The 55,502-nt window shown below is 70.0% G+C and carries 53 protein-coding genes, 1 tRNA gene and 1 other RNA gene (2 of these 55 only partly in view); 22 read left to right on the top strand and 33 right to left on the bottom strand.

Going from position 1 to position 55,502, the window contains the following annotated elements; genetic code table 11:
* From dnaG to BLT78_RS16210, 6 genes are all read left to right on the top strand, one after another.
* Positions 1-285, top strand: the 3' portion of a protein-coding gene (gene dnaG, locus BLT78_RS16185; protein ID WP_090350375.1) for a DNA primase. The gene continues 1,647 nt to the left of window position 1, outside the view; 285 of the gene's 1,932 nt are visible here — the last part of the coding sequence; its start codon lies off the left edge, out of view; it ends in the stop codon at positions 283-285.
* A 68-nt stretch (positions 286-353) separates the two neighbouring features.
* On the top strand, positions 354-2,207 hold the full coding sequence (gene rpoD, locus BLT78_RS16190) for an RNA polymerase sigma factor RpoD (RefSeq protein WP_090350378.1): 1,854 nt from the start codon (positions 354-356) through the stop codon (positions 2,205-2,207).
* A 114-nt stretch (positions 2,208-2,321) separates the two neighbouring features.
* Entirely contained in the window at positions 2,322-5,351 is a 3,030-nt protein-coding gene (locus BLT78_RS16195) for a sensor domain-containing protein (RefSeq protein ID WP_090350380.1), read from the top strand.
* A 114-nt stretch (positions 5,352-5,465) separates the two neighbouring features.
* Positions 5,466-5,542, top strand: a tRNA-Ile gene (locus BLT78_RS16200).
* A gap of 55 nt (positions 5,543-5,597) precedes the next feature.
* Positions 5,598-6,044, top strand: a complete 447-nt coding sequence (locus BLT78_RS16205; RefSeq protein WP_090352360.1) for an NfeD family protein — start codon at positions 5,598-5,600, stop codon at positions 6,042-6,044.
* 91 nt (positions 6,045-6,135) lie between these two features.
* Positions 6,136-6,471 carry a DUF2388 domain-containing protein gene (locus BLT78_RS16210; protein ID WP_090350383.1) on the top strand — a complete coding sequence of 112 codons (336 nt, stop codon included), beginning with the start codon at positions 6,136-6,138 and terminating at the stop codon, positions 6,469-6,471.
* 59 nt (positions 6,472-6,530) lie between these two features.
* Here BLT78_RS16210 and gcvP read toward each other — a convergent pair whose 3' ends face one another.
* The 9 genes from gcvP to BLT78_RS16255 all read right to left on the bottom strand — a co-directional run bounded on the left by gcvP (position 6,531) and on the right by BLT78_RS16255 (position 18,422).
* Positions 6,531-9,401, bottom strand: coding sequence for an aminomethyl-transferring glycine dehydrogenase (gcvP, locus tag BLT78_RS16215; protein ID WP_090350386.1), 2,871 nt, complete (start codon positions 9,399-9,401; stop codon positions 6,531-6,533).
* Positions 9,402-9,507: 106 nt separating this feature from the next.
* A complete protein-coding gene (gcvH, locus tag BLT78_RS16220) occupies positions 9,508-9,891 on the bottom strand; it encodes a glycine cleavage system protein GcvH (RefSeq protein ID WP_090350388.1) in 384 nt (127 codons plus the stop codon).
* Positions 9,892-9,965: 74 nt separating this feature from the next.
* On the bottom strand, positions 9,966-11,051 hold the full coding sequence (gene gcvT / locus BLT78_RS16225; RefSeq protein WP_090350390.1) for a glycine cleavage system aminomethyltransferase GcvT: 1,086 nt from the start codon (positions 11,049-11,051) through the stop codon (positions 9,966-9,968).
* A 99-nt stretch (positions 11,052-11,150) separates the two neighbouring features.
* Positions 11,151-12,767 (bottom strand): ABC transporter permease, encoded by a 1,617-nt coding sequence (locus BLT78_RS16230; protein ID WP_090350392.1) that lies wholly within the window; start codon positions 12,765-12,767, stop codon positions 11,151-11,153.
* 129 nt (positions 12,768-12,896) lie between these two features.
* Positions 12,897-13,898: an extracellular solute-binding protein gene (locus BLT78_RS16235; RefSeq protein WP_090350394.1), complete on the bottom strand. Its 1,002-nt coding sequence runs from the start codon at positions 13,896-13,898 to the stop codon at positions 12,897-12,899.
* 77 nt (positions 13,899-13,975) lie between these two features.
* Positions 13,976-15,226 carry a 2-octaprenyl-3-methyl-6-methoxy-1,4-benzoquinol hydroxylase gene (locus BLT78_RS16240; RefSeq protein WP_090350397.1) on the bottom strand — a complete coding sequence of 417 codons (1,251 nt, stop codon included), beginning with the start codon at positions 15,224-15,226 and terminating at the stop codon, positions 13,976-13,978.
* A 58-nt stretch (positions 15,227-15,284) separates the two neighbouring features.
* Positions 15,285-16,487, bottom strand: a complete 1,203-nt coding sequence (gene ubiH / locus BLT78_RS16245; protein ID WP_090350401.1) for a 2-octaprenyl-6-methoxyphenyl hydroxylase — start codon at positions 16,485-16,487, stop codon at positions 15,285-15,287.
* A 4-nt stretch (positions 16,488-16,491) separates the two neighbouring features.
* Positions 16,492-17,826 (bottom strand): Xaa-Pro aminopeptidase, encoded by a 1,335-nt coding sequence (gene pepP, locus BLT78_RS16250; RefSeq protein WP_090350404.1) that lies wholly within the window; start codon positions 17,824-17,826, stop codon positions 16,492-16,494.
* A 32-nt stretch (positions 17,827-17,858) separates the two neighbouring features.
* Positions 17,859-18,422, bottom strand: coding sequence for a UPF0149 family protein (locus tag BLT78_RS16255; RefSeq protein ID WP_090350406.1), 564 nt, complete (start codon positions 18,420-18,422; stop codon positions 17,859-17,861).
* A gap of 153 nt (positions 18,423-18,575) precedes the next feature.
* Here BLT78_RS16255 and BLT78_RS16260 point away from each other — a divergent pair, with 153 nt between their 5' ends.
* The 4 genes from BLT78_RS16260 (at position 18,576) to BLT78_RS16275 (ending at position 20,094) form a co-directional block, all read left to right on the top strand.
* Positions 18,576-18,785, top strand: a complete 210-nt coding sequence (locus tag BLT78_RS16260) for a TIGR02449 family protein (protein WP_090350409.1) — start codon at positions 18,576-18,578, stop codon at positions 18,783-18,785.
* On the top strand, positions 18,782-19,099 hold the full coding sequence (locus BLT78_RS16265) for a cell division protein ZapA (protein WP_090350411.1): 318 nt from the start codon (positions 18,782-18,784) through the stop codon (positions 19,097-19,099). The genes BLT78_RS16260 and BLT78_RS16265 overlap by 4 nt, the downstream gene beginning before the upstream one ends.
* A gap of 32 nt (positions 19,100-19,131) precedes the next feature.
* Positions 19,132-19,308, top strand: a non-coding RNA gene (ssrS, locus tag BLT78_RS16270) — 6S RNA.
* 126 nt (positions 19,309-19,434) lie between these two features.
* Positions 19,435-20,094 (top strand): 5-formyltetrahydrofolate cyclo-ligase, encoded by a 660-nt coding sequence (locus BLT78_RS16275; protein ID WP_090350414.1) that lies wholly within the window; start codon positions 19,435-19,437, stop codon positions 20,092-20,094.
* Positions 20,095-20,145: 51 nt separating this feature from the next.
* Here the strand turns inward: BLT78_RS16275 and BLT78_RS21555 are convergent, their stop codons facing one another.
* The 5 genes from BLT78_RS21555 to trxA form a co-directional block, all read right to left on the bottom strand.
* Entirely contained in the window at positions 20,146-20,283 is a 138-nt protein-coding gene (locus BLT78_RS21555) for a hypothetical protein (protein ID WP_172830799.1), read from the bottom strand.
* Positions 20,284-20,489: 206 nt separating this feature from the next.
* Positions 20,490-21,470 (bottom strand): CDP-6-deoxy-delta-3,4-glucoseen reductase, encoded by a 981-nt coding sequence (locus tag BLT78_RS16280; protein ID WP_090350417.1) that lies wholly within the window; start codon positions 21,468-21,470, stop codon positions 20,490-20,492.
* Positions 21,470-22,936, bottom strand: a complete 1,467-nt coding sequence (gene ubiD / locus BLT78_RS16285; RefSeq protein ID WP_090350420.1) for a 4-hydroxy-3-polyprenylbenzoate decarboxylase — start codon at positions 22,934-22,936, stop codon at positions 21,470-21,472. The genes BLT78_RS16280 and ubiD overlap by 1 nt, the downstream gene beginning before the upstream one ends.
* 174 nt (positions 22,937-23,110) lie before the next feature.
* The gene (gene rho, locus BLT78_RS16290) at positions 23,111-24,370 is read right to left on the bottom strand and encodes a transcription termination factor Rho (protein WP_090350422.1); all 1,260 of its coding nucleotides are present in this window, start codon (positions 24,368-24,370) and stop codon (positions 23,111-23,113) included.
* A 229-nt stretch (positions 24,371-24,599) separates the two neighbouring features.
* A complete protein-coding gene (trxA, locus tag BLT78_RS16295) occupies positions 24,600-25,013 on the bottom strand; it encodes a thioredoxin TrxA (protein WP_172830800.1) in 414 nt (137 codons plus the stop codon).
* A gap of 124 nt (positions 25,014-25,137) precedes the next feature.
* Between trxA and ppx the strand changes: the two genes are divergently transcribed.
* Positions 25,138-26,640 carry an exopolyphosphatase gene (ppx, locus tag BLT78_RS16300; protein ID WP_090350427.1) on the top strand — a complete coding sequence of 501 codons (1,503 nt, stop codon included), beginning with the start codon at positions 25,138-25,140 and terminating at the stop codon, positions 26,638-26,640.
* A gap of 61 nt (positions 26,641-26,701) precedes the next feature.
* Here the strand turns inward: ppx and ppk1 are convergent, their stop codons facing one another.
* Positions 26,702-28,933: a polyphosphate kinase 1 gene (ppk1, locus tag BLT78_RS16305; protein ID WP_090350430.1), complete on the bottom strand. Its 2,232-nt coding sequence runs from the start codon at positions 28,931-28,933 to the stop codon at positions 26,702-26,704.
* A gap of 29 nt (positions 28,934-28,962) precedes the next feature.
* The gene (gene hemB / locus BLT78_RS16310) at positions 28,963-29,976 is read right to left on the bottom strand and encodes a porphobilinogen synthase (RefSeq protein ID WP_090350433.1); all 1,014 of its coding nucleotides are present in this window, start codon (positions 29,974-29,976) and stop codon (positions 28,963-28,965) included.
* Between the two features lie 244 nt (positions 29,977-30,220).
* On the opposite strand from hemB, the gene elbB reads away from it, so the two are divergent.
* Positions 30,221-30,874, top strand: a complete 654-nt coding sequence (elbB, locus tag BLT78_RS16315) for an isoprenoid biosynthesis glyoxalase ElbB (protein WP_090350435.1) — start codon at positions 30,221-30,223, stop codon at positions 30,872-30,874.
* A gap of 172 nt (positions 30,875-31,046) precedes the next feature.
* Here the strand turns inward: elbB and BLT78_RS16320 are convergent, their stop codons facing one another.
* The 6 genes from BLT78_RS16320 to BLT78_RS16345 form a co-directional block, all read right to left on the bottom strand.
* Positions 31,047-31,505, bottom strand: a complete 459-nt coding sequence (locus tag BLT78_RS16320) for a YaiI/YqxD family protein (RefSeq protein WP_090350438.1) — start codon at positions 31,503-31,505, stop codon at positions 31,047-31,049.
* Between the two features lie 62 nt (positions 31,506-31,567).
* On the bottom strand, positions 31,568-33,460 hold the full coding sequence (locus BLT78_RS16325; RefSeq protein WP_090350441.1) for a cytochrome c/FTR1 family iron permease: 1,893 nt from the start codon (positions 33,458-33,460) through the stop codon (positions 31,568-31,570).
* Positions 33,461-33,566: 106 nt separating this feature from the next.
* Positions 33,567-34,199, bottom strand: coding sequence for a LysE family transporter (locus BLT78_RS16330; protein ID WP_090350444.1), 633 nt, complete (start codon positions 34,197-34,199; stop codon positions 33,567-33,569).
* Between the two features lie 99 nt (positions 34,200-34,298).
* Positions 34,299-35,057, bottom strand: coding sequence for a TerC family protein (locus BLT78_RS16335; RefSeq protein WP_090350447.1), 759 nt, complete (start codon positions 35,055-35,057; stop codon positions 34,299-34,301).
* Positions 35,058-35,064: 7 nt separating this feature from the next.
* Positions 35,065-35,652 (bottom strand): mechanosensitive ion channel family protein, encoded by a 588-nt coding sequence (locus tag BLT78_RS16340; RefSeq protein ID WP_090350449.1) that lies wholly within the window; start codon positions 35,650-35,652, stop codon positions 35,065-35,067.
* Positions 35,649-37,559, bottom strand: a complete 1,911-nt coding sequence (locus BLT78_RS16345; RefSeq protein WP_090350451.1) for an ATP-binding cassette domain-containing protein — start codon at positions 37,557-37,559, stop codon at positions 35,649-35,651. Before BLT78_RS16345 ends, BLT78_RS16340 begins: the two co-directional genes overlap by 4 nt.
* Before the next feature lie 66 nt (positions 37,560-37,625).
* On the opposite strand from BLT78_RS16345, the gene BLT78_RS16350 reads away from it, so the two are divergent.
* Entirely contained in the window at positions 37,626-38,111 is a 486-nt protein-coding gene (locus tag BLT78_RS16350; RefSeq protein ID WP_090350454.1) for a TIGR02444 family protein, read from the top strand.
* Here the strand turns inward: BLT78_RS16350 and BLT78_RS21590 are convergent.
* The 9 genes from BLT78_RS21590 to BLT78_RS16395 all read right to left on the bottom strand — a co-directional run bounded on the left by BLT78_RS21590 (position 38,102) and on the right by BLT78_RS16395 (position 46,371).
* A complete protein-coding gene (locus tag BLT78_RS21590; protein ID WP_090350456.1) occupies positions 38,102-38,923 on the bottom strand; it encodes an AlgP family protein in 822 nt (273 codons plus the stop codon). The genes BLT78_RS16350 and BLT78_RS21590 overlap by 10 nt on opposite strands.
* Before the next feature lie 88 nt (positions 38,924-39,011).
* A complete protein-coding gene (gene rsd / locus BLT78_RS16360; protein WP_090350459.1) occupies positions 39,012-39,476 on the bottom strand; it encodes a sigma D regulator in 465 nt (154 codons plus the stop codon).
* A gap of 179 nt (positions 39,477-39,655) precedes the next feature.
* On the bottom strand, positions 39,656-40,147 hold the full coding sequence (locus BLT78_RS16365; protein ID WP_090350462.1) for a disulfide bond formation protein B: 492 nt from the start codon (positions 40,145-40,147) through the stop codon (positions 39,656-39,658).
* Between the two features lie 114 nt (positions 40,148-40,261).
* Complete coding sequence (locus tag BLT78_RS16370; RefSeq protein ID WP_090350465.1) at positions 40,262-41,482, bottom strand: heme biosynthesis HemY N-terminal domain-containing protein; 1,221 nt, start codon at positions 41,480-41,482, stop codon at positions 40,262-40,264.
* On the bottom strand, positions 41,479-42,675 hold the full coding sequence (locus BLT78_RS16375; RefSeq protein ID WP_090350468.1) for a uroporphyrinogen-III C-methyltransferase: 1,197 nt from the start codon (positions 42,673-42,675) through the stop codon (positions 41,479-41,481). Before BLT78_RS16375 ends, BLT78_RS16370 begins: the two co-directional genes overlap by 4 nt.
* Before the next feature lie 53 nt (positions 42,676-42,728).
* The gene (locus BLT78_RS16380; RefSeq protein ID WP_090350473.1) at positions 42,729-43,502 is read right to left on the bottom strand and encodes a uroporphyrinogen-III synthase; all 774 of its coding nucleotides are present in this window, start codon (positions 43,500-43,502) and stop codon (positions 42,729-42,731) included.
* Complete coding sequence (hemC, locus tag BLT78_RS16385; RefSeq protein ID WP_090350477.1) at positions 43,499-44,437, bottom strand: hydroxymethylbilane synthase; 939 nt, start codon at positions 44,435-44,437, stop codon at positions 43,499-43,501. Before hemC ends, BLT78_RS16380 begins: the two co-directional genes overlap by 4 nt.
* A gap of 114 nt (positions 44,438-44,551) precedes the next feature.
* Positions 44,552-45,295 (bottom strand): LytR/AlgR family response regulator transcription factor, encoded by a 744-nt coding sequence (locus BLT78_RS16390; RefSeq protein ID WP_090350480.1) that lies wholly within the window; start codon positions 45,293-45,295, stop codon positions 44,552-44,554.
* Positions 45,292-46,371, bottom strand: a complete 1,080-nt coding sequence (locus tag BLT78_RS16395; RefSeq protein WP_090350482.1) for a sensor histidine kinase — start codon at positions 46,369-46,371, stop codon at positions 45,292-45,294. The genes BLT78_RS16390 and BLT78_RS16395 overlap by 4 nt, the downstream gene beginning before the upstream one ends.
* A gap of 155 nt (positions 46,372-46,526) precedes the next feature.
* On the opposite strand from BLT78_RS16395, the gene argH reads away from it, so the two are divergent.
* The 4 genes from argH to BLT78_RS16415 all read left to right on the top strand — a co-directional run bounded on the left by argH (position 46,527) and on the right by BLT78_RS16415 (position 50,286).
* The gene (gene argH, locus BLT78_RS16400) at positions 46,527-47,921 is read left to right on the top strand and encodes an argininosuccinate lyase (protein WP_090350485.1); all 1,395 of its coding nucleotides are present in this window, start codon (positions 46,527-46,529) and stop codon (positions 47,919-47,921) included.
* Between the two features lie 151 nt (positions 47,922-48,072).
* The gene (locus BLT78_RS16405; protein ID WP_172830801.1) at positions 48,073-48,534 is read left to right on the top strand and encodes a hypothetical protein; all 462 of its coding nucleotides are present in this window, start codon (positions 48,073-48,075) and stop codon (positions 48,532-48,534) included.
* Positions 48,535-48,578: 44 nt separating this feature from the next.
* Positions 48,579-48,815: a TIGR02647 family protein gene (locus tag BLT78_RS16410; RefSeq protein WP_090350488.1), complete on the top strand. Its 237-nt coding sequence runs from the start codon at positions 48,579-48,581 to the stop codon at positions 48,813-48,815.
* Positions 48,816-48,999: 184 nt separating this feature from the next.
* The gene (locus BLT78_RS16415) at positions 49,000-50,286 is read left to right on the top strand and encodes a hypothetical protein (protein ID WP_157719553.1); all 1,287 of its coding nucleotides are present in this window, start codon (positions 49,000-49,002) and stop codon (positions 50,284-50,286) included.
* Between the two features lie 73 nt (positions 50,287-50,359).
* On the opposite strand, the gene rnk is transcribed toward BLT78_RS16415, so the two are convergent.
* A complete protein-coding gene (rnk, locus tag BLT78_RS16420) occupies positions 50,360-50,764 on the bottom strand; it encodes a nucleoside diphosphate kinase regulator (RefSeq protein ID WP_090350492.1) in 405 nt (134 codons plus the stop codon).
* Between the two features lie 429 nt (positions 50,765-51,193).
* Entirely contained in the window at positions 51,194-51,526 is a 333-nt protein-coding gene (gene cyaY / locus BLT78_RS16425) for an iron donor protein CyaY (protein ID WP_090350495.1), read from the bottom strand.
* Between the two features lie 151 nt (positions 51,527-51,677).
* Here cyaY and lptM point away from each other — a divergent pair, with 151 nt between their 5' ends.
* From lptM to BLT78_RS16450, 5 genes are all read left to right on the top strand, one after another.
* Positions 51,678-51,809: an LPS translocon maturation chaperone LptM gene (gene lptM, locus BLT78_RS16430; RefSeq protein WP_090350498.1), complete on the top strand. Its 132-nt coding sequence runs from the start codon at positions 51,678-51,680 to the stop codon at positions 51,807-51,809.
* Positions 51,810-51,862: 53 nt separating this feature from the next.
* Positions 51,863-53,110, top strand: a complete 1,248-nt coding sequence (gene lysA / locus BLT78_RS16435; RefSeq protein ID WP_090350501.1) for a diaminopimelate decarboxylase — start codon at positions 51,863-51,865, stop codon at positions 53,108-53,110.
* 13 nt (positions 53,111-53,123) lie between these two features.
* On the top strand, positions 53,124-53,954 hold the full coding sequence (gene dapF / locus BLT78_RS16440) for a diaminopimelate epimerase (RefSeq protein WP_090350503.1): 831 nt from the start codon (positions 53,124-53,126) through the stop codon (positions 53,952-53,954).
* Positions 53,951-54,646 carry a DUF484 family protein gene (locus tag BLT78_RS16445; protein WP_090350506.1) on the top strand — a complete coding sequence of 232 codons (696 nt, stop codon included), beginning with the start codon at positions 53,951-53,953 and terminating at the stop codon, positions 54,644-54,646. The genes dapF and BLT78_RS16445 overlap by 4 nt, the downstream gene beginning before the upstream one ends.
* A 94-nt stretch (positions 54,647-54,740) precedes the next feature.
* Positions 54,741-55,502, top strand: partial view of a tyrosine recombinase XerC gene (locus tag BLT78_RS16450; protein WP_090350507.1) — the 5' portion only. 252 nt of this gene lie beyond the right edge of the window; the window shows 762 of its 1,014 coding nt (coding positions 1-762); it begins with the start codon at positions 54,741-54,743; its stop codon lies beyond the right edge, outside the window.

The raw sequence follows: 55,502 nt of genomic DNA on the forward strand, positions 1-55,502 counted from the left end.
CCCCGGCAGAATTCCCTGCAGCTGATCGCGCGCTGGCATGGCACCGAACAGGGCCGCCTGCTGCGCGGTCTGGCGGAAAAGGAATGGCTGATCAGTCAGGACAACCTTGAACAACAGTTTTTCGACACTATAACTACCTTGGCAGCCCGCCAGCGTGAGCGCAGCCTCGAAGGCCTGCTGCGCAAAGCGCGGCACAGCGAACTCAGCGCGGAGGAAAAACTCCGCCTGCGCGAACTGCTGAGCCGGGACGAAGCCAGCGCTTCCCCCGGCCCATCTGGTGCGTGAGGCACCGGCTCGGCTATAATGGCCAGCTTCTCTTCAGCCCGCCAAGACCTTCAGTGGATAGGGTGAACATGTCCGTCAAAGCGCAACAGCAGTCCCGTCTCAAAGAGTTGATCGCCCGTGGCCGTGAGCAGGGTTACCTGACTTACGCGGAGGTCAACGACCACCTGCCGGAGGATATTTCCGATCCGGAACAGGTGGAAGACATCATCCGCATGATCAACGACATGGGGATCAACGTATTCGAGACAGCCCCGGATGCGGATGCCCTGCTGCTCGCCGAAGCGGACACCGACGAAGCCGCCGCCGAGGAAGCCGCCGCCGCCCTGGCCGCGGTGGAAAGCGACATCGGCCGTACCACCGATCCGGTGCGCATGTACATGCGCGAGATGGGCACCGTCGAGCTGCTCACCCGCGAAGGCGAGATCGAGATCGCCAAGCGCATCGAGGAAGGCCTGCGCGAGGTCATGGCGGCCATCGCCCAGTTCCCCGGCTCGGTGGACAGCATCCTCGCCGAATACCAGCGCGTCACCAGTGAAGGTGGCCGCCTGTCCGACATCCTCAGCGGCTACATCGACCCCGACGACGGCACCCTGCCGGCGGAAAGCGACGTCGAACTGCCCGCCACCAAGGAGGCGGCGCCGGCCGTCGACGAGGACGAGGACGAGGACGAGGAAGGCAAGTCCGACAGCAGCGACGAGGAAGGCGACGGTGGTCCGGATCCGGAAGAGGCCGCTCGCCGCTTCGGCGCCGTGGCCGAGCAGCTGGAAAAGGCCCGCAAGGCCCTGAAGAAGCACGGTCGCGACCACCAGCAGGCGATCGCCGAGCTGGATGCGCTGGCCGAGCTGTTCATGCCGATCAAGCTGGTGCCCAAGCAGTTCGACGCCCTGGTCGCCATGGTCCGCGACGCCCTCGACCGCGTGCGCGGCCAGGAGCGCGCCATCATGCAGCTGTGCGTACGCGATGCGCGCATGCCGCGTGCCGACTTCCTCAAGCTGTTCCCCGGCAACGAGATCGATCTCGCCTGGGCCGACGGCCTGATCGCCGGCAAGGCCAAGTACGCCGAGGCGATCGCCCGCCTGCAGGACGACATCAAGCGCAACCAGCAGGTCCTCGTCGACCTCGAGCAGCAGGTCGGCCTGACCATCGCCGAGATCAAGGAGATCAACCGGCGCATGTCGATCGGCGAGGCCAAGGCCCGCCGGGCGAAGAAGGAGATGGTCGAGGCCAACCTGCGCCTGGTGATCTCCATCGCCAAGAAGTACACCAACCGCGGCCTGCAGTTCCTCGACCTGATCCAGGAAGGCAACATCGGCCTGATGAAGGCGGTGGACAAGTTCGAATACCGCCGCGGCTACAAGTTCTCGACCTACGCCACCTGGTGGATCCGCCAGGCGATCACCCGCTCGATCGCCGACCAGGCGCGCACCATCCGCATCCCGGTGCACATGATCGAGACGATCAACAAGCTCAACCGCATCTCCCGGCAGATGCTCCAGGAGATGGGCCGCGAGCCGACTCCGGAGGAGCTGGGCGAGCGCATGGAGATGCCCGAGGACAAGATCCGCAAGGTGCTGAAGATCGCCAAGGAGCCAATCTCCATGGAGACGCCGATCGGCGACGACGAGGACTCGCATCTGGGCGACTTCATCGAGGACTCCACCATGCAGTCGCCGATCGAGGTGGCCACCGTGGAAAGCCTCAAGGAAGCCACCCGCGAAGTGCTCGCCGGGCTCACCGCGCGCGAGGCCAAGGTACTGCGCATGCGCTTCGGCATCGACATGAACACCGACCACACCCTCGAGGAAGTCGGCAAGCAGTTCGACGTGACCCGCGAGCGTATCCGCCAGATCGAGGCCAAGGCCCTGCGCAAGCTGCGCCACCCGACCCGCAGCGAGCACCTGCGCTCGTTCCTCGACGAGTAAGCGCGAAGGCAAGACCCGAAACCCCGGCACCGCAAGGTCCCGGGGTTTTTTCTTGGGCGTGCGCGCGGTCCTGCTTCTACACTGCTGGAACGACCGCGCAATCGAGGGACCGCCATGCCGCGCCTGCCGGCAATGCCCGTGCTCCATCTGGCATTGCTTCCCCTGCCCAGCCACGCCGCCCCGCCAGGATGGACGGAAGGCAGCTGGCCGGATCTGGCCATCCAGGCCCTGCCCATCCTGACCAGCCTACTGCTCGGTCTGCTGGTGCTTGGCGTGCTGCTGCGCAGCGCCCTGCGTCAGGGCCGGCAGCACCAGCAGATCGCCGCCCTGCAGCAGCAGATCGACCAGTACCGCAGCCAGCTGGACGCCTACCCGGTGGTCGCCTGGGAGATGCGCGCCGCCGACCTGCGCCTGAGCCACGTGTCCTCGCGCGCCCGCTCACTGCTCGGCTACCCCACCGCCGCCTGGCTGGAGGCAGACTTCCTCAGTCGCACGCTCTACCCCGAGGACGCCGCCGCTGCCCTCGCCTTCTTCCGCGCCAGCGGCGAGCACGCGCCCAGCCACCACGAGTTCCGCCTGATCGCCGCCGACGGCCAGCCGCTGTGGGTGCTCGTCATCCTGCAGCGCGAGGTGGCCGGCGACAGCAGCCTGTACCACGGCCTGTTCATCGACATCGGCCGTACCCACCATGCCGAACAGGCCCTGCGCCTGTCCGAGCAGAAGTTCGGCACCGTGTTCCAGCACAGCCCGGACGTCATGCTGCTGCTCGCCCGCGACAGTGGCCGCATCCTCACCGTCAACCGCACCTTCGAGCAGACCACCGGACTCAGCGCCGAGGCGGTCTGCGAGCGCACCCCGGACGAACTCGACCTGTGGCGCAACCCACAGCAGGGCCAGCAGCTGCTGCGCGAACTGCGCGAGCGCGACCTGCACAACGTCGAGACCAGCCTGCGCCGTCACGACGGCAGCGAGATCACCGCCCTGCTCTCGGCGCGGCGCATCGAACTGGACGACCAGCCGGCGGCGATCCTGGTGCTGCGCGACCTCTCCGCGCTGCGCCAGACCCAGCGCCAGCTGCACGTCAGCGAGGAGAAGTTCGCCAAGGTGTTCTACGCCTCGCCCGACGCCCTGGCCATCACCCGCCTGCGCGACGGCCGCATGCTCGAGGTCAACCCCGGCTTCACCCAGCTCACCGGCTACAGCGCCCACGAGGCGATCAACAGCAGCACCCTCGAGCTGGCCCTGTGGGTCGACCAGAGCGACCGCCAGCGCCTGCTGCAGACCCTCGAGCGCGAGGGCAGCGTGCAGCACCAGTCGGTGCCGCTGCGCACCAGCTCCGGCCAGCAGCGTCTGTGCGAGATCAGCGCGCAGATGCTGCAGATCGACGGCGAGGACTGCCTGCTGACCATCGCCCGCGACATCACCGAGCGCACGCTGATGCAGGAGCGCCTGCAGCAGGCTGCCACGGTGTTCGAGAACACCGCCGAGGGGGTGATGATCACCGACCTCGAGCAGCGCATCGTCGCCATCAACCGCGCCTTCAGCGCGATCACCGGCTACAGCGAAGGCGAGGCGATCGGCCACACGCCGCAGCTGCTCGCCACCGGCGAGAAGGGCGGCGCGCTGGATGCCGAGATCCAGACCAGCCTGGAGCGCGACGGCCACTGGCAGGGCGAGATGTGGAGCCGGCGCAAGAACGGCGAGACCTACCCCGCCTGGATGACCATCAGCGCGGTGCGCAACGGCGGCAACCGCATCTCCCACCACGTCGCGGTGTTCGCCGACATCTCCACCCTCAAGCACGTGCAGGCGCGCCTCGACTACCAGGCCCACCACGACCCGCTGACCGGTCTGCCCAACCGCCTGCTGTTCGAAAGCCGCCTGCAGCAGGCCCTCGAGGAGGCCAGCGAGGAGCAGCGCCAGGGCGCCGTGCTGTTCCTCGACCTCGACCGCTTCAAGCACATCAACGACAGCCTCGGTCATCCGGTCGGCGACCTGCTGCTGCAGGGCATCGCCAAGCGCCTGCGCGAGCAGCTGCGCGAAACCGACACCGTGGCGCGCCTGGGCGGCGACGAGTTCATCGTGCTGATGCCCAGCGTGGCGCAGATCGGCGACGTCGAGCGGGTGGCCAGCAAGCTGATGGGCGCCTTCGGACCGCCGTTCAACGCCGGCGGCCACGAGTTCTTCATGAGCTCGAGCATGGGCATCAGCCTGTTCCCCGAGCACGGTGACGACGTCGCCACCCTGGTGAAGAACGCCGACGCCGCCATGTACCGGGCCAAGGCGCGCGGCCGCAACCGCATCGAGTTCTACACCCCCGACCTCAGCTCCCAGGCCAGCGAGCGCATCACCCTCGGCAACGACCTGCGCCGCGCCATCGAGCGCGGCGAACTCAGCGCCTACTACCAGCCCAAGCTGAGCCTCGCCGACGGCTGCCTGGTCGGCGCCGAGGTACTGCTGCGCTGGCAGCACCCGCAGCTCGGCCAGGTGTCGCCCGAGCGCTTCATCACCATCGCCGAGGAGAACGGCAGCATCATCGAACTGGGCGACTGGATCCTCCAGGAAGCCTGCTGGCAGATGCGTCAGTGGCAGGCCCAGTTCCAGCCGTTCGGCCCCCTGGCGGTGAACCTCTCCGGCGCCCAGCTGCGCCAGCCGCAACTGGTCGGGCGGATCAGCGAGCTGCTCGCCGATGCCGGCCTGGCCCCGGCCAGCCTGCAGCTGGAGATCACCGAAACCTTCGTGATGAGCCAGAAGGAAGAGGCCCTGCCGATCCTCCAGGCGCTCAAGGAACTCGGCCTGCAGCTGGCGATCGACGACTTCGGCACCGGCTATTCGTCGCTGAGCTACCTCAAGCGCCTGCCCATCGACATCCTGAAGATCGACCAGTCGTTCGTCGCCGGCCTGCCGGACGACCCCAACGACGCCGCCATCACCCGCGCGATCATCGCCCTCGGCCGCAGCATGCAGCTGACGGTGATCGCCGAGGGCGTGGAAACCCCGGCGCAGCAGCACTTCCTCGCCCACGAGGGCTGCCAGCAGATCCAGGGTTTCCTGATCGGCCCGCCGATGCCTGCGGCACAGTTCGCCGCGCGCTTCCTGCAGACCAGTCCGGCCCTTGGCGTCAGCGCGCCGGCATCGCTATAATCGCCGCGCCCTGCTGCGCAGCCCCACCGCGCAATGCACGGCACCCTGGAGAGGACGCCAGCCGGCCTCGCCGAATGATCTGGATGGATGCCACGGAGGCGCCAGCCAGCACGCGGGCCTATAGCTCAGTTGGTCAGAGCAGGCGACTCATAATCGCTTGGTCGCAGGTTCAAGTCCTGCTGGGCCCACCACCTCCCTTCTTCGCCGCTCTGGCGGATGACGCGCATGGCGGCCGTGAGGCATGCGATGCCCGATTTTCTCCTGCATCTCTCCTACTGGGACTGGCTGGCCTTCGGCACCCTGCTGCTGATCCTCGAGGTCTTCGGCACCGGCGGCTACCTGCTGTGGACCGGCGTCGCCGCCGCCTGCGTCGGCCTGCTCACCTTCCTGCTCCCCGGCCTGCACTGGACCCTGCAGTACCTGCTGTTCGGCGTGCTGTCGATCCTCACCGCGGTGCTCTGGTGGCGCCGCCAGCGCGCCGCTGGCAAGAGTGGCGACCAGCCCGGCCTCAACCGGCGCGGCAGCGAGCTGCTCGGCCGCCGCTTCGTCCTGCACGAGGCGATCGTCGAGGGGCGCGGCAAGATCCGCGTCGGCGACAGCGTCTGGCTGGTCAGCGGCCCGGCACTGCCGGCCGGCAGCGAGGTGCGGGTGGTCGGCCAGGACGGCGTGGTGCTGCAGGTCGAACCGGCCTGACTCCGCCGCCGTCCGGCGGCGTGGCGGGAACCCGCTGGCACCGGCAGGAGTCTGAATGAACAGGATTTCCCCTTTCATTCAGGAGTTGCCCATGCGCCGTGCCCTGCTGTTCGCGTCCCTCGTCATCCTGCCCGCCGCCGGTGCCCTGGGCGGTCACCGCGGGCATGACGTGAACATCGGCTGGGAGGAAGTCGCCACCTCAGCCGGCGTCTCCGCATCGCTGTACTCGACCTTCAAGGACGAGAAGATCGTGATCGCCGCCCAGGACGACGCCTCCAGCTTCATCGCCAGCGGCGGTGCCATTCGCGGCGCCTACCTGGAGGCGGCGCTGCAGCGGATCCGCCGCGACCACCCCGACCTGCAGGCCAGCGACGAGCAGCTGGCTGGCGCGATCCTCGCCGGCGCGGGGGATGACGCCGCCCGCTGAGCCCGCCGCAGAAACGACAAAGCCGCCCACGGGCGGCTTTGTCGTTCAGCACTGCCGAATCACTCCTGGTACGCCTCCATCGGCACGCAGGAGCAGAACAGGTGGCGATCGCCGTAGACGTTGTCGACCCGGTTGACCGCCGGCCAGTACTTGAACGCGCGGGTATGCGCGCTCGGCGTCACCGCCTCGGCGATGCTGTAGGGGCGGTCCCAGGCACCGGTGACGTCGGCCAGGGTGTGCGGCGCGTGCCGGAGCGGGTTGTTGTCCGCCGGCCACTCGCCGGACTCGACCCGGGCGATCTCGGCGCGGATGCCCAGCATGGCCTCGACGAAGCGATCCAGCTCGGCCTTCGACTCGCTCTCGGTGGGTTCGATCATCAGCGTGCCGGGCACCGGGAAGGACATGGTCGGTGCATGGAAGCCGTAGTCCATCAGCCGCTTGGCGACGTCCTCCTCGCCGATCCCGGTGGCCGCCTTGAGCGGGCGCAGGTCGATGATGCACTCGTGCGCCACCCGGCCGTTGCGGCCGCTGTAGAGCACCGGATAGGCCTCGCCCAGGCGCGCGGCCAGGTAGTTGGCGTTGAGGATCGCCACCTCGGTGGCCTCCTGCAGCTGCGGGCCCATCAGGGCGATGTACATCCAGCTGATCGGCAGGATGCTGGCGCTGCCCCAGGGCGCGGCGCTGACCGCGCCGTTGCCGGCCAGCGGGCCGTCCAGCTCGACCACCGGGTGGTTGGCGAGGAACGGCGCCAGGTGCGCCTTGACGCCGATCGGGCCCATGCCCGGACCGCCGCCGCCGTGCGGGATGCAGAAGGTCTTGTGCAGGTTCATGTGCGACACGTCGGCACCGATGTCGGCCGGGCGGCTGAGGCCGACCTGGGCGTTGAGGTTGGCGCCGTCCATGTACACCTGGCCGCCCTGGGCGTGCACCAGCGCGCAGATCTCGCGGATACCCTCCTCGAACACGCCGTGGGTCGAGGGATAGGTGATCATCAGGCAGGACAGCCGCTCGCCGGCCGCCGCGGCCTTGGCGCGCAGGTCGTCGATATCGACGTTGCCGGTCTTGTCGCAGGCCACCACCACCACCTGCAGGCCGGCCATGCTGGCGGTGGCCGGGTTGGTGCCGTGCGCCGAGGCGGGAATCAGGCAGATGTCGCGCTGCGTCTCGCCGCGGCTCCGGTGGTAGTGCTGGATCGCCAGCAGACCGGCGTACTCGCCCTGCGCGCCGGAGTTGGGCTGCATGCTGATGGCGTCGAAACCGGTGATGGCGCACAGCCAGTCTTCCAGTTCGCCGATCATCCGCTGGTAGCCGCGGGCCTGCTCGCGCGGCACGAAGGGGTGCAGGCTGGCGAACTCGGGCCAGCTGACCGGGATCATCTCGCTGGTGGCGTTGAGCTTCATGGTGCAGGAGCCGAGCGGGATCATCGCCTGGTTGAGGGCGAGGTCGCGCCCCTCCAGCTGGCGCAGGTAGCGCAGCATCTCGGTCTCGCTGTGGTGGCTGTTGAACACCGGATGCTCGAGGAAGCCCGAGGTGCGCGCCAGCGCGGCGGGAATGCCGGCGGGCAGCCCGGCGTCGTCGGCCAGCGCGGCGAGGTCGATGCCATGGTCGGCGCCGAGGAAGATCTGCACCAGCTGGGCGACGGTGTCCAGGCTGCAGGTCTCGTCGAGGCTGAGACCGAGCTGGCCGCGGCCGAGAATGCGCAGGTTGATCCGCGCCGCCGCGGCGCTCGCCAGGATCGCCTCCTGGGCGCCGCCGACCTCGAGGGTCAGGGTGTCGAAGAACTGCCGGTTGCGGCGGGCGATGCCGCCCTGCTCGAGCGCCGCGGCGAGGATCGCGGTGAGCCGCTGCACCCGTCCGGCGATGCGCTTGAGCCCCGCCGGACCGTGGTACACGGCGTAGAAGCCGGCCATGTTGGCCAGCAGCGCCTGCGCGGTGCAGATGTTGGAGTTGGCCTTCTCGCGGCGGATGTGCTGCTCGCGGGTCTGCAGCGCCATGCGCAGGGCGACGTTGCCGCGCGCATCCTTGGACACACCGATGATGCGCCCGGGCATGGCGCGCTTGAACTCGTCGCGGCAGGCGAAGAAGGCCGCATGCGGGCCACCGTAGCCCATCGGCACGCCGAAGCGCTGGGCGCTGCCCAGGGCGATGTCAGCGCCCAGCTCGCCGGGCGGGGTGAGCAGCAGCAGGGCGAGCAGGTCGCAGGCCACGCAGGCCAGCGCCTGCTGGGCGTGCAGCTGCTCGATCAGCGGACGCAGGTCGCGGATCTCGCCGTGGCTGTCGGGATACTGCAGCAGCGCGCCGAACACCTGGTGCTGGCCGAGGCTGTCCGGGCTGTCGATCACCAGCTCGAAGCCGAAACCGGCGGCGCGGGTCTGCAGCACGGAGATGGTCTGCGGATGGCAGTTCTCGTCGACGAAGAAGCGGTTGCTGGCGCTCTTCGCCACCCGACGGGCCATGGCCATCGCCTCGGCGGCGGCGGTGGCCTCGTCGAGAAGCGAGGCGCCGGCCAGCTCGAGGCCGGTGAGGTCGCAGGTCAGCTGCTGGAAGTTGAGCAGCGCCTCCAGACGGCCCTGGGAGATCTCCGGCTGGTAGGGGGTATAGGCGGTGTACCAGCCCGGATTCTCCAGCACGTTGCGCAGGATCACCGGCGGGGTGTGGGTGCCGTAGTAGCCCATGCCGATCAGGCTGGTCCAGCACTGGTTCTCTTCGGCGTAGCTGCGCAGGCGGGCCAGCGCGGCCTGCTCGTCGAGGGCCGCGGGCAGGGCCAGCGGGCCGTCCAGACGGATCGCCGGCGGCACGGTCTGACTGATCAGCTCGGCGCGGTCGGCGACGCCCAGGGCGTCGAGCATCGCGCGCTGTTCGGCGGCGTCGGGGCCGAGGTGACGATGGAGGAAGGCTTCGGGCTGCAGCAGGTCGCTGGGGCGGGACATTGCACGAACTCCGGAACTGGGGTCCGACCGCGACGGCAGCCGGACGAGGATGAGCGCGGAGCTGGCGGCCCGCCGGCAGCGGCCCGGGCCACCAGCAGGAGCAGGATCAGGCGTCGCAGCTGGCCTGGTAGGCGGCGGCGTCGAGCAGCTGGTCGAGGTCAGCGACGCTGGCCGGCTTGAGCTTGAAGAACCAGGCGCCGTAGGGATCGCTGTTGACGCTTTCCGGCGCGTCGGCCAGCGCCTCGTTGACGGCGATGACCTCGCCGGCCAGCGGCGCGTAGATGTCCGAGGCGGCCTTCACGGACTCCACCACGCCGGCCGCATCGCCGGCAGCGAGGGCCTTGCCGACTTCCGGCAGCTCGACGAAGACCACATCGCCCAGTGCCTCCTGGGCATGATCGGTGATGCCCACGGTGACGCTGCCGTCGGCTTCGAGACGGGCCCATTCGTGGCTGGAGGCGTAACGCAGTTCGGCGGGGACATTGCTCATGATTGTAATCCTTGGAGAAGTTGGGCGCGGAGCGCCGGCAATGTTGCAGTTCTAGCGGGGCCAGCGACCGCCGCTCAGATGAGCGGCTTGCCGTGGCGGACAAAATTCGGTTTCACCACCCGGACCGGGTACCACTTGCCGCGGATCTCGACCTCGGCGCGCTCGCCGGTGCCGGCCGGTACGCGGGCCAGGGCGATCGACTTGCCAAGGGTCGGCGAGAAGCTGCCACTGGTGATCTCGCCCTCGCCGAGTCCGGCGACGCGCACTACCTGGTGGGCGCGCAGCACGCCGCGCTCCTCCAGCACCAGACCGACCAGCTTGCTTTCCGCACCGCCGCCGGCGCGCTGCGCCTCGAGGGCGCTGCGGCCGATGAAATCGCGCGCGGCCGGTTCCCAAGCCACCGTCCAGGCGAGGTTGGCCGCCTGCGGCGTCACCGTCTCGTCCATGTCCTGGCCGTAGAGGTTGAGACCCGCTTCCAGACGCAGGGTATCACGGGCACCGAGGCCGGCCGGGGCGATGCCCGCGCCCACCAGCTCGTTGAAGAAGCCCGGCGCCTCGGCGGCCGGCAGGATGATTTCCAGACCGTCCTCGCCAGTGTAGCCAGTGCGGGCGATGAACCACTCGCCCAGCGCCAGGCCATGGAACGGCTTGAGTTCGCGTACCAGCGCGGCGCGCGCCGGGCTGAGCAGCTCGAGGCAGCGCTCGATGGCGTGCGGCCCCTGCACGGCGAGCATGGCCAGTTCCGGGCGCTCGGCGAGCTCGACGGCGAAGCCCTCGGCCTGCGCCTGCAGCCAGGCGAGGTCCTTGTCGCGGGTGGCGGCATTGACCACCAGGCGATAGCCCGGAGCGGTGCGATAGACGATCAGGTCGTCGATCACCCCGCCGGCGGCGTTGAGCATCACGCTGTACAGGGCCTTGCCGACCGCGTCCAGACGCGCCACGTCGTTGGCCAGCAGGCGGCGCAGATACTCCCCGGCCTGCACGCCGGCGACGTCGACCACGGTCATGTGCGAGACATCGAAGACCCCGCAGTCGCTGCGCACCTGATGGTGCTCCTCGACTTGCGAACCGTAGTGCAGCGGCATGTCCCAGCCGCCGAAATCGACCATCTTGGCGCCAAGCGCCACGTGCAGATCATGGAGGGGCGTACGCAGTCCCATGGGATCTCCTTGCGAGCGTCGAATCGCGCGCATTGTAGCCCCGCGGAGGGAAACTGACACGCACACAGGTCGGACGCGATGTTGCAGGCGCCGCGCGGCTCAGCCGTAGCGGCGTGCCGAGCGGCGGATCAGGCCGATCACCGGCAGCAGGCCGACCAGCACCAGGGTCAGCGCCGGCAGCGCGGCGCGCGCCCACTCGCCCTCGCTGGTCATCTCGAACACCCGCACCGACAGGGTGTCCCAGCCGAACGGGCGCATCAACAGGGTCGCCGGCATCTCCTTGAGCACGTCGACGAACACCAGCAGCGCGGCGCTCAGCGTGCCCGGCACCATCAGCGGCAGGTAGATCCGGCGGAACAGCGCCACGCCGCCGACGCCGAGGCTGCGCGAGGCCTCCGGCAGCGACGGGCGGATGCGTCCCAGGCTGCTTTCCAGCGGGCCGTGGGCGACCGCCATGAAACGGATCAGGTAGGCCAGCAGCAGCGCGCCGAGGCTGCCCAGCAGCAGCGGCTTGCCGGCGCCGCCGAGGCTGGCCGACAGCGGGATCACCAGCTGCCGATCCAGCCAGCTGAAGGCCAGCATGATCGACACCGCCAGCACCGAGCCGGGCAGCGCGTAGCCGAGGTTGGCCAGGCCGACCAGCGCCTGCATGCGCCGGGTCGGCGCCTGGCGCCGGGCGAAGGCCAGCAGCATGGCCAGCGCCACGGTGATCAGCGCCGCCAGGGCGCCGAGGTAGAGGGTGTGCAGGATCAGACCGACGTAGCGCTCGTCGAGGTCGAAGCGCCCGCGCTGCCAGAACCAGACCAACAGCTGCAGCAGCGGCACGACGAAGGCACAGGCGAACACCAGGCCGCACCAGGCGCTGGCGGCCAGCGCCCTGGCGCCACGCAGGTGGTACAGCGGCGCGCTGCGCGCCCGTTCGTTGCCGGGCCGGCTGGCGCCGCGCGAGCGACGCTCGGCCCAGAGCAGCAGCATCACCGCCAGCAGCAGCAGGCTGGCCAGCTGGGTGGCGCTGGACAGGCTGTAGAAGCCGTACCAGGTCTTGTAGATCGCGGTGGTGAAGGTATCGAAGTTGAACACCGACACCGCGCCGAAGTCGGCCAGCGTCTCCATCAGCGCCAGCGCCAGCCCGGCGCCGATGGCCGGCCGGGCCACCGGCAGGGCCACCTTCCAGAACGCCTGCCAGGGCGACAGGCCGAGCACCCGCGCCGCCTCCATCAGGCCGCGGCCCTGGGCGAGGAAGGCGGTGCGCGCCAGCAGGTAGACGTAGGGGTAGAACACCAGCACCAGCACCAGGATCACCCCGCCGGTGGAACGCACCCGCGGCAGGCGCAGGCCGCTGCCGAACCACTCGCGCAGCAGGCTCTGCACCGGCCCGGCGAAGTCGAGCAGGCCGACGAAGACGAAGGCCAGCACGTAGGCCGGGATGGCGAAGGGCAGCATCAGCGCCCAGTCCAGCCACTTGCGCCCGGGGAACTCGCACAGCGTGGTGAGCCAGGCCAGGCTGACGCCCAGCAGGGTCACGCCGAAACCGACGCCGAGCAGCAGGCTCAAGGTATTGCCGAGCAGGCGCGGCATCTGGGTGTCCCACAGGTGACTCCAGATCTCGCCGTCCACCTCGCCCCAGCTCAGCAGCAGGACGCTGAGCGGCAGCAGGACCAGGGCGGCAATGGCGGCGGCGAGGGGATACCAGCGGCGTTGGGCGGAATGGGCCACGCAGACTCCTAGGCGGACAGAAACGCGGGTACGCCAGCCAATGCAAGACTCGTGCACAGGCGCCCCGGCCAAACGAAAACGCCCCGGCTGGCGGCCGGGGCGTCGAGTATAACCAAAGGCAGGCGGCAATCAGTTCCAGCCGGCGCGATCCATCAGGCGGATCGCCTCGGCCTGGCGCTTGCCGGCCACTTCGACCGGGATGCTGTCGGCCTTGAAGCTGCCCCAGGCGGCCACTTCGGCGGAAGGCTCGACCTTCGGGTTGGCCGGATACTCCTGGTTGATGCCGGCGAACATGCCCTGGGCTTCCTCGCTGGTCATCCACTCGAGCAGCTTCTGCGCGGCCTCGGCGTGCGGGGCGTGCTTGGTCACGCCGGCGCCGGCGAGGTTGACGTGCACGCCGCGGTCGGCCTGGTTCGGCCAGAACAGCCTGGCCTTGAGGTCCGGCTGCTGCTTGTGCAGGCGGCCGTAGTAGTAGGTGTTGACGATGCCGACGTCGCACTGGCCGGCGTCGATGGCCTGGATCAGCGCGGTGTCGTCGGCGAACGGATCGGTGGCCAGATTGGCGACCCAGCCCTTGAGGATCGCCTCGGTCTTCTCGGCGCCGTGGGTCTCGATCAGGGTGGCGGTCAGCGACTGGTTGTAGACCTTCTTCGCCGAACGCAGGCACAGGCGGCCTTCCCAGTTCTTGTCGGCCAGCGCCTCGTAGCTGGACAGCTCTTGCGGCTTGACCCGCTCGGTGGAGTAGACGATGGTCCGCGCACGCAGCGACAGGCCGGTCCAGGCGCCGGTGCTGGAGCGGTACTGGCTGGGGATGTTGGCGTCGATGGCCGCGGACTTGAGCGGCTTGAGCACGCCTTCCTGCTCGGCCTGCCAGAGGTTGCCGGCGTCCACGGTGATCAGCAGGTCGGCCGGGGTGTTCTCGCCTTCGGCCTTCAGGCGCGCCAGCAGCGGAGCTTCCTTGTCGGTGATGAACTTGACCTGGACGCCGGTCTTGGCAGTGTACTGGTCGAACACCGGCTTGATCAGCTCGTCGATGCGCGCCGAGTAGACCACGACCTCGTCGGCGGCCTGCACGGAACCGGCCAGGGTGGTCAGCGCCAGGGCTGCCAGGAGCTTCTTGTTTGCCTGCATGGAACACGCCTCGTAGGGGGTTGAGTTGGGCAAATGATAGTAACTAGCATTTGCCTTCACAACCCCGCCGCGCATCCTCAGGCACGCATGCGTTGCGCCACGTCAAGGGTTCCGCTCCGCGCCAGCGCGGGCAGGTCGCCGGACAGCCCCAGCGCCTGGCGCACGAACAGGCCCTTGGCCTCGTGATGGCCGTCCATCAGGCGCAGGCCGGCGTTGCGCAGCCAGCGCAGCGGCAGCCGGTCGGTCTGGAACAGCCGCTCGAAGCCCTCCATCGCCGCCATCATCGCCAGGTTGTGCGGCATGCGCCGGCGCTCGAAGCGGCCGAGCACGCGCGGGTCGGCGAGGTTCTCGCCGCGCGCACGGGCGTGCAGCAGCACCTCGGCCAGGGTCGCGGCGTCGAGGAAGCCGAGGTTGACCCCCTGCCCGGCCAGCGGATGGATGACGTGGGCGGCGTCGCCGATCAGCGCCAGGCCCGACTCGACGTAACGCTTGGCGTGGCGCTGGCGCAGCGGGATGCACAGGCGCGGATCGACCGCCAGCACCGCACCCAGGCGCTGCTCGAAGGCGCGGCCCAGGGCGGCGGCGAAGGCGGCATCGTCCAGCGCCATCAGGCGCTCGGCCTCGGCCGGGGTGCACGACCAGACGATCGAGCACCAGTGACGGTCGCCGTCGCGCTCGAGCGGCAGGAAGGCCAGCGGGCCGTCGTCGGTGAAGCGCTGCCAGGCGGTGGCCTGGTGAGGTTTCTCACAACGCACGCTGGTGACGATGGCCTGGTGCAGGTAGTCCCACTCGCGGGTGGCGCAGCCGGCCAGGCGGCGCACCGCCGAGTTGGCACCGTCGGCGGCGACCAGCAGCGGCGCGCGCAGCTCGCGGCCGTCAGCCAGTTGCAGCAGCCAGCCGCCGGCGGAGCGGCGCAGCTGCTCGAGACGGGCATGGGCCAGCAGCTCGATGCCGCTGTCCTGCAGGCGCTCGAGCAGGGCGTCCTGCACCACGCGGTTCTCGACGATATGGCCGAGCACCTCGGCGTGCACACTGGCGGCGGAGAAGTGGATCTGCCCGGTGCCCGAGCCGTCCCACACCTGCATCGCCGTGTAGGGCGTGGCGCGCCGCGCGGCGATGCCGTCCCAGGCGCCCAGGCGGGCGAGGATGCGCCGGCTGGCCTCGGACAGCGCGCTGACCCGCGGCTCGAAGGCGGCGGCGGGATCGAAGGGCGCCGCGACCAGCGGCCCGCCGTCGACCAGCTGGATGCGCAGGCCGCTGTCCTCGAGGGCCAGCGCCAGGGTGCTGCCGACCATGCCGGCGCCGACGATGATCAGGTCTGCGTGCATCTTTGCTCCTCGCGCCCCGCCGCGGCGGGGCCGGTTCAGAAGGTGGAGGCCGACAGGCTCAGGGCCGGGTGCCGAGGCCCATGGCCTGACGGGCGAACCAGCGCTTGCCAGCCGGCCACAGCTCCAGGCCGAGCAGGCCGAGGCTGCGCGCAACGGCCAGCGGCGCCCGGGCGTTGGAGAACAGCCGGGTGACCTTGTCGGAAAAGCCCACGGTCAGCTGCTGATCCAGGCGCTGGCCAGCCAGATAGCCCTGCAGCTGGCCCAGATCGCCCAGCCGCGCGCCATCCTGCAGCAGGCTTTGCGCCAGCGCCATGACGTCGCGCAACGACAGGTTGTATCCCTGGCCGGCGATCGGGTGCAGGCCGTGGGCGGCGTTGCCGAGCACCACCAGATGGCTGCGCACCTGCTCCTCGGCCTCGAGCAGCGCCAGCGGGTAGCTGTGCCGCGCGCCGACCCGGACGAAGGCGCCCAGGCGGTAGCCGAAGGCCTGCTGCAGCTCGGCGAGGAAGGCGCGCTCGTCGAGCGCCGCCAGGCGCGCGGCGTCGGCGTCCGGGCGGGTCCAGACCAGCGCGCAGCGGTTGTCCGGCAGCGGCAGCAGGGCCATCGGCCCGTCGCTGGTGAAGCGCTCGAAGGCCTCGCCGCCGTGGGGCTGGCTGGGGGTGACGTTGGCGATCAGCGCGGTCTGCCCGTAGGGCGTGCGGCGCACCTGGATGCCCAGCTGCTGGCGCAGGTCGGAGCGGCCGCCGTCGGCCAGCACCAAGAGCTCGCAGTCCAGCGGACTGCCGTCGTCGAGGGTCAGGCGGTAGCCGCCGGCCTGCGCCTGCGCTGCGGCGACCCGCGCCGGGCAGCGCCAGTCGAGGGTGTCGCGGTGCAGCGCCTGCCACAGACAGTGGCCGAGCCAGGCGTTCTCCACCACGTAGCCGAGCGCCGGCACGCCTTCTTCTTCGGCGGACAGGCGCGCGGCGGCGAAGCGGCCGCGCTCGGAAACGTGAATGCGGGTGATCGCCTCGGCGCGCTCGGCGATCGCCGGCCACAGGCCGAGGCGTTCGTAGATCAGCCGGGTGCCCCAGGACAGCGCCGAACAGCGCGCGTCGTAGCTGGGCTGGAAGCCGTCGCCGGGGGCGTAGGGCTCGATCAGGCTGATCTGCCAGCCGCGCGCCGCGACACCGCCCTGCTGCAGGGCCAGAGCCAGGCTGGCGCCGACCAGGCCGCCGCCGACGATGGCGATGCGGCCGCTGCCGGCCGGTCCACTGCAGCCCATGGCCTCAGACCGCCTGGCTGCGCGCAGCAGCCATCAGGGCCTCGATCTCGGCCACCGACTTGGGCACGCCACCGGTGAGGATACGGCAGCCCTCGGCGGTGACCACCACGTCGTCCTCGATGCGCACGCCGATGCCGCGCCAGCGCTCCTCCACCGCCTCGTTGTCGTGGGCGATGTAGATGCCCGGCTCGACGGTCATGCACATGCCCGGCTCCAGCTCGCGCCACACCCCGCCGATCTTGTAGTCACCGACGTCGTGCACGTCCATGCCCAGCCAGTGGCCGGCACGGTGCATGTAGAACGGCTTGTAAGCCTCGCGCTCGATCAGTTCGTCGACCTCGCCGGCCAGCAGGCCGAGTTCGACCAGCCCGGCGACGATGACCCGCACGGTGGCCTCGTGGGCCTCGTTCCAGTGGCGGCCGGGGGCGATGTAGTGGAAGGCTTCCAGGTTGGCCTTGAGCACCAGCTCGTAGATGGCCTTCTGCTCGGGCGAGAAGCGGCCGTTGACCGGGAAGGTGCGGGTGATGTCGCTGGCGTAGCAGTCGATCTCGCAGCCGGCGTCGATCAGCACCAGGTCGCCGTCGTGCAGCGGCGCGTCGTTCTCGCGGTAGTGGAGGATGCAGGCGTTGCGGCCGCCGGCGACGATCGAGCCGTAGGCCGGCATCTTCGCCCCGCCCTTGCGGAACTCGTAGTCCAGCTCGGCCTCGAGGTGGTACTCGTGCAGCCCGGGGCGGCTGGCCTGCATGGCACGCACGTGGGCGCGCGCCGAGATGTCGGCGGCGACCTGCATCACCTCGACCTCGGCGGCGCTCTTGAACAGGCGCATCTCGTGCAGCAGGTGGTCGAGGGCGACGAATTCGCTGGGCGGCGTGGCGCCCTGGCGCGCACGGCTGCGGATGGTGTTGAGCCAGCCGACCAGCTGGCGGTCGAACTCGGGGCTGGCGCCCATCGCGTAATAGACCCGCGAGCGGCCCTCGATCAGGCCGGGGAGGATCTCGTCGATGGCGTCAATGGGGAAGGCGTTGTCGGCGCCATAGCTGCGCATCGCGCCGTCCTGTCCGGCGCGCAGGCCGTCCCACAGCTCGCGCTCGGGGTTGCGCTCGCGGCAGAACAGCACGTACTCGCCGTGCTCGCGGCCGGGGATCAGCGCCAGCACCGCCTCCGGCTCGGGAAAGCCGGTGAGGTACTGGAAGTCGCTGTCCTGGCGATAGGTCTGCTCGACGTCGCGGTTGCGGATCTGCACCGGCGCGGCCGGCAGCAGGGCGATGCTGCCCGGGGCCATCTGCTGCATCAGCGCCTGGCGACGGCGGGCGTACTCGGACTGGGCGATACGGATCATGGACGCGCCTCTCGACGGCTATGCGGTTCGGTTCAGTGCAGGGACGGCTTGGCGTCGGCGGCCGGCTTGACCGGCAGGCCGCCGCACTCGCTGAGCAGCAGCAGGGGGGCGACGCGCATGTACTCCATCACCTCCATGTAGTCGTTCTCGCCGTCCTCGGATTCCTCCAGCGACTCCTCGATGCGGGCGATGGCGGCCAGATCCTCGAGCACCTCGTTGGCGTCAGCGGACAGCTTGCCCTGACGAGCGGTCAGGCCGAAGCCAGCGAGGAAGCCCTGGCACCACTGGCCGAGAGCCCGGGCACGCTCGGCCAGCGGCGCCTCGTCGGCGGGCAGCAGCAGCACCAGCGACAGCTCGCCGCCTTCCAGGTCGCTCCTGACCATCTCCTGCAGGCCGACGAGCGCCTGACGCAGACGCTCGTCGGGGGCGGCATCGAGCACTTCGGCGGCGGCCGCCAGCCACAGGTCGGCATCGAAGCCGGCGCCGGCGCAGGTGCGGCCGAGCAGCAGGCCGTGCAGCTCGGCGGGCGATGCGCTCTGGCCGGCGGCGCTGAGCATGGCGGAAAAGGCGGAATAGGCGGAGGCGGGAAGGCTCATGACGGGACTGGACTACCGGAGAAAAGACGGAGGATCGTGGGCCAATCCTAGCACCGGCGCGCCGTTCAAGACCATCTGCGAACCAGATCCGGGCGCCGGGGGTGTGGTTGTGATGTATAGTTTCCAGACCTACCCGCGCCTGAGCGACAGCCCATGGAAGACCCCGACCTCGACCTCCTGACGGCCAGGATCGACCAGCTGATCCAGCTCAACGAACGGTTGCGCACGGAGAACCGCCGGCTGCGCGACAGCGAGCGCCACTGGCGCGAGGAGCGCGCGCGGCTGGTCGAGCAGAACGAATTGGCCCGGCATACGGTCGAATCGATGATTTCGCGCCTCAAGGCCCTGGAGCAGGACTCATGACCCAGCCGCAGACCGTAACCGTGCACATCCTCGACAAGGAATACCCCATCGCCTGTCCGCCGCAGCAGCGCGCCAATCTGGAAAGCGCCGCGCGCTACGTGGACGGCAAGATGCGCGAGATCCGCAACAGCGGCCGGGTGATCGGCGCCGACCGCATCGCCGTGCTCGCCGCGCTGAACATCGCCCACGAGCTGCTGCAGCAGCAGAACGCCGGCGAGAGCGGCAGCGGGCAGACCCGCGAGAAGGTCCGCGCGCTGCTCGACAGGGTAGACCGTGCCCTGCACGAGGAGCCGGCAGACCAACGGCAGGGATGACAAGCGCGGAGATTGCGGTACACTCTGCCCCAAGCTCCCTGGTGTGTTGGCCAGTCGGTACGTCCCTGAGCCGATTCACTTAACCCGGGGGCTGCACTCTGAAGCCGGTGCGCATGTCCGCCTGACGGAAAGCCTTAACGCTTCTTGCAGCCTCCACCTTGAACTTTCGGGTTCAAGGGCCACCCCGACAGCGGCACTTCGGGGAGTCACTATCCTTCCGGACCTGGCCAGATGCCGGGTCCGCGGCAGCCACGGCTGCCCTGCCCCGCCACTGTCGCCCGCGATCGCCAGCGGCATCCCGGGCCGGCGACCCCGACCGGAGTGTCAGTCCCGCCATGATCCACGCCGACCAGCTGTCCCGTCCCGCGCTGCGCCGCAAGCTGCGCGAATGCCGGCGCGCGCTCAGCCCGCAGCAGCAGCGCCAGGCCGCCCGCGACCTGTACCGCCAGTTGGCCCAGCATCCGCTGTTCCGCCGCGCCCGCCACATCGCGCTGTACCTGCCCAACGATGGCGAGATCGATCCGTTCCTGCTGCGCCAGGCCGCCCAGCGGCTCGGCAAGCAGGTGTACCTGCCGCTGCTGGCGCACTGGCCACGTACCCACATGGTGTTCCAGCGTCTGGAAGCCGGCGAGAAGCTGCGCCGCAACCGTTTCCGCATTCCCGAGCCGCAGCCGCGCCCGGCCCGTCAGCGCCGGCCGTGGGCGCTCGACCTGCTGCTGCTGCCGCTGGTCGGCTTCGATGACACGGGTGGCCGCCTGGGCATGGGCGGCGGCTTCTACGACCGCGCGCTGGCCTACCGTCTGCGCCACCGCAACTGGCAGAAACCGGTGCTGCTCGGCCTGGCGCACGCCTGCCAGCAGGTCGACCGCCTGCCGCTGGAAAGCTGGGATGTGCCGCTGCACGCGACCGTCACCGACCGCGGCTGGCATGCCGGCTGTCGGCGCGAGGAACTGGAAGAGGCGCGCGCCAGCCGCGCACGCGCGGTCAGGCGCTGAGTCCACACACTCGTCAGCCGGACGGCAGAGCGCGCGGCAAGGATCGGGAAATCAGCGCTGCTGGCTGATCGGCGCGGCCGGCAGGTCGCCGGACTTCGGCCACAGGCTCTGCGCGTAGGTGGTGGTGACCACGCCCAGACCGAACAGGAACACCAAGACCCACAGCATGTCGGGCTTCTTGCGGTACATCGATTGCCCCCCTGAAAAGGCAAGCCTGAGGTGCGAACCGCCGGCGCCTCTGCGGGCGACCTGACGTACGACTTTCGTCAAGCGGCGCATTCTCCGGCAATGCCGCCTGCCATGCAATTCACTTCCCGCACCGGCGGTCGACAAATCCCCGGCGTGTCGGCGGACGCACACCCGCGGTGTGAACGCCGCCACGCCGCGGGGTGCACTCAGCCCGGACGCGGCGCGTAGGCGAACACGTCGGCACGCATCTGGTGGACATCCATGCCGGCCTCGACCAGCGCGTCCAGCGTGCCATAGACCATCGCCGGCGAGCCGCTGGCGTACACGTGCAGGCCGCGCAGATCGGCGAAGTCCGCGCACACCGCCTGGTGCAGCAGGCCGCAGCGGCCGCTCCAGCCGTCGTCCGGCTGCGCATCGCTGGCGATCTGATGGAGGAACAGGTTGGGCAACTGCCGCCACTCCTGCCATACCGGCAGACGGTAGAAGTCCTGCGGGCGACGCACGCCCAAGTACAGGTGCACCGGATGGGCGAAACCGGCGGCGCGGCAGTGCTCGATCAGGCTGTGCATCTGCGCCAGCCCGGTGCCGGCGGCGAGCAGCAGCAGCGGCCCGTCGGGCAGCTCGGCCAGGTGACAGTCGCCGAACGGCAGCTGGACTCGCGCCAGACCGTCGGCGCGGATGCCGTCGAGCAGCGCGCGGGTGCCCTCGTCGCGGACGAGGATGTGCAGTTCCAGCTCGCGTCCGGCGTGCGGCGCCGAGGCGATCGAGAAGGCCGCCGGGCGGCCCTCTGCGCGCTCGAGCAGCAGGTACTGGCCGGCGTGGTAGCGCGGCGGCTTGCCGGCCGGCGCACGCAGGCGGACACGGAACACGTCGCCGCCGACCGCCTCGCAGGCCACCAGCTGGCAGGCCAGCTGGCGCACCGGCAGCTGCCCGGGAGCCAGCACGCCGTCCCAGTGCAGCACGCAGTCTTCCAGCGGTTCGGCGAGGCAGGTGAACAGCTCGCCATGGTCGAGCTCGGCGCCCTGCTGGCGCACGCGGCCTTCCACCAGCAACGCGGCGCAGACATGGCAGTTGCCGTTGCGGCAGCTTTGCGGGCAGTCGAAACCGAGGCGGCGCGCGCCTTCGAGGATACGCTCGCCGGGCAGCAGTTCCAGGCTCAAGCCGGAGGGTTGCAAGGTGATTCGCATCAGTCGATTCCCAAACTGGCCCACAGTTCGTCCACCCGCCTGACCGCCGCCGGGTCGCGCTCGATCGCCCGGCCCCATTCGCGGTCGGTCTCGCCCGGCCACTTGTGGGTGGCATCCAGACCCATCTTCGAGCCGAGGCCGGACACCGGTGAGGCGAAGTCGAGGTAGTCGATCGGCGTGTTGTCGATCAGTACCGTGTCGCGCGAAGGGTCCATGCGCGTGGTGATCGCCCAGATCACGTCGTTCCAGTCGCGGGCATCGATGTCGTCGTCGGTGACGATGACGAACTTGGTGTACATGAACTGGCGCAGGAACGACCACACGCCGAGCATGACGCGCTTGGCGTGGCCGGGATACTGCTTCTTGATGGTCACCACCGCCATGCGGTAGGAGCAGCCCTCCGGCGGCAGGTAGAAGTCGACGATCTCCGGGAACTGCTTCTGCAGGATCGGCACGAACACCTCGTTGAGCGCCACGCCGAGGATCGCCGGCTCGTCCGGCGGACGGCCGGTGTAGGTGCTGTGGTAGATCGGCTCGCGCCTGTGGGTGATGCGCTCGACGGTGAACACCGGGAAGCGGTCGACCTCGTTGTAGTAGCCGGTGTGGTCGCCGTAGGGACCTTCGTCGGCCATCTCGCCCGGGTAGATGTGGCCCTCGAGGATGATCTCGGCGTAGGCCGGCACCTGCAGGTCCGAACCGATCGCCTTGACCAGTTCGGTGCGCGAACCGCGCAGCAGGCCGGCGAAGGCGTACTCGGAGAGGGTGTCCGGCACCGGGGTCACCGCACCGAGGATGGTCGCCGGGTCGGCGCCGAGCGCCACCGCCACCGGGTACGGCCGCTCCGGGTACTTCTGGCACCACTCGCGATAGTCCAGCGCACCGCCGCGGTGGCTGAGCCAGCGCATGATCACCTTGTTGCGGCCGATCACCTGCTGACGGTAGATGCCGAGGTTCTGCCGTTCCTTGTTCGGCCCCTTGGTGATGGTCAGGCCCCAGGTGATCAGCGGCGCCACGTCGCCCGGCCAGCAGTGCTGCACGGGGATCCTGCCGAGGTCGACGTCGTCGCCCTCGAGCACCACTTCCTGACAGGGCGCGTCCTTGAGCACCTTGGGCGCCATGCTGATGACCTTCTTGAAGATCGGCAGCTTGGACCAGGCATCCTTGAGGCCCCGCGGCGGTTCCGGCTCCTTGAGGAAGGCCAGCAGCTTGCCGATCTCGCGCAGCTCGCCGACGTCCGCGGCGCCCATGCCCAGCGCCACCCGCTTCGGCGTGCCGAACAGGTTGCCGAGCACCGGCATGCTGTGGCCGGTCGGCTGCTCGAACAGCAGCGCCGGCCCCCCCTTGCGCAGGGTGCGGTCGCAGATTTCGGTCATTTCCAGCACGGGCGAGACGGGCACCCGGATGCGCTTGAGTTCGCCTTGCGCCTCCAGTCCGCGGATGAACTCGCGCAGGTCGCGGTACTGCATGCTTGAGCCTCGGGAAGATTCGAAGGGGAGCAAGTCTAGCGCCGAACGGCACCGCTCAGAAACCGCGAGAGGCGCCCTGTAGCGGCGAATTCATGCGCCGCGGCGACCGTGCCACCGGGCAGAAACGACAACGGCCGGAATATCCGGCCGTTATGCGACTCCAGCGGGAAGCGCTTACTTGCGCTTCATCGACTGGAAGAATTCCTCGTTGGTCTTGGTGTCCTTCAGCCGGTCGAGGAGGAATTCGATGGCGGCGATCTCGTCCATCGGATGGAGGATCTTGCGCAGGATCCAGATGCGCTGCAGCTCCTCGTCGCTGGTCAGCAGCTCCTCGCGGCGGGTGCCCGAGCGATTGATGTTGATCGCCGGGAACACGCGCTTCTCGGCGATCTTGCGATCGAGCTGCAGCTCCATGTTGCCGGTGCCCTTGAACTCCTCGTAGATCACCTCGTCCATCTTCGAGCCGGTTTCCACCAGCGCGGTGGCGAGGATGGTCAGGCTGCCGCCTTCCTCGATGTTGCGCGCGGCGCCGAAGAAGCGCTTGGGCTTCTCCAGGGCATGGGCGTCGACACCGCCGGTGAGCACCTTGCCGGAGCTGGGGATCACGGTGTTGTAGGCGCGCGCCAGGCGGGTGATGGAGTCGAGCAGGATGACCACGTCCTTCTTGTGCTCGACCAGGCGCTTGGCCTTCTCGATGACCATCTCGGCGACCTGCACGTGGCGCGCCGGCGGCTCGTCGAAGGTCGAGGCGACCACTTCGCCGCGCACGGTGCGCTGCATCTCGGTCACTTCCTCCGGACGCTCGTCGATCAGCAGGACGATCAGGTAGCACTCGGGGTTGTTGCGGGTGATGTTGGCCGCGATGTTCTGCAGCATGATGGTCTTGCCCGCCTTCGGCGGGGCGACGATCAGGCCGCGCTGGCCCTTGCCGATCGGCGCGCAGAGGTCGATGACCCGGCCGGTGAGGTCTTCCTTGGAGCCGTTGCCGGCCTCCATCTTCAGCCGCTGGTTGGCGAACAGCGGGGTCAGGTTCTCGAACAGAACCTTGTTCTTGGCATTCTCCGGGCGGTCGAAGTTGATGGTGTCGACCTTGAGCAGCGCGAAGTAGCGCTCGCCTTCCTTCGGCGGGCGGATCTTGCCGACGATGGTGTCGCCGGTGCGCAGGTTGAAGCGGCGGATCTGGCTGGGCGACACGTAGATGTCGTCCGGGCCGGCCAGGTAGGAGGAATCCGCGCTGCGCAGAAATCCGAAGCCGTCCTGCAGGATCTCCAGCACGCCGTCCCCGGAGATCTCCTCGCCGCTTTTCGCATGCTTCTTCAGCAGGGCGAAGATGATGTCCTGCTTGCGCGACCGGGCCATGTTCTCCAGGCCCATCTGGTCGGCCATTTCCAGCAGTTCGGGAATCGGCTTTTGCTTGAGTTCGGTCAGGTTCATAGGATGAGGTGCAGGTTGGCGAGAGAAGGAAAGCGTTGCGCTTCGGGAGCCAGGCCACGGGAGGCGGCAGCTTCACGGCGAGAATTCGGGGTGAGATGGCAGCGGCAACGGCATGCAGGGGACAGTCTGATCACGACTGCTGCCCGAATTTAGCACTGCATTCGTCGCAGAGTCTAGCACGCAGGCAGAAAAAACCCCGTCCGGGGACGGGGTTCTGGGCACATCCGGGTCAGATGTTGCTGTCGAGGAAGGCCGCCAGCTGCGACTTGGACAGGGCGCCGACCTTGGTCGCCTCGACGTTGCCGTTCTTGAACAGCATCAGGGTCGGGATGCCGCGCACGCCGAACTTGGCGGGGGTGCCCTGGTTCTCGTCGATGTTCAGCTTGCACACCTTGAGCTTGCCCTGGTAGTCCTTGGCGATCTCGTCCAGCACCGGGGCGATCATCTTGCACGGGCCACACCACTCGGCCCAGTAGTCGACCAGGACCGGGCCGTCGGCCTTGAGCACGTCCTGCTCGAAGCTGGCGTCGGTCACATTGGTGATGAATTCGCTCATGGGGGGTCTCCGTGCTGCGGATGCGAAAAAAGGATGGGCCATGATAGCCCCACTCGCCCGCGACCGGAAGGCGCAGGCGATTGGCATTGGCTATGGCACGCCGCGGCGGCGTCTATGGCCGGGGGGGGGGTGCGCTTGACTACTGTCACCTGCGCCGGTCGCTATTGCTCTATCATGGCAGGATTCCGCCGTTTCACCGCGAGACCGCCCCATGCCGCATACACCCGCCCACGCCTTCCCCCTGATCGCCGCCATCGACATCGGCTCCAACAGCATCCACATGGTGCTGGCGCGGGTCGACCAAGGCGAGATCCGGCTGCTCGAGCGCCTCGGCGAGAAGGTGCAGCTGGCCGCCGGCCTCGACGAGCAGCGCAACCTCGACGAGGCGGCGATGAGTCGCGGCCTCGACTGCCTGCGCCGCTTCGCCCAGCTGATCCAGGGCCTGCCGCAGGGCGCGGTGCGCATCGTCGCCACCAACGCGCTGCGCGAGGCGCGCAACCGCGCGGTGTTCATCCGCCGCGCCGAGGAGCTGCTCGGCCATCAGGTCGAGGTGATCTCCGGGCGCGAGGAAGCGCGCCTGATCCACCTCGGCGTGTCGCACAGCCTGCCGGTGGCCGAGGGCAAGCGCCTGGTGATCGACATCGGCGGCGGCAGCACCGAGTTCATCATCGGCGAGCGCTTCGAGTCGCTGCTGCGCGAGAGCCAGCAGATGGGCTGCGTCAGCTACAGCAAGCGCTTCTTCGCCGACGGCAAGCTCAGCCCGGCGCGCTACGCCCAGGCCTACACCGCGGCGCGCCTGGAGCTGATGGGCTTCGAGCAGGCGCTGCGCCGGCTCGGCTGGCACGAGGCGGTCGGCTCCTCCGGCACCATCCGCGCCATCAGCCAGGCGCTGGTGGCCGGCGGGCAGAGCAGCGGCGAGATCACCCCGGCCGGGCTGGTCTGGCTCAAGCGCAAGATCCTCAAGGCCGACAGCCTAGCCGAGCTGGCCATCGAGGGGGTCAAGCCCGACCGCCAGCCGATCCTGCCGGCGGGCCTGGCGATCCTCGAGGCGACCTTCGACGCCCTCGAGATCCAGTCGATGATCCACGCCGAGGGCGCGCTGCGCGAGGGCGTGCTGTACGACATGATCGGCCGGCAGAGCCACGAGGACGTGCGCGAGCGCACCCTGTCGGCGCTGATGGAGCGCTGCCACGTCGACCTCGAGCAGGCGGCGCGGGTGGAGGCCAAGGCGCTGTCGATCTTCGCCCAGGTCGCCGAACCCTGGGGACTCAACGACGACTGGCACCGCGAGCTGCTCAGCTGGGGCGCCAAGGTGCACGAGATCGGCCTGGACATCGCCCACTACCACTACCACAAGCACGGCGCCTACATCCTCGAGCACGCCGACCTGGCCGGTTTCTCGCGCATCGACCAGCAGATGCTCGCCCTGCTGGTGCGCGGCCACCGCCGCAACATCCCGGTGGAGCGCTTCGCCGAGTTCGGCGAGGAAGGCGAGCGCCTGGTGCGCCTGTGCATAGTGCTGCGCTTCGCCATCCTGTTCCACCACATCCGCGGCACCCAGGAAATGCCCGAGGTGACCTTCCACGCCGGCCCGCGCAGCCTGGAGGCGGTGTTCCCGGCCGGCTGGCTGGCCGCCAACCCGCTGACCGAGGCCGACATCGAGGTCGAGGCGCAGTGGCTGGCGCGGGTCGGCTACCGCCTCAGCGGGCGCTGAGCGCGGCACGACGAAAAAGGGGCAGCCCCGCGAGGAGCTGCCCCTTTTCTCTGCTCCGCCCTCAGCGCCCGACCAGGCCGGGCGTGCCGAGTTTCTCGACCATCAGCGCCTGGGCGTTGCGCGGGTTCTGGTTGCCGCTCGGCTGCAGACGCTGGTAGCGACCGTCGCTCTGCAGCACCCAGGCCTGGGTGTTGTCGGCCAGGTAGGCCTCCAGCTCGCGCTTGACCCGGGTGATCAGCTTCTTGCCTTCCAGCGGGAAGCAGGTCTCCACGCGCTTGTCGAGGTTGCGCTCCATCCAGTCGGCGCTGGACAGGTAGAGCTGCTCGTCGCCGTCGTTGAGGAAGTAGTAGGCGCGGCTGTGCTCGAGGAAGCGGCCGATGATCGAGCGCACGTAGATGTTGTGCGACACCCCCGGAATGCCCGGACGCAGGCAGCACATGCCGCGCACGATCAGGTCGATGCGCACCCCGGCCTGGCTGGCCTTGTACAGCGCCTTGATGATCTTCGGATCGGTCAGCGCGTTCATCTTGGCGATGATCTGCGCCGGTCGGCCCTCGCTGGCGTGCTGGGTCTCCCGCGCGATCATGTCGAGCAGGGTCTTCTTCAGGGTGAAGGGCGCGTGCAGCAGCTTCTTCATGCGCAGGCTCTTGCCCATGCCGATCAGCTGGTTGAACAGCTTGGAGACGTCCTCGCACAGCGCGTCGTCGGAGGTCAGCAGGCTGTAGTCGGTGTACAGGCGGGCGTTGCCGGCGTGGTAGTTGCCGGTGCCGAGGTGGGCGTAGCGTACCAGCTCGCCGTTCTCGCGGCGCAGGATCAGCATCATCTTGGCGTGGGTCTTGAAGCCGACCACGCCGTAGATCACCACCGCTCCGGCCTGCTGCAGGCGGCTGGCCAGGGCGAGGTTGGACTCTTCGTCGAAGCGCGCGCGCAGCTCGATCACCGCGGTGACCTCCTTGCCGTTGCGCGCGGCGTCGACCAGCGCGTCGACGATCTCCGAGTTGGCCCCGGTGCGGTACAGGGTCTGCTTGATCGCCAGCACGTTGGGATCCTTGGCCGCCTGGCGCAGCAGGTCGACCACCGGGGTGAACGACTCGAACGGGTGGTAGAGCAGGATGTCCTGCTTGCCGACCACGTTGAACAGCTTCTCGCTGCTCTGCAGCAGCTTGGGAATCACCGGGGTCAGCGGCGGATACTGCAGGTGGCGGTGGCTGTCGAGACCGGTGATGGCGAACAGGCGGGTCAGGTTGACCGGGCCGTTGACCCGGTACAGCTCGGCCTCGGTCAGCCCGGCCTGCTTGAGCAGGTAGTCGACCAGGTGCGGCGGACAGGTGTCGACCACCTCCAGGCGCACCGCATCGCCGAAGCGCCGCGAGTACAGCTCGCCGCGCAGCGCGCGGGCGAGGTCCTCGACGTCCTCGGCGTCCACCGCCAGATCGGCGTTGCGGGTCAGGCGGAACTGGTAGCAGCCCTTGACCTTCATGCCGTGGAACAGGTCGTCGGCATGGGCGTGGATCATCGAGGAGAGGAACACGTAGTTGGCGCCGGGGCCACCGACCTCCTCGGGGATGCGGATCACCCGCGGCAGCAGCCGCGGCGCCGGCAGGATGGCCAGGCCCGAGTCGCGGCCGAAGGCGTCGACGCCCTCCAGCTCGACGATGAAGTTCAGGCTCTTGTTGACCAGCAGCGGGAACGGGTGGGTCGGATCGATGCCGATCGGCGTCATGATCGGCGCGATCTCCTCGCGGAAATACTTGCGCACCCAGGCCTTGACCTTGGTGCTCCAGTGGCGGCGACGGATGAAGCGGATCTGGTGCTGCTCCAGCGCCGGCAGCAGCACGTCGTTGAGGATGGCGTACTGGCGCTCGACCTGTTCGTGGACCAGCTCGGAAATCCGCGCCAGCACCTGCTGCGGCTGCAGGCCGTCGGCGCCGGCCAGTTCGCGGGCGAAGGCGACCTGCTTCTTCAGCCCGGCGACGCGGATCTCGAAGAACTCGTCGAGGTTGCTGGAGAAGATCAGCAGGAACTTCAGCCGCTCGAGCAGGGGCGTGGCCTCGTCGAGCGACTGCTCCAGGACGCGGATGTTGAACTTCAGCTGCGACAGCTCGCGGTGGATGTACAGGCTGCTGTCGTCCAGCCCGGGCACCGGCAGCGCCGGCTCGCTGGCCGGCGCCTCCAGACCCACCGGTTCGTCGGCCGCGACGGCCGCGTCGGTCGTCTCGGTCGTCTCGGGCAGCGCGCTGGCCAGCAGCTCCAGCTCGGGCAGTTGGTTCTCGGGAAGTCCTGGATTGTTCATCGCGTCGTCCTGCAGGGTCTCGGGCCCCGTTAGCTCTGGTTCTTCAGTTGTTGCGCTGCGCGCTTGGCGAAGTAGGTGAGGATGCCATCGGCCCCGGCCCGCTTGAACGCGACCAAAGACTCGAGGATCACCGCCTCGGACAGCCAGCCGTTGTCGATCGCCGCCATGTGCATGGCGTACTCGCCGCTGACCTGGTAGACGAAGGTCGGCGCGCGGAACTCGTCCTTCACCCGGCGCACGATGTCGAGGTAGGGCATGCCCGGCTTGACCATCACCATGTCGGCGCCCTCGGCGAGGTCGAGGCCCACCTCGTGCAGCGCCTCGTCGCTGTTGGCCGGATCCATCTGGTAGGTGGCCTTGTTGCCGCCCTTGAGGTTGCCGGCCGAACCCACCGCGTCGCGGAACGGGCCGTAGTAGGCGCTGGCGTACTTGGCCGAGTAGGCCATGATGCGCACGTTGGCATGGCCGGCGACTTCCAGGGCCTCGCGGATCGCCTGGATGCGCCCGTCCATCATGTCCGAGGGCGCCACCACCTGGGCGCCGGCCTCGGCGTGGGACAGCGCCTGGCGGACCAGCGCGTCGATGGTCACGTCGTTCTGCACGTAGCCCTGCTCGTCGAGGATGCCGTCCTGACCGTGGGTGGTGAACGGATCGAGGGCCACGTCGGTGATGATGCCGAGCTCGGGGAAACGCTCGCGCAGGGCGCGGGTGGCGCGCTGGGCGATGCCGTCCGGGTTCCACGCCTCCTCGGCGAGCAGCGACTTCTTCTCCAGCGGGGTCACCGGGAACAGCGCCAGCGCCGGGATGCCGAGGGCCACCAGCTCCGCCGCCTCCTCGAGCAGCAGGTCGATCGACAGGCGCTCCACGCCCGGCATCGACGGCACCGCCTCGCGGCGGTTCTCGCCGTCGAGGACGAACACCGGCAGGATCAGGTCGTCGACGGTCAGCACGTTCTCGCGCACCAGGCGGCGGGAGAACTCGTCGCGACGGTTGCGGCGCAGGCGGGTGGCGGGGAACAGGCGGTTGGCGGGGGTAAAGCTCACGGCGCACTCCAGAGCCCGGCGAGGGCACGGCTAGAAGTCTATGAAGCAATTATGACGAAAATGCGACGACAGCCGCGCGCTCCGCGCCACGGCCCATGCACCTCGATCCCCTACCATACCCGCCACAGCCCGCCGCGGCCACTGACGCATGGCCGCAGCACCGCGCTTGCGGCTACGATGGAGGCATGTGCCACCTGCGCGCCATCGCGCGCAGGCCATCCCTGACGACGAGGAGTGTTGACCCATGAGCAAGAAGGTTGCCGTGATCCTGTCCGGCTGCGGTGTCTACGACGGCGCCGAGATCCACGAGAGCGTGATCGCCCTGCTGCGCCTCAGCCAGCGTGGCGCCCAGGTGCAGTGCTTCGCCCCGGACATCCCCCAGCACCACGTGATCAACCACCTGACCGGCCAGGAAATGGCCGAAAGCCGCAACGTGCTGGTCGAGTCGGCGCGCATCGCCCGCGGCCAGGTGCGCGACGTGCGCGAGCTGAAGGCCGCCGACTTCGACGCCCTGGTGATCCCCGGCGGCTTCGGCGCGGCGAAGAACCTCAGCGACTTCGCCTTCAAGGGCGCCAGCTGCGCGGTGCAGCCCGACGTGCTGGCCGCCGCCCGCGACTTCGCCCACAGCCACAAGCCGATCGGCCTGATCTGCATCGCCCCGGCGATGGCCGCGCGCATCTACGGTGCCGGCGTGCACTGCACCATCGGCCACGACCCGGACACCGCGGCCAAGCTGGCCGACATGGGCGCCGAGCACGTCGACTGCCCGGTGGACGACGTGGTGGTCGACGAGCAGCGCAAGCTGGTCACCACCCCGGCCTACATGCTGGCCCGGTCGCCGGCCGAGGCGGCCAGCGGCATCAACAAGCTGGTCGACCGGGTGCTCGAGCTGGCCTGATCGCGCCACCAGCGCGTGACTGCTCGTAGGGTCGGCAACTCGCGCAGCGATTGCCTACCAGATCGGCAGGCAGCGAGCCACCGCCTGGTAGAGGATCGCTGCGCGACTCCTCTACCCTATCGACTGCCCGCCACCTGCAGGAGCGAGACACGGACCGCGGATCAAGCAGCGCCTACACGGACTGCCGCGCCAGCGCATTGAGCAGGCGGTCGAGGGCATTGGCGAAGGCCTGACGGTCCTTGTCCGCATAGGCCGCCTGGCCGCCGCCGACCTGCCCCTGCTCGCGCAGCTCGGTGAACAGGTTGCGCACGGCGAGGCGCTCGCCCATGTTGCGCTCGTCGAATTCGCGGCCACGCGGATCCAGCGCGGCGACGCCCTTCTTGACCAGGCGATCGGCCAGCGGCACGTCCGAGCAGATCACCAGCTCGCCGGGCACGGCGTGCTCGACCAGATAGTCGTCGGCGGCATCCGGCCCGCTCGGCACCACGATCAGCCGCACGCAAGCGAAGGCCGGCTTGACCTGCGCCTGGCCGGCCACCAGTACCACCTCGAACTTGCGCTTCAGGGCGAACTTCACCACCAGGTCGCGCGCCGCCCGCGGGCAGGCGTCGGCATCGATCCACACACGCATCGTCGGTCATTCTCCAGATGCCGGAAAAACCCGCATGGTAGCGGGTTTCGCCGGCACCGGGATCAGGCCGCCGCGCCGTCGCGGCGTGTCGCCAGGTGGCTGCGCCCGTAGAGCACGGCGATCGCCGTCAGCGCCAGGGCCTGGGCACCGAGGCTCAGGGCGTCGGGATGGATGCCCAGCCAGTCGACCTCGACGAAGCGCAGCGGATGCAGGCCGAGCACCCCGGCCTCCTGCAGAGCGGCGATACCCTGGCCGGCGAACACCACCGACAGCACGCAGAGCAGCACGGCGTTGATCGAGAAGAAGGTCGTCAGCGGCAGGCGCCGCGAGCCGCGCAGGATCACCCAGGCCAGGCCGAGCAGCAGCGCCAGGGCGGCGCCGGCGCCGGCGAGAACCATGCCGTGGCCGGTCGGGCCGGCCTGCAGCCAGAGGGTCTCGTAGAACAGGATGACCTCGAACAGCTCGCGGTACACCGAGAAGAACGCCAGCACGGCGAAGCCCAGGCGCTCGCCGCTGCCGAGCAGGCTGCTCTTGATGTAGTCCTGCCAGGCCGCGGCATGCCGGCGGTCGTGCATCCACACGCCGATCCACAGCACCACCACGCTGGCGAACAGCGCGGTGAAGCCCTCCAGCAGCTCGCGCTGGGCGCCGCTGACGTCCAGCACCCAGGCCGCCAGCGCCCAGGTGGCCACGCCGGCGAGCAGCGCCAGGCCCCAGCCGAGGTGCACGCTGCGGGTCGCCGCCTCCTGCCCGGTGTTGCGCAGGTAGGCGAGGATCGCCGCCAGCACGAGGATCGCCTCGACGCCCTCGCGCAGCAGGATCAGCAGGCTGGAGAGGAAGCTCAGCGAACCCGACAGGCCATCGCCGCCGAGCAGCTCGGCGCAGCGCGCCAGCTCGGCATTGGCCGCCGCCAGGCGCTGTTCGGCCTGGGCGAGCGGAACGCCTTCCTGCAGCCCCTGGCGGTAGGCCATCAGCGCCCGCTCGGTGGCCTTGCGCTGCTCGGCAGCGACGTTGTCCAGTGCACTCTCGACCAGCTCGAAGCCTTCCAGGTAGGCGGCCACCGCGAGGTCGTAGGCCTGGTCGCGCTGGCCGTCGCGGTAGGCGGCCAGGCTCTGCGCCAGGGTGTCGCGGGCGAAATCCAGCAGCTGCCGGGGATCGCGCTGCGGCTGCGGCGGCTGCGCGCGCTGGGCGCGGAAGGCGGCCAGCGCCTGCGGCCCCTGCTCCGCCGCGACCTGCTGGGGAGTCAGGCTGGCCAGTTGCTCGAGGCTGAAACGCGCCGCACCGGCCGCCGCGGGATCGGCACTGAAACCGGCGACGTGGCTGGCCAGGTCCCAGCGCTGGCGCTCGTCCAGCTCGGCGGCGAAGGCCGGCATGTCGGTGCCTTCGACGCCCAGGCCGATGCTGTTGTACAGGTCGTAGAGGCTGAGCCGGTCCATGCGCGCGGCGTCGCGCATGTTCGCCGGCGGCGGCTCGAGGCCGATGCCGGCCGGGCCGTCGCCCAGGCCGCGCTCGCCGTGGCAGACACTGCACTGCTGGGCGAACAGCGCCGCGCCGCGCGCCGGGTCGGGGATGATGCGCGGGGCCAGGCTGATCCGGTAGCTCGCCACCAGCTCGGCCGCCAGCCGCCGGGCCTGGGTGGCCACCTCGGCGCCATCGCGGCGCTGGCGGATGCTGTCGCCGAGGCGGGCGACGCCCTGCACCAGGGCGTCCTTGCCGGTGCTGGCCGGCAGCGCGACGACCAGCCCCTGCAGCACGCCGTGGAACTCCAGCTGCTCCTGGTATTCGCCGCTGTCGACCACCTGGCCGGCGGCCACCGTGGCCGGGTAGTCGGCCCCCAGGTAGCTCAGGAGGTGCAGGGCCTGGGCGGCGCCCTCGGGTTCGGCCAGCGCCATCAGGCTGCACAGCGCCAGCACGGGCAGCAGCAGCCAGCTCAGAAATCGCTTGCGGGTAAGCATGAGTGAATCCCAAATGAGAACAAATGCCATTAGGCTTTTACGCCTCATCGCGCTCTCGCTCAAGAGCCGACCCGGTCGGCGGCTGCGACGATTCGCCGCCGATCCTTCAGGCCGGCGCGCGGCGCACCAGGGACAGCAACCCGGCGGCGGCGACGAACAGGCTGGCGAAGGTGCGGTTGAGCAGGCGCTGCTGGCGCGGCGTGCGCAGCAGGCGCAGGACCCGCGCGGCCAGCCCGGTGTAGCCGGCCATCACCACCAGGTCGACGGCGATCATGGTCGCCGCCATGGCCAGGTACTGGGCCAGCAGCGGCCGCGCCGGGTCGAGAAACTGCGGCAGCACGGCGAGGATGAAGACGATGGCCTTGGGGTTGCTGGCGTTGACCACGAAGCCGCGCAGCACCAGGGTCAGCGGCCGCCCGAGCGGGCGCCCGGCGCTGGCCTCGGCCAGGTCACCCACCGGCGCGCACCACTGCTTCCAGCCCAGGTACGCCAGGTAGGCGACGCCGAACCACTTGATCGCCGCGAAGGCCAGCTCGGAGGTGGCGAGGATGGCGCCGACGCCGGCGGCGACGATGGCGATCTGCAGGGCCAGCGCCAGCTGCAGGCCGATGGCGTTCCAGTAGCCGCGGCGGAAACCGTAGTTGAGGCCGCTGGACATCGAGGCGATGGCCCCGGCGCCGGGCGACAGGCTGATCACCCAGCAGGCGGCGAAGAAGGCAAGCCAGGTTTCCAGGCTCATGGGGCATTCTCCGGTAGAGGATGGCGAAAACGACGCCGGCCCATGACGGGCCGGCGCGGGTACAGCTTGGCATGAGTGGCAGGCTGGCGCCTACCCCACTCAGTCCGGCAGGTCCTTGTGCAGCTTGACCGGCTCCTTGAGCTTGCGCTTCATCGCGGTGCGCATGCGGATATTGAGCGCCTCGACGCCCAGCGAGAAGGCCATGGCGAAGTAGACGTAGGCCTTGGGCACGTGCACCTCGAAGGCCTCGGCGACCAGCAGGGTGCCGACCACGATGAGGAACGACAGGGCAAGGATCTTCAGCGACGGGTGCTTCTCGATGAAGTCGCTGATGGTGCCGGCGGCCATCATCATCACCAGCACGGCGATGACGATCGCAGCGACCATCACCGGCACGTTCGACACCAGGCCGACCGCGGTGATCACCGAGTCCAGCGAGAAGATGATGTCGATCACCGCGATCTGCAGGATCACGCCCATGAAGGCGGCCTTCTTCACGCTGCCGTCCTCGTTCGCTTCCTCCTCGCCCTCGACGCTGTGCCAGATCTCCATGGTGCTCTTGAACAGCAGGAACAGGCCACCGAAGAACAGGATCAGGTCACGGCCGGACACACCCTGGCCGAGCACGGTGAACAGGTCGGCGGTCAGGCGCATCACCCAGGCGATCGACAGCAGCAGCAGGATGCGCGTGCCCATGGCCAGCGCCAGGCCGAAGAAGCGCGCCTTCGGTTGCTGCTCCTTGGGCAGGCGGCCGACCAGGATCGAGATGAAGATGATGTTGTCGATGCCGAGGACGATTTCCAGGGCGGTGAGGGTGAGGAAAGCAACCCAGATTTCCGGGCTCGTCAGCCATTCCATGATGGTTTCAGGTCTCGCTTTGGATGATGGTTGTGGTGGGATGGGGTTCGGTCCCGCGCCAGCGGCGCACGACCTTCTGGAAGAACAAGCTGTTGGGGATCTGCACCAGCGCGCCGCTGCCGGCCTCGGCATCCTCCTCGAGGGTGGTGTACAGCAGGTTGATGGCGATCACCCGGCCCTTGGCGCCGGGCTTGTCGGCCGCCTCGACGACCTCGACCCGATCGCCCAGGCGGAACGGGCCGACGGTGAAGATCAGTACCGCGCAGAACAGGTTGGACAGCACGCTCCACACGGCGAAGAAGGCCACCGCGGCCACCGCGACGAAGCCGGAGAAGGCCGCCCACAGCACCGCGGCGGACACGCCGAGGTGTTCCAGGGCGAGCATCAGCGCGCTGCCCATGATCAGCCAGCGCAGTGCGCCGCGCAGCGGCAGCAGCAATTCGCCGGGCAGCTGGTAGCGCTGCGCGACGCGGGTCAGCCCGCGCGCCACCAGACGCTGCAGGACATAGCCGGCGAGCAGGATCAGCAGCACCTGCACGCCGAACAGCAGGGTCTCGCTCCACTCGCCCAGCCACTGCGCCAGCCAGGCCTTCACGCCGCACCTCCGAGCTCGGCTTCCAGCGCCTCGAGCTCCTCGAGGGCCAGCAGCCAGGCCTCCTCCAGCTCGCTTTCGCGGCTCTTGAGGGTCGCCTGCTCGGCCAGCAGGGTGCGCAGCTCGTCCTTGCGCGCGGCCTCGTACAGGGCGCTGTCGCCCAGGCGGGTTTCCAGCGCGGCCAGTTTTTCATGCACGCCGCCGAGTTCCTTCTCCAGCTTCTCCGCCACCTTCTTGCGCGGCGCCAGCTGCTGGCGCAGGGCCGCCGCGGCCTGGCGCTGGGCGCGCTTGTCGGTCTTGTCGGCGCCGGGCGCCGTCTCGACCAGCGGCTGCTGGCGGGCGCGGTAGTCGACCAGCCAGCGGCTGTAGTCGTCGAGGTCGCCATCGAAGGCCTGCACGCGGCCGTCGGCGACCAGCAGGAACTCGTCGGTGGTGCTCTTCAGCAGGTGGCGGTCGTGCGACACCACCAGCACCGCGCCGTGGAAGTCCTGCAGGGCCATGGTCAGCGCCAGGCGCATCTCCAGGTCGAGGTGGTTGGTCGGCTCGTCGAGCAGCAGCAGGTTGGGTTTCTGCCAGGCGATCAGCGCCAGCGCCAGGCGCGCCTTCTCGCCACCGGAGAAGTTGACCGACGCCTCGTCGCAGCGCTCGCCGCGGAAGTCGAAGCCGCCGAGGAAGTCGCGCAGGGTCTGCTCGCGCTCGCCCGAGGCGATGCGCTGCAGGTGCAGCAGCGGGCTGGCCTGGGGGTCGAGGGCATCGAGCTGGTGCTGGGCGAAGTAGCCGACCGCGAGGTTCTCGCCGCGGGTCAGGCGGCCGCCGAGGGGCTGCAGCTCGCCGGCCAGGGTCTTGATCAGGGTCGACTTGCCGGCACCGTTGGGGCCGAGCAGGCCGATGCGCGCGCCGGGAGCGAGCTGCAGCTTGACCTTCTCCAGCACCGCCCTGTCGCCGTAGCCGAGGCGCCCCTCGGCCAGATCGAGCAGCGGGCTGGAGACCTTGTCGGCTTCGCGGAAGGCGAAGCTGAACGGCGAGTCGATGTGCGCCGGCGCCAGCTCCTCGAGCCGCTCCAGCGCCTTGATCCGGCTCTGCGCCTGACGGGCCTTGCTCGCCTTGGCCTTGAAGCGGCGGATGAAGTCTTCCATGTGCGCGCGCTGCGCCTGCTGCTTCTCGTAGGCCTGCTGCTGCTGGGCCAGGCGTTCGGCGCGGGTGCGCTCGAAGGCCGAGTAGCCGCCGCGATAGAGGGGCAGTTTCTGCTGTTCCAGGTGCACCACGTGGTCGACCACCGCATCGAGGAAGTCCCGGTCGTGGGAAATCAGCAGCAGGGTACCGGGGTAGCCTTTCAGCCAGCTTTCCAGCCAGAGGATGGCGTCGAGGTCGAGGTGGTTGGTCGGCTCGTCGAGCAGCAGCAGCTCGGACGGGCACATCAGCGCCTGGGCCAGGTTGAGGCGCATGCGCCAGCCGCCGGAGAAGTCGCCGACCGCGCGCTCCATCTGTGCGCTGTCGAAGCCGAGGCCGGCGAGCAGCTTGCGCGCGCGGGCGTCGGCGGTGTAGCCATCGGCGCTGTCGAACTCGCTGTGCAGACGGGCCAGGGCATGGCCGTCGTGGGCCGCCTCGGCGGCCACCAGCTCGGCCTGGATGCGGCGCAGGTGGCTGTCGCCGTCGAGCACGTAGTCCACCGCGCGGCGTTCGAGGGTGTCGACCTCCTGGCGCATGTGAGCGATGCGCCAGTCCGCCGGCAGCTGGCAATCGCCACCGTCGGCATGCAGCTCGCCGCGCAGCAGGGCGAACAGACTGGACTTGCCGGCGCCGTTGGCGCCGATCAGGCCGACCTTCTGGCCGGGGTGCAGGGTCAGGTCGGCGCCATCGAGCAGGCGCTGCGGACCACGCTGCAGGATAAGATTCTGGATTCGGATCATGATCGTGGGACTGGTTCGGCGGTGGCGAAGTTTATCAGCTTCCCCCGCCCCTCGCCCGGAGGCGCTATGGCGCAATCATTATGGGATTTTTCCATCACGCTTTACAGCCGGCCGGGGATCGCCGAGCTGTGCCTGCAACTGCAGGACGCGCGTGACGCCGACGTCTGCCTGCTGCTGACCGCCCTGTGGCTGGAGCGGCGCGGGGTGGCCGCCACGCCCGCGCGGCTCGCCCGGCTCGAGCAGCTGGCGCAACCCTGGCAGCAGGCCGTCACCATCCCGTTACGCCAGCTGCGCCGCACGTGGAAGGCCGCCGCCAGCCGTGACGCCGGGCTGGCCGAGCTGCGGCGCGAGCTGGCGGCCCTCGAGCTGAAGGCTGAGCGGTTGTTGCTGGAGCGTCTGCAGGAACTGGCCAGTGACTGGCCGCCGGCCAACGGCGCCGCGCCGAGCGACTGGCTGGAAACACTGGCCGCCGGCTGGGCGGCGGCTACGACGGATCACCGCGCCGCGCTGCAGGCGCTGCGCGACGCGGCAATGGCGGCGACTCAGCCCTGAGCGGGCTTGCTGGTCGTCTCGGCAGCCGGCTTGGCGCTCGCCGGGGTCCGCTTGGCGGCCGGCTTCGCCGCCGGTTTGGCGGCGGGCTTGGGTGCCGCCGGAGCGGCGGCAGGCTTGCTGGCTGCCGGCTTGGTAGCCGGCGCCTTGCGCGGCGCCCCCGGGGTCGCCGGCTTGGCCGCCTTGTCCGCTGCGGCACTGGCCGTGGCGGCTGGCTTGCTCGCACTCGTCCCGGCGCGCTTGGCAGCCGGTTTGCTCGCGGCCGGAGCCGCGGGGGCCTCGGCGGCGGGCGCCGCGACCGCCTTGCCGGCCGCGCTGCGCCGCGGGCGGGACGGCGCAGTGGCGGCCGCCTTGGGTGGGGTGGGCGGGGTGCTGCGCGTACGCCGGGGAGCCTTGGGCGCCTCGACCTGCGTCTCGCGGCGGGCCAGCAACTGGGCGACGGCCTCCTTGACCTTGCCGACGCCCTGGGCCAGATGCAGGCTTTCCTCGGCATCGGTCTTGAGGCGCAGGATGTAGTCGCGGGTTTCGCTCTGGCGCTGCTTGAGGGTGTCGAGCGCCTCTTCCAGCTCGGCGATGCTGTCGCGGGCCTTGGCCTGGGCCTTGGCCTTGCCGGCGGCGGCGGCTTCCTCGAGGCGGGCGCGAGCCTTGTGCAACTTGTCCTGCGCCTTGCCGCGCTGCTTCTCGAGCTTGGCCAGCAGCTTCTCGGCCTCCACCAGCGCCTCGCTGCACGCCTGCTCCAGATGCTCCAGCAGGCTGTGGGACAGTTGCTGCAGCAGATGCAGCGGAGTGGTGACCGGCTTGTTCCTGGTTGCCATGCAGACGCCTCCCGGCTATGTGATGTCAACCCATACTAGCCCCGCAGCAGCCCCGCCGCCAGAGACGGCGCCGGCTCGCGGCCGCAGCTCAGCCGGGCTGCGTCTCCTGCTGGCTGTGCACGTTGTGCAACACCTCGATCAGGCAGTCCTCCAGCTCGAAGCGCTGGTGCAGCAGCTGGCCGAGGCGCTGCAGCTCGCGGGCGAAACTGACGGTGTCTCGGCAGTCGCCGTTGTCGCAGCGGTCGTTGAAGTCCAGCACCGCCAGGGTGCTGGCCTCGATCTGCGGATAGACCTGGGCCGCAAGCGCCAGAGCGGCCTGGTCGCCGAAGGCGTGGGCCTCGCCGAGCAGCTGCTCGTAGATCTCGAAGTGACCGGCGGAGACGTAGTCCATCAGCTGGGCGCAGAATCCCTCCAGCTCGGGGCTGGTGGCCTGTGGTCGGGCATGCAGGATCTGGTAGGCGCTGACCAGCTGGTGGCGATCCTGCAGCCAGCGATCGAGCAACTGGTGGACACCACCCCAGCGTTCCTGGGCGTTGCGGCAATTCTCGAGCATGCTACACCTCGCTTCCCGCGTCGGATGTGTTGTTATGCGCAAGGGTATGCGATGCCCCCGGCATCGTTGGCCGCCTCGAGAGATCCTCGACCAGCCAGTGCCGGCCAGACTATGCCGGCCTCAGTGCCACCAGCAAGCCATGGCCGGGAATTTTTTGATACGAATGTCTGAGGCGATTCTCAGTTGCGGCGCAACAGCTGCAGCAGCGCCAGCGCGGCCAGGCCGGCGAAGGCCAGCAGGCTCCACTCGGGGATGCTCAGGCCAAGCAGGGTCCAGGTCACCTCGGCGCAGTCGGCGGTGCCGTGCAGCACCATGCGCACGATGTCCTGGAACGGCAGCGCTTCCATCATGTACTCGAGGCTCGGCAGGCAGGCCGGCAGCTGGTCCGGCGGCAGGCCCTGCAGCCAGATCTGGCGGCCGGCGGTGGCGATGCCGGCCGCGGCGAACAGCAGGCTCAGCCCCGCATACACACGCCGGCCACGGCGCTGCGGGCCGTGAATCGCCGCCACCAGGCAGACCAGGCCGACACCGATGAATTCGATCCGCTGCACCACGCACAGCGGGCAGGGCTCCAGGCCATCGGCATGTTCCAGGTACAGGCCGAAGGCCAGCAGCCCGGCGCAGACCAGGAAGGCGAGAAGGTTGAGCAGGCGGGGATTGGCCAGCGGCATGGCGGCTCCGGGGTCGGGAAAAGAGAGGGCGTTACGGTAGAGGAAAGCCGGGCGGCCTTTCAAGGCCGCCCGGCAGAGCCAACGCACCACTTGTCAAGCCGCTGGCGACGGTCGTCACTTCCGCTCGGCGGTCGGCTGCGGCAAGGCCGGCAGCGCCGCGCCGAGCAGGCCCAGGCTGTCCTGCAGCAGGCGGTTGCTGCGCTCCAGGTCGCCCAGGCGGGCGAGCAGACGGGCCAGCTCGCCACAGGCCTCGACGCTACGCTCGACGCGCAGGCTGTGCTCGAAGTAGTCGCGCGCCTTGCCCCACAACTGGTTGCGCAGGGCCAGACGGCCGAGGGTCAGCAGCAGGCCGGGGTGCTCGGGCTGCTCCTTCAGCCAGGCCTCGGCGCTGGCCAGCTGGCGCGCCGGGTCGCGGCCCTGGAGGCGACCGTAGAGCTCGACCAGACGGGCGTCGAACTGGCGCTTGAGGCCGCCGCGCAGCGCCTCCTCGGCTTCCGCCTCGGCACCGAGGCGCTGCAGCTGCTCGGCGTAGGCCGCCAGCGCCCCCGGACTTTGCCGCTGCGCCTGGGGCAGCTGCTGCCAGGCCTTGTTGAGCGCCGCCAGCCCCTGCTCGGCGGCGCGCGCCAGCTGGATGCGCCGCGCCTGCCGCTCGAGCGCCTCCAGCTCGACCTCCTTGAGCAGCTTGTGGCGGCGCAGCTCGGGCGCCAGCTCGCCGAGCGCCGCCCAGTCCTCCTGACGCCGGTACAGTTGCAGGAGCAGACGCAGCAGGTGGGGATTGTGCGCCTGGCGCTCGCGCAGCGGCTGCAACGCCGCCAGCGCTTCGGCATCGGCGCCGCGCGCCATCAGCAGCTGCGCGCGGGTCAGGGCGATGGCCGCGTCGGCCTTGGGCTCGCGCTCGCGGGCCTGTTCGAGCAGCTGCTCGGCAGTGGCGTGCTCGCCCAGCTCGCTGGCCGCGCGCGCCGCCGCCAGGTAGTTGACCAGCGGCTGCTGGCCGTGCTCGGCGGCGCGGCGCAGCAGGCGCAGGGCATGCGCCCAGCGCCCGGCGGCCAGCTCGAGCAGGCCGCGCTGGGCGGCGAGCTGACCGCGACGCATGCGGTTGCGCGACGACCAGGGATTGACCAGTCGCCCCGAGGCGCCCATCAGGCCGAGCAGCAGGCGCACGCCGAACAGCAGCGCCCACAGGCCGAGGCCGACGGCGAGGAAGACCCAGAAGGTCGACTCGTAGCGGAAGCCCTTGTAGGCGATCAGCACGTAGCCGGCCTGATCGGCGATGGCCAGACCGAGCAGCGCGGCGCCGAGGATGACCAGCAGGAACAGCAGGAAGGTGCGATTCATTGGCCCTCCTCCGCCGCATGCCCGCCCGCCGGCGCCGCGGCAGGTACGGGCTCGGCCGGTTGCTCGTCCCGGGCGCCGACCTGACGGGCGGCGGCCTCCAGCTCGGCACGCTCGCGCCGGGCGAGGTAGGCCTGCAGGGCGTCGAGCGCCGGGGTCAGATCGGGCAGCTCCTGGGCCACCGGCTGGGCGGCGAGTTCGCCGAGGCGGTCGTGGAGCGCCTGGTTTTCCGGGCTGTCCAGGCCGAAGTAGCGCTGCAGCAGGGCACGGCCTTGCTCCAGGGCGCTGTGGTAGACCTGCGGCTGGCCGTTGAGCACCGCCCACTGCGCCTGCTCCAGGGCCAGACGCAGGGCCAGGCGCAGCTGCTCGAGGGTCTGCCCGGCGAGCAGCGGCTTGACCTCGTCGCTGGCGGTGAACTCCAGGCGCACGAAGCCGCTCAGGTGCCGCCACCAGTCGGCCCAGCCGCTGGCGCCGTCACCCTCGGCGACCTGCGCCGCGGCTGGCAGGCTGCCCTCCTGCGGATGGAATTCGGGGCGGCGGGTGTTCAGCCGCGCGGCCTGCTCGCCGAGCGCGGTGAGCTGCAGGAACACGCCGGTGCGATCGATCACCGGCAAGCGACGCAGCGCCTCCAGGGCCCCCACCAGCTGCTCGCGGGCGGCGAAGGCGGCCGGATCGTCGTGGTCGCGCAGGATCTGGTCGGCGGCGTCGACCAGGAAGCGCGCGCTGGCGACATCCTGCAGCGCCGACAGGCGCAGGCTGGCCAGGCGCAGCAGATGCTCGGCCTCGGCCAGGCGCCACTCCTGGCGACTGGCGCCGAGCACGCGGTCGACCCGCTCGCTGAGCTGCTGCTGGCCGAGCTGCAGGTCGGCCAGCAGGCGGCGGCGCTCCTCCAGCTCGGCCGGCGACGGCAGCTGGGACAATTGGTGACTCATCACCAGGTCGCGCTCGGCCAGCCCCATCGACTGGCTGCGCGCCTCCTCGAGGCTGCGCTGCTGCTGCAGCTCGGCGTCATGCAGCGCACGCATCTGCCACAGGCTCCAGCCGCCCGCCAGCAGGCCGGCGGCGCCCAGCAGCAGCGCCAGCACGGACAGCGAGCGGCCGTTGCCGGCGCCACGACGCGGCGGCGCGGGGGGCGTGACGCTCGCGGCAGTCGCGGCGGAGACTTGTTCTTCGGTTTGCGGAGCTGGGTCGGTCACATCGGCATCCTTCTGGTCGGTTCACACGGCCGGCAGCTCGGCGCTGGCCGTTCTCAGCGTTCCATGGCGCCCGGCCCCTCGGCCAGACACGCCAGCAGGGCCGCGGCACTCGCCCCGCGGCAGTCTCGTACATCCAGGGCGCCGGCCGCGCGGGCCAGCGCGGCGACCCGCGGGCTGGGCACGAACAGCGGCAGGCGCGCCAGCAGCGGCCAGTCGTCTGCGGCCAGCGCCTGCAGATTGGCCAGCCCCTCGCCGCTGCTGACCACCAGGCCGTTCAGGGCCTGCTCGCGTAGCGCGCGCATCAGGGCGCCGGGCGGATAGTCGGGCAGGTGGCGGCGATACAGGGAAAGATAGTCGACGGCCGCGCCCTGCTCGCGCAAGCGCTCGGCCAGCCAATCGCGGCCGCCCTCGCCACGCAGGATCAGCACGCGCGGGTTGGGCACGGCGAGCGCGTGCTGCAGCTGCGGCAGGGCCAGCAGCGCCTCGCTATCGTCGCCCGCGTCCGGCCAGCAGGCGTCCAGGCCGTAGGCGTCGAGCAGCGCGCCGGTGGCGGCGCCAACGGCGAACCAGCGCTGGCGCATCGGCGGCTGCGGCCAGTAGCGGTCGAGCAGCGCGAGCCCGAGGCGCGCCGCCGGCTTGCTGACCGCCACCACCGCGCAGTAGCGGTCGAGATCGAGAAACACGCCGCGCTGTTCCGGGGTTTCGGCCAGCGCCTCGATCTCCAGCAGCGGCAGGCAGTGGCCGAACACACCGTGCCCGGCCAGGGTCTGCGCCAGGGCGGCGCAGTCCTCGGCCGGGCGGGTCAGCAGCAGACGCCAGTCGCTCACGGCTGGCCGGCCTCGCCGTAGACCGCGGCGAGGATGCGGTCGGCGCCCTGCGCCAGCAGCGCCTCGGCGACCTGCACGCCCAGCGCTTCGGCCGCGCCGCGCGGCGCGCGGGCCTCGGCGCGCAGCAGCGCGCCGCCGTCGGGCTGGCCGACCAGGCCGCGCAGCCACAGCTGGTCGCCCTCGAGCAGCGCGTAGCAGGCGATCGGCACCTGGCAGCCGCCGTTGAGATGCTTGTTCAGCGCGCGCTCGGCGTTCACCCGGTCGGCGGTATCGGCATGGTGCAGCGGGGCCAGCAGGGCGTGCACCTCGCTGTCGGCGCTGCGGCATTCGATGCCCACCGCGCCCTGGCCACCGGCCGGCAGGCTGTCCTCGGCGCTGATGAAGGCGCGGATGCGCGCCTCGAAGCCGAGACGGATCAGCCCGGCGGCGGCGAGGATGATGGCGTCGTACTCGCCGGCGTCGAGCTTGGCCAGACGGGTGTTCACGTTGCCGCGCAGGAAGTGGATCTTCAGGTCCGGACGGCGCGCCAGCAGCTGCGCCTGGCGGCGCAGGCTGGAGGTGCCGACCACGCTGCCGGCCGGCAGCGCGTCGAGGCTCTCGTAGGTATTGGAGACGAAGGCGTCGCGCGGGTCCTCGCGCTCGCAGATGCAGTACAGGCCGAGCCCCGCGGGGAAGTCCATCGGCACGTCCTTCATCGAGTGCACGGCGATGTCCGCCTCGTTCTCCAGCAGGGCGGTTTCCAGCTCCTTGACGAACAGGCCCTTGCCGCCGATCTTCGCCAGCGGCGCGTCGAGCAGCTTGTCGCCGCGACTGACCATCGGCACCAGGCTCACGAGCAGGCCGGGATGGGCCGCCTCGAGACGGGCCTTGACGTATTCGGCCTGCCACAGGGCGAGGGCACTCTTGCGGGTGGCGATGCGGATTTCGCGGGGCATGGGCAATTCCGGATGCAGGTGGATTGCCGCGATGATAACAGGCTCGGCGCGGCGGCTGGACCGGCCCGGCGCAAGGAAAGGCGGCGCCGGTTCAGTCGGCGTCGCCTGCGGACATCACAGCTCGTTCATCAGCTTGCGCACGCCGGCCACATGGCGGCGGCTGACGGTCAGCGCCTCGTCGCCGAGGCCGCGCAGGTAGAGCTGGAAATGGCCGAGCGGAGTGCGCTGCAGGCGCTCGATGCGGGCGCGGGCGACCAGGGCGTTGCGGTGGATACGCACGAAACGCTCGCCGAACTCGTCCTCCAGGGCCTTGAGCGGTTCGTCGAGCAGCACCTCGCCATGTTCGTGGCGCAGGGTCACGTACTTGTGGTCGGCGATGAAGTAGATCACCTGCTCCAGCGGAATCAGGTCGATGCCCTTGCGGGTGCGCGCGCCGATGTGGCTGCGCGGCGCCGTGTGCTCCGCGGCGGGGCGGCCGAGGGCGGCCAGCTGCACGCGGTTGGGTCGCTCGGCCTTCTTCAGCGCCTCGGCCAGCGCCTCGGGGCGCACCGGCTTGACCAGATAGCCGACCGCGCTGACCTGGAAGGCGTCGAGGGCGAACTCGTCGTGGGCGGTACAGAAGATCACCGCCGGCGGCGTGTCGCGCTCGCACAGCTTGGCCGCCACCTGCAGGCCGTCGAGGCCGGGCATGCGGATGTCCAGCAGGACGATGTCGGGCTTGAGGCTGTCGATCAGCGCCAGGGCTTCTTCGCCGTTACCGGCCTGAGGCTCGAGCACGCGATAGCCGTCCAGTTGCCCGACCATTCGAGCCAGGCGTTCACGCGCGAGGGGTTCGTCGTCGACGATCAGGACATTCATGATGCTCTGGCTTCCTGCGTGGGTCTTGCACAAGCATAGCGTAGACAGGTGAAGTGCCGTCCGTCACGGCGCTCGATGCTCAGACTCGCGTCTGGCCCGAAAAGTGCCGCCAGGCGTGCCTCGATATTGCCCAGCGCCAGGCGGGTGCCGCCCGACTCGACGGCTTCCGCCTCGGCCAGCGGGTTGCTCACGCACAGATGAAAGTGGCCGTCGGCGTATTCGGCGCGCACCTCGACCAGGCCGCCGTCGATGCGCGGCTGCACGCCGTGGATGATGGCGTTCTCCAGCAGCGGTTGCAGGGTCAGCTGGGGGATCGGCAGGTCGTCCGGCACGCCGTCGATCCGCCAGTCGAGGCGCAGGCGCTCGCCGAGGCGGTACTGCTCGATCGACAGGTAGCGGCGCGCCAGGGCCAGTTCGTCGCGCCAGGCCACCAGGCTGCCCGGCTTGGCCAGACTGGCGCGGAACAGGTCGGAGAGGTCGAGCACCGCCTGCTCGGCCTTGTCCGCGTCGATGGCGATCAGGCTGGCGATGCTGTTCAGGCTGTTGAACAGGAAGTGCGGGCGGATGCGCGCCTGCAGCGCCTCGATCCGCGCCCGCAGCTCGGCCTGCTGCTGGCGGCGCCACTGGCTCTGCAGCCAGAAGTAGCGCAGCACCAGGCCGGACATGATCAGCGCGATCAGGCCGTGGCGCAGGTACAGGTTGAGCTGGCCCTCCAGCGGCCGCGGCGTGGCCAGGCCGAACCAGCCGGCCGCCCAGGTGCAGGCCAGGGTCAGCGCCACCACCAGCGCGCCGCACAGAACCCCGGCCAGCGCCTGCGGCAGGCGCATCAGCCAGGGCCGCAGGCGGCACAGCGCCGCCGCCGAGAGCAGCACCAGCCACTGCACGAACAGCGAGGTCAGCGCCAGGCGCACCCAGTCGAACGCCGGCTGCAGCGGCTCGGCCAGCACCAGCACCAGCACCAGCAGCTCGGCCAGCAGCACCAGGCTGAGCAGCGCCTCCGGCGCGCACAGCTCGGGCAGGAAGAAGTCGTCGGATGAAGCCGGCGGGCGGGTGCCGGCGGACCAGGGTCTGCGCATCGCGCCAGTGTCGACGCCGACCGTTCGTCCGGCAAGCAGCCACGCACACGGGCGGTGACCTGCGTCACCGAATGCCGCTGCCGGGTTTTGCCGGTCGACCTGCTATCATGCCGGCCATCCCTTCGTACCCCGCACGCACAGCACGCGAGACACCGATGAGCAGCGAAAAAACCAACCAGTCCTGGGGCGGCCGCTTCAGCGAGCCGGTCGACGCCTTCGTCGCCCGCTTCACCGCCTCCGTCGACTTCGACAAGCGCCTGTACCGCCACGACATCATGGGCTCGATCGCCCACGCCACCATGCTGGAACAGGCCGGCGTGCTGACCGTCGCCGAGCGCGACGCGATCATCGACGGCCTCAAGCAGATCCAGGCCGAGATCGAGGCCGGCAGCTTCGACTGGCGCGTCGATCTGGAAGACGTGCACATGAACATCGAGGCGCGCCTGACCGACCGCATCGGCATCACCGGCAAGAAGCTGCACACCGGCCGTAGCCGCAACGACCAGGTGGCCACCGACATCCGCCTGTGGCTGCGCGACGAGATCGACGTCATCCTCGGCGAGATCACCCGCCTGCAGGAGGGTCTGCTGGCGCAGGCCGAGCAGCACGCCGAGGTGATCATGCCAGGCTTCACCCACCTGCAGACCGCCCAGCCGGTGAGCTTCGGCCACCACCTCTTGGCCTGGTTCGAGATGCTGTCGCGCGACTACGAGCGCCTGGTCGACTGCCGCAAGCGGGTCAACCGCATGCCGCTCGGCTCCGCCGCGCTGGCCGGCACCACCTACCCGATCCAGCGCGAGATCACCTGCCAGCTGCTCGGCTTCGAGGCCATCGGCGGCAACTCGCTGGACGGCGTGTCGGACCGCGACTTCGCCATCGAATTCTGCGCCGCCGCCTCGCTGGCGATGATGCACCTGTCGCGCTTCTCCGAGGAGCTGGTGCTGTGGACCAGCGCGCAGTTCAACTTCATCGAACTGCCCGACCGCTTCTGCACCGGCTCGTCGATCATGCCGCAGAAGAAGAACCCGGACGTCCCCGAGCTGGTGCGCGGCAAGAGCGGCCGCGTATTCGGCGCGCTGACCGGCCTGCTGACCCTGATGAAGGGCCAGCCGCTGGCCTACAACAAGGACAACCAGGAGGACAAGGAGCCGCTGTTCGACGCCGCCGACACCCTGCGCGACTCGCTGCGCGCCTTCGCCGACATGGTCCCGGCCATCAAGCCGCGCGTCGAGGTGATGCGCGAGGCCGCTCGTCGTGGCTTCTCCACCGCCACCGATCTCGCCGACTACCTGGTGCGCAAGGGCCTGCCGTTCCGCGACTGCCACGAGATCGTCGGCCACGCGGTGAAGTACGGCGTGCAGACCGGCAAGGACTTGGCCGAGATGAGCCTCGACGAGCTGCGCCAGTTCAGCGACCAGATCGGCGACGACGTGTTCGCCGTGCTGACCCTGGAAGGCTCGGTCAACGCCCGCAACCATATCGGCGGCACCGCCCCGGCCCAGGTGCGCGCCGCCGTGGCCCGCGGCCGCGAACTGCTGGCCGCGCGCTGAGTGCGTAGGCGCCATCATGCGCACCATGGCCGCGCGGCAGCCTGAGGGTGCGCGCGGCGCACCCTACAGGGCCACCCGCGACCAACGAGCGCTTGCCGCGCCCGGCATCGGCGGGGTATGAAGGAGGCCACGGCCGCCCGGAATCCCCGCCATGCCCACTCCCGACCGCCCACGCTTTCGCGTCAGCGCCGACCGCCAGTCGGCCAGCCGCCGCGTGCGCTACATCGAGACCAGCCGCCCGGACGACGGCAGCTGCACCCTCTGCCGGCTGGATGAAGAGCATCCGCCGCTTTCCGACGAGCCCCCTGCCATGAGCGAACACCACGCCGAGGACGATGCCGTCTTCGCCGAAGAGAAACTGATCGAGGCCATCGAGAACCAGATCGCCGCCGGCGAGCCGGCCGCCACCCTGGCCACCCTCAACAAGCTGACCCTGGTCGGCTACGAGCGCGAAGATGCCGTGCGCCTGATGGCGCTGATCCTCGCCCACGAGATCGAGAACATGCTCGCCGACAACCGTCCGTTCGACGGCGCCGGCTACGAGCGCATGCTGCGCGCCCTGCCCGAACTGCCCGAGGCGCTGCAGGGCGCGGACGACGAGGAAGACGAATAACAACCAGCGGCAGCACCCGCTGCCGCCTCTGCACCGGAGGCACCATGCGCCTGAATCCCGAGCTGATCGCCGAACTGGAACTGCTCACCCTGTTCAACCCGGACAACACCCAGGAGGGCCTCAAGATCCACCACGACGCCGCCCCGCAGATGATCGCCGCCGGCGAGCGCCTGCACGCCAAGGGCCTGATCAGCGAGGCCGACGGCGGCTACCTGACCAGCCTGGGCCTCGACGCCGTCGAGCAGCTGCGCACCGTGCTGACCATCCTGCGGCCGGCCTGAAGACCGCGGTGGCGTAGCCGGCCCGGCGCCGGCTCCGCCTGGTCCGCGCAACGATAGCGGCCCCAGCCCTCCCGCACTACAGGCCGGCGCCCACCCGGCCACCCCTCAGGGCTTGACCTCCTCGGCAAAGCAGCTGGCCGGAAAGCGCTATGCTGCGGTCCTCTCCCGGACAAGGACGTCTCGCATGCCTCGTGCTTCACACCTCACCCTCGTCGTGCTCGGCGGCGCGGCAATGCTCGCCGCCCTGGCGCTGTACTGGATCCGCGACACGCCGCTGGACCGCCAGGCGAGCGCCTGGGTGGCGGCGGCCCGCACCCAGCAGAAACCCAGTGCCGGGCACCTCTACCTGCTGGGTCTGGATGCCGCCGCCGAACCGATGAGCGCCGGCCGGGCCCGCCTGGCCGATTACCGGCAGTGGCGCGCCACGCATTCGCCCTTCGATGACGGGTTCCAGCCGGCGCCGCTGCGCCAGCTGGACATCCCCAAGCTCGCCGCACCGCACGACCGACCAGGCTGCCTGGAGCCAGTGCGCAACGCGGCGTATCTGACGCAGGGCCGGGAGCTGCTGGCACGCTATCGGCAGGCCGCGCGCCTCGCCGATCTGCGCCGCCTGATTGCCAGCGAGCCGGCGGAACCGTGGCCGAACTTTGCCGCCCTGGTGACCGGCAACCGCCTGCTGGCGCTGGAAGCCTGCCGGCTGCTGCTCGACGGTCAGCCCGGGCAGGCCAGAGCCCTGCTCGAGGAAGACCTCGGCCACTGGCGCCGGCATCTGGCCGCCGCCGACAGCCTGATCCAGAAGATGGTTGTCGCCCACCTGGTCGCCAGCGACATCGGCACCCTCGCGGCGCTGTACCAGCAGGGCCTGATCGAGCAGCCTGCGCCACAGCCAGCCCTGACGGCCGCCGAGCGCTCGCTGCAGAGCGCCATGCAGAGCGAGTTCGCCATGCAGGCCAATGGCTTGGCGGCGATGCGCGACGACCCCGCGCTCATCACGGAGAAAGGCCGCCTCGCCCTGCAGCTGCTGTACAAGCCGAACATGAGCAGCAACGCCATCCTGCCCCGCTACCTGCACATTGCCGCCGCCTCGCAGCTGACGGCGAGCGAGTTTTCCGGCTGGCTACGCGAGCAGCCACAACCCCCGCTCCACCAGGACTGGCGCAATCCCATCGGCAATATACTGGCCGCCGTCGCCGTACCGGACATGAGCCAGTACCTGGCGCGGCTGCATGACCTGGATACACGCATCCAGCTCTTCAACCGCCTCAACAGCCTGGCTCCCGGCTTCACCGTCGCTCAGGCGCTGAGCGCCACCGCCGCAGGCAATCCCTACGGCGCGGGGCCGGCCCGGCTGCTCGAGGCCAGCCCGCCGCAACTCTGCTACGACGGACCGCTGGCCGACCCCAAGCACAGACGCTGCCTGCCACTGCTCGGCCGCGCCGTACCGGCCACAAGCGGCTCCGCTTCGCGCTAGCGCCTTGCCCCAGAAATGACAAAGCCCGCGACCGATCACCGGTGCGGGCTGTTGCCGTACTCGCCGACCGACTTCAGCGCACCGCGCCGGCCGCCTCCGGCTGGTAGTCGACGCCGAGCAGGGTCAGCTGCAGAGCCTTGCCGCCGGGCACCGCCCAGTCGATGGTCTGCCCCACCGACAGGCCGAGCAGCGCGCAACCGACCGGCGCCAGCACCGACACGGTGCCCTCGCCGCCCGCCTCGTGCGGGTAGACCAGGGTCAGGCGGTATTCCTTGCCGCTGGCTTCCTCGCGGCAGCGTGCGGTGGAGTTCATGGTCACCACGCCCGGCGGCACCTCGTCCAGGCCGACCACCTCGGCGCGACCCAGTTCGCGCTCCAGGGCCTCGGCGGCGGGACCGAACTCGTCCAGGCTGTCCAGCAGCTTCTCCAGACGCTGCAGGTCGAGACGGGTGATGGTGATGGGGGGCGACAGGCTCATGATGTCGGCAGGGCTCCTTGTGGGGATCGGAAAAAGCAAAACCCCGCCCGAACAGGCTGTGCGAAAACGTCGCGAACGTCGGCGAAGCAAAGCCGAAAGGACGGCCCCGAAGGGCTGCCGCTTTCAACGGCGCATCGCCCGACGCGGTGTCTTGACACAACCGGCGCAGGCGGGGTTTCGAGCGACCATATCACAGCAAGGCGAATAGGCAAGCCGACCGGGTCAATCGCCGGAGACTGTAGGAGCGAGCTTGCGCGCGATCTGGGCAGCACAAGAAGATCGCCAGTCAGCTGGGTGGCTCAACTCGCGCAGCGATTGCCCGCCAATCCGGCAGACGCGCGGCCAGCGGTAGAAAACCGCTGCGCGGGTTTTCAACCCTGCATCGCCGGACCGGCGGGCTGTCGGCCGCGGCTCGGGAGGCGCGAACGCTCAGAGCGCCGAGAAGTCGACCGCCTCGCCGCCCTGTTCGCGCACCAGGCGCGCCAGCATATCGACCAGCGCCTCGCCATTGGCGTCGCACACCCAGGTCGCGGCCGCCTCGTCGTAGTCGAAATGGAAACCGCCGGAGCGCGCCGCCAGCCACAGCTGACGCAGCGGCTCCTGGCGGCTGAAGATCAGCTGGCTGCCATTGTCGAAGCGCACGGTGAGCACACCGCCGCTGTTTTCCAGGTCCACATCCAGGTCGCTGGCGTCGAAGGCATCCTCGACCGCCCGCTGCAGGGCATCCACCAGGCTGTGGAAGCGGGCCTCGCTAAGACTCATGAACTTTGTCTCCACTCGAAGGAAAGGCTCCCGGCTCGCCTGCCGCGAGCCGGCACGCAGGCCGCGCCCGCCGTGCGTCCCGGCGCATAGGCAAGCCCTCGGGGGGTCGGTATACTCCGGCGCATTCGCTGCTTTTACAAGGATTTCCGCCATGAAGCGCCTGCTGCTTCCGCTCCTCGCGCTGTTCGTGCTCAGCGCCGGCCTCACCGGCTGCGGCCAGAAGGGCCCGCTGTACCTGCCCGGCGACGACAAGGCCAACAGCAAAGACCGTTTCGAATTCTAAGATTCTGCGCACCCGCCGCCGCCGCGGGTGCCCCGGCTCCCCGAGGAGGCCTCATGCAACCCTTCCAGTACCGCGACGGCCAGCTGTTCGCGGAGGGCGTGGCGCTGTCCGCCATCGCCGAGCGCTTCGGCACCCCCACCTACGTCTATTCGCGCGCCCACATCGAGGCGCAGTACCGTGCCTACGCCGACGCCCTGGCCGGCATGCCGCACCTGGTGTGCTTCGCGGTCAAGGCCAACTCCAACCTCGGCGTGCTCAACCTGCTCGCCCGCCTCGGCGCCGGCTTCGACATCGTCTCGCGCGGTGAGCTGGAGCGCGTGCTGGCCGCCGGCGGCGAGCCTGGCAAGATCGTCTTCTCCGGCGTCGGCAAGAGCCGCGACGACATGCGCCGGGCGCTGGAAGTCGGCGTGCACTGCTTCAACGTCGAGTCCGACGTCGAGCTGGAGCGCCTGCAGCAGGTGGCCGCCGAGCTGGGCGTCAAGGCGCCGGTGTCGCTGCGCGTCAACCCGGACGTCGACGCACAGACCCACCCGTACATCTCCACCGGCCTCAAGGAGAACAAGTTCGGCATCAGCATCGACGTCGCCGAGCGCGTTTACGCCCGCGCCGCCGAGCTGCCGAACCTCGAGGTGGTCGGCGTCGACTGCCACATCGGCTCGCAGCTGACCCAGCTGGAACCGTTCCTCGATGCCCTCGAGCGCCTGCTGGCGCTGGTCGACCGTCTGGCCGAGCGCGGCATCCAGATCAAGCACCTGGATCTGGGCGGCGGCCTCGGCGTGCGCTACCGCGACGAGGAGCCGCCGCTGGCCGGCGACTACATCAAGGCGGTGCGCGAGCGGCTGGCCGGTCGCGCGCTGGCCCTGGTGTTCGAGCCGGGCCGCTCGATCGTGGCCAACGCCGGCGTGCTGCTGACCCGCGTCGAGTACCTCAAGCACACCGAGCACAAGGACTTCGCGGTGATCGACGCGGCGATGAACGACCTGATCCGCCCGGCGCTGTACCAGGCGTGGATGGACATCGTCGCGGTGCAGCCGCGCGCGGGCGAGGCACGCCGCTACGACCTGGTCGGGCCGATCTGCGAGACCGGCGACTTCCTCGGCAAGGACCGCGAGCTGGTGCTGGCCGAGGGCGACCTGCTGGCGGTGCGCTCGGCGGGCGCCTACGGCTTCGTCATGAGCTCCAACTACAACACCCGCGGCCGCGCCGCCGAGGTGCTGGTGGATGGCGAGCAGCTGCACCTGGTGCGCCGCCGCGAGAGCATCGAAGAGCTGTACGCCGGCGAAAGCCTGCTGCCCAACTGACCCGGAGGCCGGCATGCTGCTGCGTTTCACCAAGATGCACGGGCTGGGCAACGACTTCATGGTCCTCGACCTGGTCACCCAGCACGCCCACGTGCAGCCCAAGCATGTGCGCCAGTGGGGCGACCGCCACACCGGCGTCGGCTTCGACCAGCTGCTGATCGTCGAGCCGCCGAGCCGCCCGGATGTGGACTTCCGCTACCGCATCTTCAACGCCGACGGCTCCGAGGTGGAGCAGTGCGGCAACGGCGCGCGCTGCTTCGCCCGCTTCGTCCTCGACAAGCGCCTGACCGCGAAGAAGCGCATCCGCGTCGAGACCAAGAACAGCATCATCGAGCTGAACGTGCGCAACGACGGGCAGATCACCGTGGACATGGGCGCGCCGCGCCTTGCCCCTGCGGAGGTGCCCTTCGTCGCCGCCGAAGCCGCCATCGCCTACGAGGTCGAAGTCGGCGGGCGGAGCGTCGAGCTGGCCGCCATCTCGATGGGCAATCCGCACGGCGTGCTGCGCGTCGCCGACGTCGACACGGCGCCGGTGCACCAGCTCGGCCCGCAGCTGGAGACCCACCCGCGCTTCCCGCAGAAGGCCAACATCGGCTTCCTGCAGGTGGTCGACGCCCATCACGCGCGCCTGCGCGTGTGGGAACGCGGCTGCGGCGAGACCCAGGCCTGCGGCACCGGCGCCTGCGCCGCCGCGGTGGCCGGCATCCGCCAGGGCTGGCTGCAGTCGCCGGTGCAGATCACCCTGCCCGGCGGCAGCCTGACCATCGAGTGGGCCGGACCCGGCGCGCCGGTGCTGATGACCGGCCCGGCGGTGCGCGTGTTCGAAGGTCAGGTGCGCCTGTGAGCGAGGAGCCGCCCGTGCCGGAGCTGGACGCCGAACAGGTCGCCGCCTGGCTGGCGGCGCACCCGCAGTTCTTCACCGGCCGTGACGAACTGCTCGCCGAGCTGCACATCCCCCACGAGGCGGGCCATGCGGTGTCGCTGGTCGAGCGCCAGCTGCGCCTGCTGCGCGAGCGCAACCACGAGCTGCGCGCGCGCCTGACCCAGCTGATGGACATCGCCCGCGACAACGATCGCCTGTTCGCCCGCACCCGCCGGCTGATCATCGCCCTGCTCGATGCCGAAGACCTCGAGGCGCTGGTGGCCGCCGCCGAGGACAGCCTGCGCCACGACTTCCAGGTGCCCTACGTCAGCCTGCTGCTGTTCAGCGACACCCCGCCGGCGGTCGGCCGCTGGGTCAGTCCGGAGCAGGCGCAGCAGGCGGTCGGCGCCCTGCTCGCCGGCAACAAGACGGTGTGCGGCGTGCTGCGCCCCAGCGAGCTGACCTTCCTGTTCCCCGCCGAAAACATCGCCAGCATCGGCTCGGCGGCGGTGGCGGTACTCGACCACCAGGGCCTGCACGGCGTGCTGGCTCTCGGCAGTCCCGATCCGCAACACTACAAGAGCTCGCTGGGCACCGTGTTCCTCGGCCACGTGGCGGAAATCATCGCCCGTCTGCTGCCGCGCCTGGTGCCGACGCTGCGCGCGGTACGCTGAGGCCACGCCGCGCAGCGCCGCCGGTCTGGTCGAACAGCCCTGCGCGCGCTTGGTGTCATCCACCCCAGCCATGAGCCATTCCAGGGAGTCCGCCATGCACGCCGAACTGGACGCCTACCTCGAGCATCTGCGCCGCGAGCGCCAGCTGTCGCCGCACAGCCTGGCCGGCTACCGCCGCGACCTCGACAAACTGCTTGCCCTGGCCAGCGCGGCCGGTCTCGAGCGCTGGGAGCAGCTCGACGGCCGGACGCTGCGGCGCCTGCTCGCCAGCCTGCACCAGCAGGGCCTGGCGCCGCGCAGCCTGGCGCGCTGGCTGTCCGCCTGCCGCGGCCTGTACCGCTACCTGATCCGCGAGGGCCACTGCCGCAGCGACCCCAGCGCCGGCCTGCACCCGCCCAAGGGGGACAAGCGCCTGCCCCGGCTGCTCGACACCGACCGCGCCCAGCAGCTGCTCGACGGCGCGACGGACGTCGATACGGCGGGCGCCGTTGCGTCGGGCGTCGGTACGTCGGGCGGCGACTTGCCGGGCGCCGCTGCCGCGGGCACCACAGCGCCGGAGGACGCCTTCCTCGCCTGCCGCGACCAGGCGATGCTCGAGCTGTTCTACTCCTCCGGCCTGCGCCTGTCCGAACTGACCGGCCTCGACCTGGCGCAGCTGGATCTGGCCGCCGGCCTGGTGCGGGTGCGCGGCAAGGGCAACAAGGTCCGCGAGCTGCCGGTCGGGCGCAAGGCGCGCGAGGCGCTGCAGGCCTGGCTGCCGCTGCGCCAGCAGGTCGCCGTCGATCCGGCGCTGTTCGTCGGCCGGCGCGGCCAGCGCCTCGGCCCGCGCGCGGTGCAGCTGCGCGTGCGCCAGGCC

The sequence above is a fragment of the Pseudomonas oryzae genome, assembly GCF_900104805.1.
Classification (GTDB): Bacteria; Pseudomonadota; Gammaproteobacteria; order Pseudomonadales; family Pseudomonadaceae; genus Geopseudomonas; species Geopseudomonas oryzae.

Coding starts and splice junctions, on each gene's coding strand:
- BLT78_RS16210 (WP_090350383.1), top strand. CDS start 6,136: ATGCGCCGTGCCCTGCTGTTCGCGTCCCTCGTCATCCTGCCCGCCGCC.
- trxA (WP_172830800.1), bottom strand. CDS start 25,013: ATGCCAATCGCCTGCGCCTTCCGGTCGCGGGCGAGTGGGGCTATCATG.
- BLT78_RS16365 (WP_090350462.1), bottom strand. CDS start 40,147: ATGCCGCTGGCCAATCCCCGCCTGCTCAACCTTCTCGCCTTCCTGGTC.
- BLT78_RS16405 (WP_172830801.1), top strand. CDS start 48,073: ATGCCCACTCCCGACCGCCCACGCTTTCGCGTCAGCGCCGACCGCCAG.
- BLT78_RS16350 (WP_090350454.1), top strand. CDS start 37,626: ATGGCGCAATCATTATGGGATTTTTCCATCACGCTTTACAGCCGGCCG.
- BLT78_RS16260 (WP_090350409.1), top strand. CDS start 18,576: ATGGAAGACCCCGACCTCGACCTCCTGACGGCCAGGATCGACCAGCTG.
- BLT78_RS16255 (WP_090350406.1), bottom strand. CDS start 18,422: ATGAGCCTTCCCGCCTCCGCCTATTCCGCCTTTTCCGCCATGCTCAGC.
- BLT78_RS16240 (WP_090350397.1), bottom strand. CDS start 15,226: ATGCACGCAGACCTGATCATCGTCGGCGCCGGCATGGTCGGCAGCACC.
- BLT78_RS16415 (WP_157719553.1), top strand. CDS start 49,000: ATGCCTCGTGCTTCACACCTCACCCTCGTCGTGCTCGGCGGCGCGGCA.
- hemC (WP_090350477.1), bottom strand. CDS start 44,437: ATGCCCCGCGAAATCCGCATCGCCACCCGCAAGAGTGCCCTCGCCCTG.
- rnk (WP_090350492.1), bottom strand. CDS start 50,764: ATGAGCCTGTCGCCCCCCATCACCATCACCCGTCTCGACCTGCAGCGT.
- BLT78_RS16265 (WP_090350411.1), top strand. CDS start 18,782: ATGACCCAGCCGCAGACCGTAACCGTGCACATCCTCGACAAGGAATAC.
- gcvH (WP_090350388.1), bottom strand. CDS start 9,891: ATGAGCAATGTCCCCGCCGAACTGCGTTACGCCTCCAGCCACGAATGG.
- dapF (WP_090350503.1), top strand. CDS start 53,124: ATGCTGCTGCGTTTCACCAAGATGCACGGGCTGGGCAACGACTTCATG.
- gcvT (WP_090350390.1), bottom strand. CDS start 11,051: ATGGGACTGCGTACGCCCCTCCATGATCTGCACGTGGCGCTTGGCGCC.
- BLT78_RS16345 (WP_090350451.1), bottom strand. CDS start 37,559: ATGATCCGAATCCAGAATCTTATCCTGCAGCGTGGTCCGCAGCGCCTG.
- rpoD (WP_090350378.1), top strand. CDS start 354: ATGTCCGTCAAAGCGCAACAGCAGTCCCGTCTCAAAGAGTTGATCGCC.
- ubiD (WP_090350420.1), bottom strand. CDS start 22,936: ATGCAGTACCGCGACCTGCGCGAGTTCATCCGCGGACTGGAGGCGCAA.
- BLT78_RS16395 (WP_090350482.1), bottom strand. CDS start 46,371: ATGCGCAGACCCTGGTCCGCCGGCACCCGCCCGCCGGCTTCATCCGAC.
- BLT78_RS16325 (WP_090350441.1), bottom strand. CDS start 33,460: ATGCTTACCCGCAAGCGATTTCTGAGCTGGCTGCTGCTGCCCGTGCTG.
- elbB (WP_090350435.1), top strand. CDS start 30,221: ATGAGCAAGAAGGTTGCCGTGATCCTGTCCGGCTGCGGTGTCTACGAC.
- BLT78_RS16335 (WP_090350447.1), bottom strand. CDS start 35,057: ATGGAATGGCTGACGAGCCCGGAAATCTGGGTTGCTTTCCTCACCCTC.
- gcvP (WP_090350386.1), bottom strand. CDS start 9,401: ATGTCCCGCCCCAGCGACCTGCTGCAGCCCGAAGCCTTCCTCCATCGT.
- BLT78_RS16320 (WP_090350438.1), bottom strand. CDS start 31,505: ATGCGTGTGTGGATCGATGCCGACGCCTGCCCGCGGGCGGCGCGCGAC.
- BLT78_RS16205 (WP_090352360.1), top strand. CDS start 5,598: ATGCCCGATTTTCTCCTGCATCTCTCCTACTGGGACTGGCTGGCCTTC.
- rsd (WP_090350459.1), bottom strand. CDS start 39,476: ATGCTCGAGAATTGCCGCAACGCCCAGGAACGCTGGGGTGGTGTCCAC.
- ppx (WP_090350427.1), top strand. CDS start 25,138: ATGCCGCATACACCCGCCCACGCCTTCCCCCTGATCGCCGCCATCGAC.
- cyaY (WP_090350495.1), bottom strand. CDS start 51,526: ATGAGTCTTAGCGAGGCCCGCTTCCACAGCCTGGTGGATGCCCTGCAG.
- BLT78_RS16390 (WP_090350480.1), bottom strand. CDS start 45,295: ATGAATGTCCTGATCGTCGACGACGAACCCCTCGCGCGTGAACGCCTG.
- BLT78_RS21590 (WP_090350456.1), bottom strand. CDS start 38,923: ATGGCAACCAGGAACAAGCCGGTCACCACTCCGCTGCATCTGCTGCAG.
- lysA (WP_090350501.1), top strand. CDS start 51,863: ATGCAACCCTTCCAGTACCGCGACGGCCAGCTGTTCGCGGAGGGCGTG.
- pepP (WP_090350404.1), bottom strand. CDS start 17,826: ATGATCCGTATCGCCCAGTCCGAGTACGCCCGCCGTCGCCAGGCGCTG.
- argH (WP_090350485.1), top strand. CDS start 46,527: ATGAGCAGCGAAAAAACCAACCAGTCCTGGGGCGGCCGCTTCAGCGAG.
- lptM (WP_090350498.1), top strand. CDS start 51,678: ATGAAGCGCCTGCTGCTTCCGCTCCTCGCGCTGTTCGTGCTCAGCGCC.
- BLT78_RS16330 (WP_090350444.1), bottom strand. CDS start 34,199: ATGAGCCTGGAAACCTGGCTTGCCTTCTTCGCCGCCTGCTGGGTGATC.
- BLT78_RS16410 (WP_090350488.1), top strand. CDS start 48,579: ATGCGCCTGAATCCCGAGCTGATCGCCGAACTGGAACTGCTCACCCTG.
- ubiH (WP_090350401.1), bottom strand. CDS start 16,487: ATGGGCTGCAGTGGACCGGCCGGCAGCGGCCGCATCGCCATCGTCGGC.
- BLT78_RS21555 (WP_172830799.1), bottom strand. CDS start 20,283: ATGTACCGCAAGAAGCCCGACATGCTGTGGGTCTTGGTGTTCCTGTTC.
- BLT78_RS16195 (WP_090350380.1), top strand. CDS start 2,322: ATGCCGCGCCTGCCGGCAATGCCCGTGCTCCATCTGGCATTGCTTCCC.
- BLT78_RS16370 (WP_090350465.1), bottom strand. CDS start 41,482: ATGAATCGCACCTTCCTGCTGTTCCTGCTGGTCATCCTCGGCGCCGCG.
- BLT78_RS16235 (WP_090350394.1), bottom strand. CDS start 13,898: ATGCAGGCAAACAAGAAGCTCCTGGCAGCCCTGGCGCTGACCACCCTG.
- BLT78_RS16275 (WP_090350414.1), top strand. CDS start 19,435: ATGATCCACGCCGACCAGCTGTCCCGTCCCGCGCTGCGCCGCAAGCTG.
- rho (WP_090350422.1), bottom strand. CDS start 24,370: ATGAACCTGACCGAACTCAAGCAAAAGCCGATTCCCGAACTGCTGGAA.
- ppk1 (WP_090350430.1), bottom strand. CDS start 28,933: ATGAACAATCCAGGACTTCCCGAGAACCAACTGCCCGAGCTGGAGCTG.
- BLT78_RS16280 (WP_090350417.1), bottom strand. CDS start 21,470: ATGCGAATCACCTTGCAACCCTCCGGCTTGAGCCTGGAACTGCTGCCC.